Source organism: bacterium (assembly GCA_021372615.1).
Taxonomy (GTDB): Bacteria; Armatimonadota; Zipacnadia; order Zipacnadales; family UBA11051; genus JAJFUB01.
In genome coordinates this window covers 1-57671 of record JAJFUB010000074.1, presented here as the reverse complement: position 1 = coordinate 57671, position 57671 = coordinate 1, and the positions used below count along the sequence as shown (strand labels likewise).

The 57671-nt window shown below is 68.5% G+C and carries 43 protein-coding genes (1 of these 43 running past the window's edge); 11 read left to right on the top strand and 32 right to left on the bottom strand.

Going from position 1 to position 57671, the window contains the following annotated elements; genetic code table 11:
- The 4 genes from cysT to LLH23_10900 all read right to left on the bottom strand — a co-directional run.
- On the bottom strand, window positions 1–113 hold the beginning of the coding sequence (gene cysT, locus LLH23_10915; GenBank protein MCE5238991.1) for a sulfate ABC transporter permease subunit CysT. It extends 736 nt beyond the left edge of the window; 113 of the gene's 849 nt are visible here — the first part of the coding sequence; its start codon is at window positions 111–113; its stop codon lies beyond the left edge, outside the window.
- 27 nt (window positions 114–140) lie between these two features.
- Complete coding sequence (locus LLH23_10910) at window positions 141–1220, bottom strand: sulfate ABC transporter substrate-binding protein (GenBank protein ID MCE5238990.1); 1080 nt, start codon at window positions 1218–1220, stop codon at window positions 141–143.
- A gap of 110 nt (window positions 1221–1330) precedes the next feature.
- The gene (locus LLH23_10905) at window positions 1331–1993 is read right to left on the bottom strand and encodes a tyrosine-protein phosphatase (protein MCE5238989.1); all 663 of its coding nucleotides are present in this window, start codon (window positions 1991–1993) and stop codon (window positions 1331–1333) included.
- 46 nt (window positions 1994–2039) lie between these two features.
- Entirely contained in the window at window positions 2040–2822 is a 783-nt protein-coding gene (locus LLH23_10900; GenBank protein MCE5238988.1) for a M55 family metallopeptidase, read from the bottom strand.
- 96 nt (window positions 2823–2918) lie between these two features.
- Here LLH23_10900 and LLH23_10895 point away from each other — a divergent pair, with 96 nt between their 5' ends.
- A complete protein-coding gene (locus LLH23_10895; GenBank protein MCE5238987.1) occupies window positions 2919–3812 on the top strand; it encodes a dihydrodipicolinate synthase family protein in 894 nt (297 codons plus the stop codon).
- A 21-nt stretch (window positions 3813–3833) separates the two neighbouring features.
- On the opposite strand, the gene LLH23_10890 is transcribed toward LLH23_10895, so the two are convergent.
- From LLH23_10890 to rodA, 10 genes are all read right to left on the bottom strand, one after another.
- The gene (locus tag LLH23_10890) at window positions 3834–4769 is read right to left on the bottom strand and encodes a carbon-nitrogen hydrolase family protein (protein MCE5238986.1); all 936 of its coding nucleotides are present in this window, start codon (window positions 4767–4769) and stop codon (window positions 3834–3836) included.
- A gap of 14 nt (window positions 4770–4783) precedes the next feature.
- On the bottom strand, window positions 4784–5812 hold the full coding sequence (locus tag LLH23_10885; GenBank protein ID MCE5238985.1) for a GNAT family N-acetyltransferase: 1029 nt from the start codon (window positions 5810–5812) through the stop codon (window positions 4784–4786).
- Window positions 5813–5900: 88 nt separating this feature from the next.
- Window positions 5901–6926 (bottom strand): hypothetical protein, encoded by a 1026-nt coding sequence (locus tag LLH23_10880; GenBank protein MCE5238984.1) that lies wholly within the window; start codon window positions 6924–6926, stop codon window positions 5901–5903.
- A gap of 21 nt (window positions 6927–6947) precedes the next feature.
- The gene (locus tag LLH23_10875) at window positions 6948–9062 is read right to left on the bottom strand and encodes a family 10 glycosylhydrolase (GenBank protein MCE5238983.1); all 2115 of its coding nucleotides are present in this window, start codon (window positions 9060–9062) and stop codon (window positions 6948–6950) included.
- Between the two features lie 23 nt (window positions 9063–9085).
- A complete protein-coding gene (locus tag LLH23_10870) occupies window positions 9086–11062 on the bottom strand; it encodes a beta-galactosidase trimerization domain-containing protein (GenBank protein MCE5238982.1) in 1977 nt (658 codons plus the stop codon).
- A gap of 27 nt (window positions 11063–11089) precedes the next feature.
- The gene (locus LLH23_10865; protein ID MCE5238981.1) at window positions 11090–14971 is read right to left on the bottom strand and encodes an NEW3 domain-containing protein; all 3882 of its coding nucleotides are present in this window, start codon (window positions 14969–14971) and stop codon (window positions 11090–11092) included.
- Between the two features lie 102 nt (window positions 14972–15073).
- Window positions 15074–16309 carry an HlyD family efflux transporter periplasmic adaptor subunit gene (locus LLH23_10860; GenBank protein MCE5238980.1) on the bottom strand — a complete coding sequence of 412 codons (1236 nt, stop codon included), beginning with the start codon at window positions 16307–16309 and terminating at the stop codon, window positions 15074–15076.
- Window positions 16302–16775 carry an NUDIX domain-containing protein gene (locus LLH23_10855; protein ID MCE5238979.1) on the bottom strand — a complete coding sequence of 158 codons (474 nt, stop codon included), beginning with the start codon at window positions 16773–16775 and terminating at the stop codon, window positions 16302–16304. Before LLH23_10855 ends, LLH23_10860 begins: the two co-directional genes overlap by 8 nt.
- Window positions 16776–17651 (bottom strand): metallophosphoesterase, encoded by an 876-nt coding sequence (locus LLH23_10850; GenBank protein ID MCE5238978.1) that lies wholly within the window; start codon window positions 17649–17651, stop codon window positions 16776–16778. It lies immediately after the preceding gene.
- 104 nt (window positions 17652–17755) lie between these two features.
- On the bottom strand, window positions 17756–18853 hold the full coding sequence (gene rodA, locus LLH23_10845) for a rod shape-determining protein RodA (protein MCE5238977.1): 1098 nt from the start codon (window positions 18851–18853) through the stop codon (window positions 17756–17758).
- A 174-nt stretch (window positions 18854–19027) separates the two neighbouring features.
- On the opposite strand from rodA, the gene LLH23_10840 reads away from it, so the two are divergent.
- The 3 genes from LLH23_10840 to LLH23_10830 are packed head-to-tail and all read left to right on the top strand — an operon-like array spanning window position 19028 to window position 20435.
- Complete coding sequence (locus LLH23_10840; protein MCE5238976.1) at window positions 19028–19429, top strand: OsmC family protein; 402 nt, start codon at window positions 19028–19030, stop codon at window positions 19427–19429.
- Between the two features lie 26 nt (window positions 19430–19455).
- On the top strand, window positions 19456–19911 hold the full coding sequence (locus LLH23_10835) for a thioredoxin family protein (GenBank protein ID MCE5238975.1): 456 nt from the start codon (window positions 19456–19458) through the stop codon (window positions 19909–19911).
- A complete protein-coding gene (locus LLH23_10830; protein MCE5238974.1) occupies window positions 19908–20435 on the top strand; it encodes a copper amine oxidase N-terminal domain-containing protein in 528 nt (175 codons plus the stop codon). The genes LLH23_10835 and LLH23_10830 overlap by 4 nt, the downstream gene beginning before the upstream one ends.
- Here the strand turns inward: LLH23_10830 and LLH23_10825 are convergent.
- From LLH23_10825 to LLH23_10780, 10 genes are all read right to left on the bottom strand, one after another.
- Window positions 20422–21111 carry a winged helix-turn-helix domain-containing protein gene (locus tag LLH23_10825; GenBank protein MCE5238973.1) on the bottom strand — a complete coding sequence of 230 codons (690 nt, stop codon included), beginning with the start codon at window positions 21109–21111 and terminating at the stop codon, window positions 20422–20424. The two genes, LLH23_10830 and LLH23_10825, sit on opposite strands and share 14 nt — an antisense overlap.
- Before the next feature lie 27 nt (window positions 21112–21138).
- Complete coding sequence (locus LLH23_10820) at window positions 21139–21669, bottom strand: helix-turn-helix domain-containing protein (GenBank protein MCE5238972.1); 531 nt, start codon at window positions 21667–21669, stop codon at window positions 21139–21141.
- Between the two features lie 81 nt (window positions 21670–21750).
- Window positions 21751–21966, bottom strand: a complete 216-nt coding sequence (locus tag LLH23_10815; protein ID MCE5238971.1) for a DUF2905 family protein — start codon at window positions 21964–21966, stop codon at window positions 21751–21753.
- A 60-nt stretch (window positions 21967–22026) separates the two neighbouring features.
- Window positions 22027–23937, bottom strand: a complete 1911-nt coding sequence (locus LLH23_10810; protein ID MCE5238970.1) for a hypothetical protein — start codon at window positions 23935–23937, stop codon at window positions 22027–22029.
- Window positions 23938–23941: 4 nt separating this feature from the next.
- Window positions 23942–25339 (bottom strand): tetratricopeptide repeat protein, encoded by a 1398-nt coding sequence (locus LLH23_10805; GenBank protein ID MCE5238969.1) that lies wholly within the window; start codon window positions 25337–25339, stop codon window positions 23942–23944.
- A gap of 146 nt (window positions 25340–25485) precedes the next feature.
- The gene (locus tag LLH23_10800) at window positions 25486–27141 is read right to left on the bottom strand and encodes a response regulator (protein MCE5238968.1); all 1656 of its coding nucleotides are present in this window, start codon (window positions 27139–27141) and stop codon (window positions 25486–25488) included.
- Window positions 27107–29122, bottom strand: coding sequence for a PAS domain-containing protein (locus LLH23_10795; GenBank protein MCE5238967.1), 2016 nt, complete (start codon window positions 29120–29122; stop codon window positions 27107–27109). The genes LLH23_10800 and LLH23_10795 overlap by 35 nt, the downstream gene beginning before the upstream one ends.
- Window positions 29100–31592 carry a PAS domain-containing protein gene (locus tag LLH23_10790; GenBank protein MCE5238966.1) on the bottom strand — a complete coding sequence of 831 codons (2493 nt, stop codon included), beginning with the start codon at window positions 31590–31592 and terminating at the stop codon, window positions 29100–29102. Before LLH23_10790 ends, LLH23_10795 begins: the two co-directional genes overlap by 23 nt.
- Before the next feature lie 52 nt (window positions 31593–31644).
- A complete protein-coding gene (locus LLH23_10785; GenBank protein ID MCE5238965.1) occupies window positions 31645–32913 on the bottom strand; it encodes a beta-ketoacyl-[acyl-carrier-protein] synthase family protein in 1269 nt (422 codons plus the stop codon).
- A gap of 127 nt (window positions 32914–33040) precedes the next feature.
- Window positions 33041–34039, bottom strand: coding sequence for a hypothetical protein (locus LLH23_10780; protein MCE5238964.1), 999 nt, complete (start codon window positions 34037–34039; stop codon window positions 33041–33043).
- Between the two features lie 326 nt (window positions 34040–34365).
- Between LLH23_10780 and LLH23_10775 the strand changes: the two genes are divergently transcribed.
- The 7 genes from LLH23_10775 (at window position 34366) to LLH23_10745 (ending at window position 47918) form a co-directional block, all read left to right on the top strand.
- Window positions 34366–35373, top strand: coding sequence for a hypothetical protein (locus LLH23_10775; protein ID MCE5238963.1), 1008 nt, complete (start codon window positions 34366–34368; stop codon window positions 35371–35373).
- Between the two features lie 194 nt (window positions 35374–35567).
- The gene (gene glmM, locus LLH23_10770) at window positions 35568–36926 is read left to right on the top strand and encodes a phosphoglucosamine mutase (protein ID MCE5238962.1); all 1359 of its coding nucleotides are present in this window, start codon (window positions 35568–35570) and stop codon (window positions 36924–36926) included.
- 218 nt (window positions 36927–37144) lie between these two features.
- Entirely contained in the window at window positions 37145–38908 is a 1764-nt protein-coding gene (locus LLH23_10765; protein MCE5238961.1) for a DUF4838 domain-containing protein, read from the top strand.
- 25 nt (window positions 38909–38933) lie between these two features.
- A complete protein-coding gene (locus tag LLH23_10760) occupies window positions 38934–40031 on the top strand; it encodes a hypothetical protein (protein ID MCE5238960.1) in 1098 nt (365 codons plus the stop codon).
- Between the two features lie 35 nt (window positions 40032–40066).
- Complete coding sequence (locus tag LLH23_10755; protein MCE5238959.1) at window positions 40067–41203, top strand: 4Fe-4S binding protein; 1137 nt, start codon at window positions 40067–40069, stop codon at window positions 41201–41203.
- 8 nt (window positions 41204–41211) lie between these two features.
- The gene (locus LLH23_10750) at window positions 41212–43974 is read left to right on the top strand and encodes a hypothetical protein (GenBank protein MCE5238958.1); all 2763 of its coding nucleotides are present in this window, start codon (window positions 41212–41214) and stop codon (window positions 43972–43974) included.
- A 116-nt stretch (window positions 43975–44090) separates the two neighbouring features.
- The gene (locus LLH23_10745) at window positions 44091–47918 is read left to right on the top strand and encodes a hypothetical protein (GenBank protein MCE5238957.1); all 3828 of its coding nucleotides are present in this window, start codon (window positions 44091–44093) and stop codon (window positions 47916–47918) included.
- Window positions 47919–47992: 74 nt separating this feature from the next.
- Here LLH23_10745 and LLH23_10740 read toward each other — a convergent pair whose 3' ends face one another.
- The 8 genes from LLH23_10740 to LLH23_10705 form a co-directional block, all read right to left on the bottom strand.
- The gene (locus LLH23_10740) at window positions 47993–50062 is read right to left on the bottom strand and encodes a hypothetical protein (protein MCE5238956.1); all 2070 of its coding nucleotides are present in this window, start codon (window positions 50060–50062) and stop codon (window positions 47993–47995) included.
- 144 nt (window positions 50063–50206) lie between these two features.
- The gene (locus LLH23_10735) at window positions 50207–50911 is read right to left on the bottom strand and encodes a DUF1559 domain-containing protein (GenBank protein ID MCE5238955.1); all 705 of its coding nucleotides are present in this window, start codon (window positions 50909–50911) and stop codon (window positions 50207–50209) included.
- A gap of 84 nt (window positions 50912–50995) precedes the next feature.
- Window positions 50996–52237, bottom strand: a complete 1242-nt coding sequence (locus LLH23_10730) for a glycoside hydrolase (protein ID MCE5238954.1) — start codon at window positions 52235–52237, stop codon at window positions 50996–50998.
- The gene (locus LLH23_10725; protein ID MCE5238953.1) at window positions 52234–53073 is read right to left on the bottom strand and encodes a hypothetical protein; all 840 of its coding nucleotides are present in this window, start codon (window positions 53071–53073) and stop codon (window positions 52234–52236) included. The genes LLH23_10730 and LLH23_10725 overlap by 4 nt, the downstream gene beginning before the upstream one ends.
- Window positions 53070–53876 carry a hypothetical protein gene (locus LLH23_10720; GenBank protein MCE5238952.1) on the bottom strand — a complete coding sequence of 269 codons (807 nt, stop codon included), beginning with the start codon at window positions 53874–53876 and terminating at the stop codon, window positions 53070–53072. Before LLH23_10720 ends, LLH23_10725 begins: the two co-directional genes overlap by 4 nt.
- The gene (locus LLH23_10715; GenBank protein ID MCE5238951.1) at window positions 53877–55163 is read right to left on the bottom strand and encodes a hypothetical protein; all 1287 of its coding nucleotides are present in this window, start codon (window positions 55161–55163) and stop codon (window positions 53877–53879) included.
- Between the two features lie 163 nt (window positions 55164–55326).
- Window positions 55327–56661: an alpha-galactosidase gene (gene melA / locus LLH23_10710; protein ID MCE5238950.1), complete on the bottom strand. Its 1335-nt coding sequence runs from the start codon at window positions 56659–56661 to the stop codon at window positions 55327–55329.
- Between the two features lie 333 nt (window positions 56662–56994).
- A partial coding sequence (locus LLH23_10705; protein MCE5238949.1) for a hypothetical protein occupies window positions 56995–57671 on the bottom strand: 677 nt, incomplete at its 5' end.

Below are 57671 nucleotides of genomic sequence, written 5' to 3'. Positions count from 1 at the left end.
AGCGGCAACACGACCAGGAGGCCCACGTAGCCCACGGCCACGGCGCGGAGGCCGTAGGCGGCCACGTTGCCGCTCCGCCCCCGGTTCGTGATGTCTCGCGCAATGGCTGTCACGACACGTCTGCTCTCTTGGCTCGGACGCTACTGCTCGCGACCAATCCTGGCCCACAGGCCGTCGGGGCCGTAGATGGTCTTGTTGACGGTATCCCAGCCGCCCAGGTACTCCATGGTGAAGAGCTGCGGCGGCACGGGGTACTGGTCCGCGAACTCCCTGGCGACAGCCGGGTCCACGGACCGGAAGCCATGCTGCGCGAAGCCGCGCTGGGCTGCGGCGGTCCACAGGAACCTGACGAACGCCTCGGCGACCTGGCGCACGCCGTGCTTGTCGGCGTTGACGTCCACCAGCGCGGCGGGGTTCTCGATGAGCAACGTGGCGTCCGGCAGGATCACGTCGTACTTGTGGGCCTGCAGGTTGCGCAGCTTCAGCTCGTTCTCGTAGGTGATGACGACATCGCCCACGCCGGTCTCAAAGGTGGTCATCGAGGCGCGACCGCTCTTATCCATGACCTTGATGTTCTGGCGGATGCGCCGGAGCAGGTCGGCCGCGTATGTCTCGTCCCTCTTGCCCTGCTTCTCGCTGCGCTTCAGGGCCCCACCGTAGATCGCGTTGACATCCCACTGGGCCCCGCCCGAGGTCTCCGGGTTGGGGCACAGCACCTCGACGCCGGGCCGGGCGAGGCTCTCCCAGTCGCCGGTGATGTGCTTCGGATTGCCCACCCGCACCCCCAGCGCCACGACGGAGTGGGTGATCATCCCCCCGTGGTCGGCGGCGGTCCAGTCGTGGGTGATGAGGCCCTTGTCCTTGATGCGGTCCACATCGGCCGCCAGCGACAGGCAGGCCACATCGGCCTCCAGGCCCGCACAGATGGCGCGGCTCTGCGCCCCGCTGGCCTCGTAGGACTCGACGAACTTCACTTCCTGCCCCGTCTTCTGCTTCCAGTACGCCTGGAAGGCGGGGATGACGACCTTCTGATAGGCCTCTTTGGGCACGGTGTAGGCGGCCAGCGTCAGCGACACCGTGCCACCGCTCGGTGCGGTAGGTTCGGTGGCGGCCGCCGGTCCGCTGGACGAGGGCGCGTTGGTGCGGGGGCAACCGGCGAAGAGCAGGACACTGAAGCCAAGTAGCAATGACAGCGCAACAGGAAGACGAAACTGACGCATCGAGACAATCTCCGGCTATGCACTCAGATTAGAGCCTGATTGTAGTGCCACAGGGGTCCGCCTGTCAATCGTGTGGGGGCACGACGGCGCTCGGCAGCGCGGCGGCGCTCTCAGGGGATGATGACGACTTGCGGCGGGGGCTGGGTGGCGGCAAGGCTGTTCAGCTTGCCGCGATCAAGCTCCTTGAGGTACTCCTGCAGGGGGACGAAGATCTCGTGGAAGCCGAAGCGCGGCAACTCCAGCGCAGCCTGCTCGGGGGGCCAGTGCTGTTCCATCACCCGGTAGATCGCCACCACCGTTCCCGTGCGGTCCGACCCGGCCTTGCAGTGGACGAACACCGGCTGGCAGTCCGGGTCGCGCACGACCTGCAGAAAGGCCGCGACCTCGTCATCGTCCAGCTCGGAGGGGTTCATGGGAATGTGCACGTAGCGCAGGCCGAGGCCTTGCAGGGCCTGCCGGTCGCTGTGGAACTCCTGCAGGTCCACGATTGTGCGCACCCCCATCAGCTTGAGCATGCGGTAGCCGGCGGCGTCGGCATCAGCACCGCGGTAGAGGTTGCGCGACACGCGGGCGAAGTTGCTCAGGCCGGGGATGTCGTTCCGGGGCGTGGCCAGTGGGTACTGGGCCGGCGCGGTGACATCCACCACCCGCGGCTTCCAGCCCAGGTAGGTGAACCAGCCGGAGCCGACCCAGTAGTAGACGATGGTGGCCACGAGCAGCACCACCAGCATCGCCACTGCGCCCTGCAGTCGGTAGCGCCAGGCCGAACCCATGCTACCCTCACGTCCCCCCGGGTTCCCGCCTCACCGTTCCCGTGGTTCAGAAGCCGTAGATATCCAGCGCCGTCTCGCACACGCCCTCATGCACGCGGTGCGGGGCGGCCTCGATCTGCTCCCAGGTCCATTCGTCCGGCGCGCGCTCCTCGAGCGCCTCCAGCCGCGCCCGCGCGGGGAACTCAATGGTGAAGAGCGGCACCTGCTGGCCGCGCTTCATCGCTTCGCAGGCGCCCGCGCGGATCAGCTCGCGCGTCTTCGCCGGCGCCATGAGCCGCGCGCACTGCCGCCCCAGGCCCTGCTTGACGGCGACCGTGACGCAGTGCTCGCCGAAGAACTCCTTCGCCTCCCGACATGCCGCCACATCGCCGCTGACGAACACGCAGGGGAAGCCGAAGTGGGCCATCTCGATGGCGCCCTGGCCCAACTCGCCCATCTCCCGCCCGTTGTACCAGTAGCGGGCGTCGGTCGCGTGGTTCTGGGTGTGGCACAGCACGCCGTCCTTCGTGCGGTTCATGGAATGGGCGCCGACCTGCATCCCCAGGTCGAAGCTGCGGTCCATGTCCCAGCCTCGGGGGAAGCCACGGCCGCAGAGGTACTCGGCCCCCGGGTGCATCAGCTCCGGGTGCATGTTGCAGGGCCAGCCGTGACCGTCGAGCACCACGACTTCCGTGGCGCCGCCGTCGTAGCAGCCGTCCACGGCCGCGTTGACATCGCCCATCAGCAGCCGCCGTGCCATCTGGTAGGCGTCGCCGCCGTCGGGGCCGCACTGGCTCCACATCGTCAGGCCCGAGACGCCTTCGAGGTCGGTCAGAATGTACACGCGCATGGGGTTCTCCTCCTGTGGAAGAGGGGTTCGCCCGCCCGCGGCGAAACTCCTGTCGCAGAGCACTCAGAAGATGGCAGGACGTGAGGAGAGAGACCCATGGCTGAGAAGTTGAAGGGCATCGTGCCGGCGCTGGCGACACCGCTGCTGGAGGACGGGCGGCCCGACGAGGCCGGTATCCGCAAGCTGGTGCAGTACCAGCTTGAGGGCGGGGTGAGCGGCTTCTTCGTGGGCGGCTCGACCGGCGAGGGGCCGATCCTGCGGGATGAGGACTGGCGCCAACTGCACGAATGGGTCATAGACGAGGTCAACCATCGCGTGCCGATCCTGGCGCACGTGGCCGATGTCGGCACCGCCCGCGCCATAGACCGGGCGAAGATCGCCGCCGACCTGGGCGCCGAAGCCGCCGTGGCCACGCTCCCGTACTACTACGTCCACGCGGGCGCGGAAGCCGTCCGCTTCTTCACCGGCCTGGCGGACGCCTGCCCGATCCCGCTGTACATCTACAACGTGCCCCAGCGCACCCAGGTGCCGCTCTCGGCCGACACGCTGCAGGAGCTGTCCCACCACCCGAACATCCACGGCGTCAAGGACAGCGCCGTGGACCCGATCCTGCACTTCGACCTGATCCACCGCATGAAGGATACGGACTTCACGGTGCTCAACGGCTCGGAGTTCTTCGTCGGGGCCAGTGTGCTGATGGGCGGCGACGGCGGCCTGCTGGGCATCTGCAACCTGTGCCCGAAGCTGTGCGTGGAGCTGTATGAGGCGGCGGCGCGAGGCGATGTCCCGGCCGTGCGCAAGCTGCAGCCCGTGGTGTCCGATGTCACCACGGTCTTCTTCACCAAGCCTGGCAGCGCGCTGTCGGGGCTGAAGAAGGCGATGTCGCTGCTGGGCCTGTGCGAGCCCTACACCTCGCACCCGTTCACGCCCACGACGCCCGAGCAGGACGCGGCAATCGAGGCGATCCTGAAGCGCAACGGGCTGCTGTAGCGGATCGAGCGCCAGGCACCCTCACGGCAGATGCTCCTCCCGCACCCGCCGGCAGCGGTTGAGGTAGTCCACCCACGGTTCCAACTCGAACTCCGCCACGAGGTCCTCCACCGTCACGTCATCCATGAGCGAAGCGATCGTGCAGTGGGCCTCGGGGTAGTGGATCTCGATCTCCACACCGGGGCCGTACTTCTTGAGTATCTCGGGGAACTTGTCCTGGTTGCCAGCCAGGTGGAAGAGCATACGGTCCATGTTGATGACCGCCGAGCAGATGGGCGGGACGAGGCCGGCCCGCACCTGGTCCATCTCCCACCCCGTCTGGCCCAGGAAGCGCCCGGCCATGTCCACGAGGTACGACATCTCCGGGTAGCTCGTCGCGATGTAATACCCGTAGTCACGCACCCAGTGCAGCAGGCGGTCGCCGCCGCGCGTCTGCGCCACGAAGCACACCAGTTCGCACCCGCTGTCGGCCAGCATGCGTCCGACATGGTCGTAGTGGATGTCGAAGCAGATGGCGGCGCCAACGCGGCCGAAGTCCAGCGTGAAGGCCGGCGCCTCGGTGCCCGGGCGCACGCCGAACTCCAGTTCCATCATCGTCGGCATGATCTTGTGGTACTTGCCGACCAGGCCGCCGTCGCGCCCGATGAAGGCCGCCGTGTTGAGCAAATGCGTCCCCGCGTGCTCGATCAGTGGCAGCACGACGAAACACCCCAGTTCCGCCGCCACCTCAGCGACAGCCGCGAACGTCGGGCCCGGGATGGGCTCGGCCACCTCCCACCACAGCTCGCGCGTGTGGCCACGGCAGTTGAGGCCCTCGGGGAACACGACGAGGTCGGGCCTGGCCCGCCCCGCCTCGCGCAGGTGGGCGATGACCGACTCGCGCGTGCGCTCGATCCAGTCTGGCCCACCGGCGCAGGCCGGGTAGGCGACAACAGAGACACGGGCAAAGCGAGCCATCACTCACCCCTTGGTCAGCTCTGCAGCATCAGCAGATCATGCGCCGTGCCGCCGAGGACGAAGGCTCCGGTGAAGGTGTGGCTGACGCTGAAGCCCGCCTCCCGCAGCGCCGCGAGCTTGCTCTCGTCGCAGGCGGCGACGAAGGCGTGGGGGCGGGGGAGGCCCTCCTGCTGCGCCATGGTGAGCGTCTCGGTCAGCAGCGTCCCGGCCTGGTCCAGGTAGTGCGGGTGGACGGCGAAGTCCAGCGTTCGCAGGTTTGCCTCGTAGGGCGACCCGAGGTTGAGCACGGTCGCATAGCCCAGCACGCTGCCATCCTCGGTCTGCAGCACGGTCAGCAGCCCGCGCCCGTCCTCGACCTTGTGCAGCGCGGCCATGTACGTGGGCACGCTGCTGCTGAGGAACGCGGGGTGCCAGTGCCGGCGGGCCTCGATCCAGGCCGGGGAGAAGTCCATCATCCGGTCCACATCGTGCCGGTGGCCGACGTGTCCCTCGCGCACGTGCACCGGCCGGTCCGGCGCGAAGTAGCGCTGCTCCAACTCGGCGAAGGTCTCGCCCTTGACCAGCCCCATCGCGCCGGACTCCGCGGTCGGGGGGATGAACTCGAAGCCGTACTTGCGGTAGATGCGGCCGGACTGGGCGCTGGCGGAGCACAGCAAGCACTTGCCCTGCGGCTCGGCGTTGAAGTGGTCTACCAGCACGCGCACGATCTCGGAGGCGATGCCCTGGCCGCGCCACTCGGGCTCGGTATAGACATGCCCGAAGTTACCGACGCCCCACGTGGGCTCGCCCGCGCCGCCGCGTGGCAGACCGTACCAGACGTGCCCCACGATCCGCCCCTCCACCTCGCCGATGAAGTAGCGGTCCAGGCAGTGCGACGCGTACATGCCCTCCAGCCGTTGCCGGATGCCGCGGTAGCTGTCGTTGTCCTTGTGCTCCAGGAAGTGCAGAAGCCGCTGCGCCACATCCTCCTGCGGCGGCTCGACCATCGTGATGGTCATCACTGACCCGCCGCGGAGTGTAACCCCACCCATAGGTGTAACCATGTGCTCTCCCTCATTCCGCCATGGCCCCCACGGCCTTCCTCCGCCCATCGGCCGGCCCTGCTCCATGTGCCCCTGCCGTGTGGCGCCATCAGCCATCGGCACCGAGCTGTTCCTCCAGCCACGCATACGCCAGCCCACGCGGCGAGGCGTTGAACGAGTGCCCCGACGAGTGGAAGTGGCAGGCGAACTTGCCCTCCGCGCCCAGCATCTTGTAGACGCTCTCCACCTGGCAGTACAGTTCCGCGAACGGCTCAAAGATCGGGAAGCAGCTATCATTGCCGACCGCGCTGACGTTCAGGAACGCGCGCGGGGCGATGAGGGCCATGATCTCGTGGAAGTCCACCGGCGCGGGCAGGCCCTTGCGCCAGAAGTCGCGCAGCTTCGGGAAGTGGACATACTCCCCGGCGTGGAAGCGCGACCAGTTGAACTTCAGCGGGTCGGCGGCCCACAGGGTAATGCCGCAACTGGACACCCCCGCCCGGATGCGTTCATCCATCGCCGCGAGGAAGACCGACCCATAGCCGCCGAGGGAGTGCCCGATGCACCCGAGCCGGCTGCCATCCACCTCGGGAAGTCCCTGCAGCACATCCAGGCAGAGCTGGTGGTCGTAGATGTCCTTGCCCATCTCACTCCACTGCGGGTGGCGCGCGTAGAAGGGGCGGGGATCATAGGGCGCCTCGCCCGGCTTGAGTCGCTCGCCCGCGCAGAAGTGGTCGGGGGAGAGGGTGACAAAACCCCGGCGGGCCAGGTCTATGGCGGTGCCGTTGGAGCCGCCGGGCTTCTCCCCACGCCCCAAGCACGCCTCCTTGGCGTCGGCGGTCGTGCCGTGGATGCACACGACCGCGGGCGCCGGCCCAGTCAGGCCGTCTGGAACGACCAGGTAGGCGTAGATGCGGTCCTCCGGCTCGGACAGGAAGCTGAGCTTGCGGATGGTCAAGCCATCCTCCCGCGTCTCCTCGTGCCACTGCAGACCAGGGTCGGCGGGTGGAACCACATCGCTGTCGCCCAGCAGCCCCACAAACGCCTCCTGGATCTTCTCCCGTCGCTGCACCCACAGGGCCGGGTCAGCCTCGTACCATGGGGCCTCCAGCAGGTCCTTCATGAACTTGCCCACCTTGCGCCTCCAAGCAATTGCTCACGGATAGTCGAACCTCATCACCAGATCGAAGAGGGTCATGGCCCCGGTCCGCAGACGTACGGCCCGCCACAGGGCCTCGCCGAGCTCGCTGCTCGTGGCTGCGCCGATCTGCAGCGCGTTGCGCCCCGCGGGCGAGGGGTCGGTGAACTTGCCTGTCGAGTCCAGCGCCACCTTGCCGTCCACAAGCACCTTCAGGTCCTGGCCCTTCAGCTCCAGGCGATAGGTGTGGAAGTCGTCGGTCGTGTTCATGTCGTAGCGGGCGTGGGTGGAGTACATCGCGATGTGGTCGGGAAAGATCCCCACGCGGTCGCAGGCCACGCCGTTGGAGACGATGATGTTGCTCAGGCCCGAGATGGCCTTCACCTCGACCTCCGCCATCGCCTCGCGCTCCGGGCTGGCATTCCACGAGTAGTAGTAGTACAGGTAGTTGCCGCCCGCGATGCCCCGGTCGGCGATGAGCAGGGCGCCGTCCTTGATCTCGGCGGTGACGTCTGCGCTGGGGCGGTCGCTGCTCCAGGGTTGGGCCGGCTTCTTGTCGCCCGTCCAGCTCACTTCCCACGGCTGGTCGGTCCCGGCAGCCTGCGGGGCCAGGCTGACCGCCACCCGGTTCTCCCCTGGCTTGACCGCCTGCGGTGGGACGGCGTACTCCCACCACTTGCCCGCGGCCTGCCCCGCCGGCAGCGCCGTCCCGTTGAGTGCCGCCTGCGGCGCCTGCGGGCCCGAGGCCAGCAGGCACAGCTTCACCTGCGGCTGGGCCGCCCCCGCCCTGGCCGGCTGCTCGCCCAGGTAGATCGGCACCGTCAGGGGCTTGCCCGGCGCCAGCGCCATGGGGTTGTCGGGCGACAGCAGCGGCAGCGTCCGGCAGGCCGTGCCGCCCTTGAGGTACATGTCCGGCGAGTAGTTGCGCACCGTCACGAAGTACGTCTTGTCCAGACCGGCCAGGGTCGCCGGATCGCCAATCTCCCGCAGCATCGGCGCCTTGGGGCTGAAGAAGTTGAACAGGTAGACGCCGTCCGCGCCGCTCTGCCACACGCGCGCCGCCCGGGCCCGGTAGGCCTCGGACGCGTTGCGCTTGTACGGCGGCCCATCACTGCGCACCCGGCTCTCATCCAGCGACGGGTAGACCGGCACGTTGTACTTGTGTCCCAGCGCCACCAGCGTCTCCCAGGGGTTGAGCTGGAAGTAGCCGCTCCCCACCAGCAGGTCCACCAGCCCCTCCGACAGCCAGCGCTCGAGGTCCAGCCCCACGCCCTTGCTGTACTCGACCGAGTCCGGCACACGCATGGCAATGAGGATCGGCCGCCCGCGCTTGCGGCCCTCTTCGTCAGCCATGGCGCGGAGGCGGCGCACCAGGTCGGTCATCATGTCCAGCTCGGCCTGACTGGCCGTACCGCCCCAGCCGACCGACTTGAAGTAGGCCATGTGGCGGAAGAAGTCCAGCTCCACCCCGTCCACGTCGTAGTTCTGGCAGACCTCCTGGCAGAACCTGAAGGCCAGGTCGCGGATCTCGGGGCGGGTATAGTCCACCGAACTCCACGGGGCATAGGGCGATCGCTTGTCCCGAGAGCCGATGAGCCAGTCGGGGTGTTGCTCCTTGAGCGGCGGGAACAGCGGGTACGGGTTGTCGGGTGAGTGCGCGGCATCGTGCGTGTCGTTCATGCGCATCGAGAAGAAGACCTCGATGCGGTTCGCCCGCGCGAAGTCCACGATCATCTTGAGCGCATCGGTGCCCTGGTTGATGAGATCGCGGGTGATGTTGCGGGTGCTCGGTACATAGTCGCCGCTCTTGTCAGCGATCGGGTGCTCCAGCACCGCCCCCACCTTCGTGTTGTGGGTGAAGTAGCTGAAGCCCGAGCTGATCGGGCAGTAGAACAGGCTGTCCACCTGCGACCCCAGCAGCGGCGAGGTGCGCTGGACCAGCACGTTCTCGGCCGTCAGCGGCAGGCTCTTGGGGTAGTAGATGACCACATTGCCGTCGTCGTTGAGGATGATGCGGCGCTGACGGTGGGCGAGTTCATGGCGCTTGGCCACGAAGGCATCGGGCGCGGCCTGCGCCAGCACTCCGCCGGCCAGGCACAACAGGGCCAGACAGACCAGGATGAACATGCGCATGACACCAACTCCCGGTTGTGTTGTCACTGCACAACGACGATCTGGTGCCCGTTCAGCTCCGGCACCACGAACTCCACACGGCCGCCCCGCTGCTCGAACGGCAGCTCGTCCCCTTGCGGCTCGAGGGTGACGCGCGTGGCGACACGCGCGCCCACGCGCACCGACACCCCTACGTTGTACAGCGGGATGACATCCTCGATGATGTCGAACTCGCGGCCGCGCCGCTCGGGGATATAGTGCAGCAGGTGGATGATCTGCCGGCCCTGCTCGGGCTGCACGTTCAGCGACGCCTGCAGCGTGGACGGCCCCTCTACCCGCAGCACCGGCTCGGGCAGCAGCAGGTCCAGCGCCCCGCGCACCAGTTCCTTGCACCACAGCGGCGCCTTCGCCTCGTACAGGCCGAAGAGCGGGTGCATGAGGTAGATGCAGTTGCCGCAGCGTGTCCCCCCCGGGTAGGTCGCCGGCTTGTCGGCGGGCGTGTGCCGATGCGAGCAGAAGTGCTCCCAGGTCCGGTTGAAGTACGGCTGGATCATCCCGGACAGCACCTCGGTGCCCGCGCGCGGCGCTACCTGCCGCCCCTGGCTATACATGACCTGCCCGGTGTCCGGTCGCGCCCCGCCCAGCTTGCCGGCCAGAATGAAGTCGGGCGAGTACGGCGCCTCGCCCAGGTCGTCCACGCCGAGCGCCGCCAGATTGAAGCCCTGTCCCTCGGGGTTCAGGCCCGACTGGTACGACGCGATCAGCGCTCCGCCCGCCTGCACGAACTGCTGGAGCTTCTCGGCCAGCCTGTCGTCGGTCGGGATCTCGTCGGGCAGGATGAGCAGCTTGTAGCGGCTCAGGTCCGATTGGCTGTCAATGATGTCGAACTGCTGCCGCAGCTCCTGCAGGATACGCGTGGCGCCGATGATCGCCGGGCGCATGGCGCCGTGCCCGCCGCCGAGGAACTCCTCGGGGGTGAACACGCCGATCTCCGCCACCGGCTCGGCCCCCCGGCACCACGGCTCGATCGCCTCGATCTGGCTGTACACGCTGCCGGTGAGCTTGTAGGTCTCGGCGTCTATCTTGCCGGAGGGGTGGAGCTGGTCGCCCACGGAGCACTGCGCGCCCATGGCGACCATGTTGAAGCACTCGAACTCCAGCGCCGGCTGGTTCTTGTAGGAGGAGAAGTCGCCCCACGAGGTGTGGAACTTGCCGGTCATGCCCAGCGTGGGCACACCGAGGGTCCGCGCGAAGCGCTGGGCGACGGGGAAGTGCATGTAGCCCCAGCCGCCGCTGGGCAGCGACTCCAGCTCCAGGTGCGTGTAGCTGTGCAGGATGCCCCGGTGGTACGGACCGACGTGGCCGCCGTTGTAGAAGATGGTCGCCTCCGGCTGGACGCTGTGCACGGCCGCCGTCATCCGCTCCTCGAACTTCAGCAGCACCCGGTCGGCGAACTTCTTGCGGGCCGCCGCGTCGGACGGGTCCAGCCCCGCGGCGATCATGTCACGCTTGCAGTGCTCGCAGCTACACGCGGTAGGGAAGACGATGTCGAAGAAGAGGCCGTCGGTCGGCAGCGTGCGGCACACCTCGAGCGTCTGCTGCTCCAGGAAGTCCACGTAGGGGCTGTTGAGGCACAGTTGCCGGTAGAAGCCCGCGTCATAGGGCTTGGTGCCCACGAACGTCCCGTTCTCATCCACGACGAGCCACTCGGGGTGTTGCCGGGCGGTGAAGTGGTCCCAGCGCACGGTAATGTAGATGGGCACACGAATGCCCCGCGCATGGCAGGCCTCGATCTGTCGGGCCAGGAGATTGCAGGTCAGATGCGGATGCCGCCGCTCGGGGAACTGCGCCGTATCGTGATAGATCCACCCGTGGTGGCAGCGGGAGAAGCACGTGATGGAGTTCACACTCGCGGCGGCCAGCGTATCGGCGAACTCGTTGGCGTCAAAGTCAGCACCAATGCCAGCAATGGCCTCGCTGGTGTGGAAGTCGAGATGGACTTGGCGGAAGTTGAGTTGCACGATGAAGTGCCCTCCAGGTGGGTCCCTCTACGGGGCCCAGATTCTGATACTCCGGAACGACCCCTCCGCCCCCCAACTCCAGAGGCCCGGGAACTTGGCCTCGCCGGGACTGATCTGCTGCTCCAGCGATAGCTGATCGTCCACGATCAACTGCACCTTGCCCGACGGCAGGATCTGGACGATGACGTGGTGCCAGGTGTTCGGCCTCACCAGCGGCCCGGCCGACTGCGCTACCTGCTCGCCACCGAGGACGACCTTGTTCACCGTGTTCCCGTTGGCGCCGAAGCCGCACAGCAGGCCGCTCTGGTAGTCCTTCGGGTCCTTCAGCCAGCAGGCCGACAGGTCGCCCAGCGCGGCCGTGGCGGCGCGGGCGTCATATTCGATGCGCACCGGCGCCGGGACCTTCTCGGCATAGCACAGGAACGCGGTACCGCTGGAGTACAACACCCCCTCGGTGATCTTCCAGTTGCCCGACCCCACCAGCCAGCGCGGGCCGAGGGTCGGGCGGCTGAGGTCGTCGGCATACCGTAGCTTCCAGTTCACGCCGCCGGTGTGTTGGGGCTGATCGGTGGGGGAGCCGGAGCGCTGTGGTGGGGCGAAGCACGGGCGTCCCTTGAGTTCCCCGGCCGGAACGACCGTCACGCCCGTGAGCGGCTCCCCGCCGGGCGCCGGGCCGATCTCGCAGACCTCCGTCCACTGCTCGGTCACGCTCGACAGCTTCAGCACCAGCGCATTGTCACCGGCCTTGAGGTGGATGGGGAATGCGAACTGCCCCGGTCCGGCCCCCTGCGACTTCTCCCACGTCCACACCACCTCCCCGTTCGCCATCGCCACCGCCCCGCCCGAGCAGCCCAGACGAATCTGCGCCGGCATGGCCCTTGGCGCGTTGAGGCACGCGGCGATGTACGCCGTCCCGCCCTGCGGCTGACCGAACAGCCTGGCGAAGTTGATCCAGAACCCGTTCTCATACTGTGTCACCGGCGTCCAGGACACCTTGCCCGCGACGCCGTCGTAGGCGGCGGCGAAGTCCACGCCGTCGTCCGGCGGGCGCAGCGTCCGGTCCAGCGGCTCGCCCGCCTTGTTGGCGAACGGGCCGAGCACCGCCCACTGCGTGATGAAGCCACTGCCCACGCGGATCGTCTGGTTCAGGCGCAGGCTCGTGTCGCCGACCTGCACCAGCAGCGCCACCGGCAGCTCATGCCCAGCCCAGGCCTTCTCGGGCACAACGACCGGCACGCTTAGGTCCGCCTTGCCGCCCGGCGGCAGGGACACCTCCTGGCCCGGCGAGGCCTGCCAGCCCGCAGGCACGGTGACCTCCGCCCGGACACTCATCGGCTCGGCCACGACACCACTGGAGGTGACCGTCAGGTCCAGGCGCGACGGCCCGCCGCCGGGCCGGCCCTGCAGGTGGTTGTGCAGCGGCGCCGACCAGGGCATCACCATGCGCAGGCCCAGGTAGGGCGCGACCTTCTCCATGGGCAGGCCCTGCGGGAACTTGCGCCCCGCCTCCGTCAGGATCAGCCGCAGACCCTCCCACTGCAGGGCGGGGGCTCGTACCCCGCCGGCCTCAGGGGCTTGTACCCCGCCCTCTCGCACCCGTGCCACCAACGCCTCCAGCTTCGCGGCCAGTGGCTCGGGCGTCGCTGAGTTGGCGCCCGCCGGCCACAGGCCCAGGTCGGCCCCCATCGCCAGCAGCGTCGCCCGCAGACCCACTGCCCGCTCCTCCGGCGTCACGTAGGCCCCCGCCAGCCCCGGCCCGTCCAGCGGCCGGCGGACGCGGTCGAACCTGTTCTCGCGGATGACCAGGCCCTCGACCGGCGTGTATGCGTAGATGCCCAGTTCGGACCGGGCGATCTGGTTGTGCTCCACGATGGCATCGCGCACGTGTCGCCCCGGCCGGTCCGCCCCGGGGCCGTTCCACTCGCAGCCCAGCATGATGTGGGCGTTGCTCTGCAGCTTGTTGCGCCGCACCATCGTCCCCAGCGTCAGCGGCGTCTGCCAGTTGGCGGCCGGGGGGAAGATGTAGACGCCGATGTGCGCCTCGCCCGACAGCCGCCAGTTGTCGTGATCGCTCCAGTAGGTGTTGCCCTCGCTGATGGTGTTGTCGAGCCACTGCAGGTACCAACTGGGCTGGATGCCGTTGCTGTAGTTCATGCCGAAGTTGTGGAAGCCGGCCGTGCGCCGCGACACGTTGCCGATCATGAGGTGCTCGATGGCGTTGCCATAGAACTGCAGCGCCACGCCGGCATCGGTGAAGTCATTGCCGACGAAGAGGCAGCGGCCCTGGAAGGCGCAGACGGTGAGGATCGAGGTCGCGTCGGGCGGCACGTCCCAGGGGCGGTCCACGGTGATCTCGCGGCCGTTGATCGCCGCCACGCGGCGGTACTGGCCCATGCCCTTGCCGTCGAGGATGTAGACACCGCCCCCGCCCCAGCGCGCACCGTCCTTCGTGTCCTCGGCCGTGGTCGTCACCGTCGGCGTGGAGGCGGCGACCTTGCCGAAGTACGCGCCCCCACCGGCGTCCGAGGTCATGGCCTCGCGGTCCCACCCGAACATGTCGGTGAGCGTGTTGTGAGCATAGTAGACGTGCTGGGAATACGAGGAGCCGTCCAGACAGTTCAGCCCCCCGCCGGTGGCCATGAGGTCGCCGCCGATGAACCGGTTGCCGTCGAGGATCACGCCATCGCTGCCGGACAGACAGTACCAGCCCCAGCGCCCGTTGCGCAGCGTGTTGCGCGCGACGTATGCGCCGCGCAGCCGCGACAGCCAGAACACCATGCCGCTGGACTGCAGGTCGCAATCGGTGATGACGACATCGCGCCCGCCCAGCGACAGCAGCGGGCACTGGTTGCCCCCGCCGCTGCGCATCCGGCGGTCCACCTCATCGGCGGTCATGTGGCCCCGGTAGCGGTCGGCGCGGATCGTGAGGCGCTCCAGGCGAACGTGACCCGCCTCGGGCTGCCGGTCGTCACCCACCAGGAAGCGGCTGTAGTTGCTGCAGTAGAGCGTGAGGTCTTGGAGGGCGAAGGAGTTCGTGCCCTTGATCTGCGCCGGGAGGGGATCCCTCAGGTCCGGCCAGTAGAGGTTGACCAACTCGCGCCCCTCGCCCTGGAGCGTCACGAAGCGCGGCAGCTCGATCGTCTGCGTCAGTTGATAGCGCCCGCGCGGGAAGAACACGACCCCGCCGCTGCCCGCGGCCGCTTTGGCGATGGCGGCGGCCACGGCGGCACTGCAGTCCGCCTGTCCCTGGGGATCCGCGCCGAAGTCCGTCACGTCAAAGCGCTGCGTCGGCCACGGCTGCTCGCGGCGGACCGTCAGCGGCACGGGGTCGCTCCAGGCCGCAGCGCCGCCGTAGCCGTTGCTCAGGCGCACCTGGTACGAGCCCTCGGGCAGGCTCGAGGGGAGGGTGGTCACGATCTCCACCCCCGCGGGCGCCTGCAGCCGCACGGTCTTCGGCCCGGTCAGCTCGACCGTCACCGGCCGCTGCTCGGTGTTGCCCAGGCAGTTGCCGAACAGGTGCAGCCGCTCCCCCGGCGGCAGCTCCACATGCCCCTCGCCCTGCAGCCACCAGATGACCGGCCGGTTCAGGAGGGTCGTCGCCGCGCCGGTGGCGCTCTTCACCTCGCACCGGTACAGCCCCCGCCGCCACGACGCCGGAACCACGAACTTGACCGAGCCGTTGGTGGGCTGCATCAGGCCCGCGCCCGTGATCTCGACGGCCTGCCTGGGGTCCTTGGGACTGTCGGGCAGGCGGGAGAGAGACACCGTGACCGCGGCCAGCTCGTCACCGACGAGCAGCACGGTCTCTCCCGGCGCCACCGGGCTGGAGGCCCAGAAGAGATGCGGGGCGGCGCACAGGAGTGAGGGGATCAGCAGGAGCAGGCAGCAGACGAGGCGGCGAGCGGGCATCCGGCACCTCCGCGCGGCCGCACGTGTGGCCCATGCGGCCGGGCGGAGTCAGGTTGGACAAGACACGGCGGGGGACCTGCGCGCAGGCCGGGGGCGGGAGGCCTACAGCTTCACGGTCAGGGGCGTCCCCGGGGCAGGCTGTTCCCTGTACTTGAGCGGCACGACGTAGACGCGCACCAGTGTCTTCTCCGGGGCGAGTTGACTGAGCGTCCCGGCGAAGGTGCTGCCGTCAGGCAGGCTGACAGTCGCCTTCATGCCGACTGCCAGACGCTGACCGTCCTTCAGGCTGGCCTGGAAGACGAGACGGGCGCCGCCACTCTCGCTGATGACGGCCACGCACTGCCCCGCCCGCACCTGCTGGCCGGGGCGAGCCCTGACCTCCCGCAGCAGGCCACTGGCTGGCGCGGTGAGCGCCAGCTTCGCCACCTCGGCCTCCAGACGAGACACCTGCGCGGCAGCCTCCTCCGCCTGCTGCTTGCCTTTGGCGATCATGGCCACCTCGGGCCGCCGGCGCAGCTTCTCCAGCGCCGCCTGGGCCTGGGGAACCAGGTTCTTGCCGCTCGCAACACGCTGGCGCAGGACGTTGAGCTTGACCGCATCGCTCTGCAGCCGCCATCGCGCTCCACGCGCCTGCTCCAGACTGCTCTGGGCGGCCCGCTGGCGCGCGTAGGCGGCCTGGTACCGGCTCATCACCTGGTCGTACTGGGCCGAGCGCTTGCCCGTGGTCGCGATCTGTTTCTGAGCCTCGTCGAGCGCGCGCTGGGCGTTCTGGTAGGCGAGGTCGGCGCTCGCTGCCTCGGCCTGCGCCGCCTGGTAGGTGTTGAGCACCGCCGCGACCTCGGGGTGCTGGCTCTCGAACTCGCTTAGCTCCGCCTGCATCTGCTGCTGCTTCGCGACCGCCTCGGACGCGTGTGCCTCCGCCGCCTGCAGCTTGTCCCTCAACTCCGGGTCATCGGCCTTCTCCAGCAGGGCCTGCAGATGCGCCTGGCGCTTCTTGGCGTCCGCAAGCTGCTGGCGCAGGGCCGGCACGTCCACCTGCATGAGCAACTGCCCCTGGGCTACGGGCTGTCTCTCGCTGCACCCCAGGGCCACGACGCGGCCGTCCCGCGGCGACGTGACTTCCCGGGTCTGGGCGGCCTCCACCTGGCCGCGCAGGGACAGGCCCGCCGGTCGCGGCCGGGGCTGCCGTGTCGTCGTGCGCTCTGGGGTCGGCGGCACCGGCTGCGTTACTGCCGCCTGCCGGCCGGGCAGGCGCCCGGTCGCGTACAGGCCCACCAGGATGCCCAGCACAAGAACGACCGCGGCGGCCACGACGATCTGCCACAGGCGCTTACTCACCGTTCGCTTCCCTCTTCGTCATGTTTGACGCCTCGACGACCGCCCGCAGATCGGCTGTTCCCAGGAACAGCGCCCCGCCCTCACCGGACGCGGAGAGGCACGCCAGCTCGGCCAGTTGCTCCGGGAAGTGCGGCAGGCCGGGCAGCTCGTCCAGTGCCACCCACAGGACGTCTCGCTCCTCCGCCGGCTCGTCGGGAGGGGCCTCGCCGGGGTCGAGCCACGCGCTCAGGTACAGCTCCAGCGCCAGGCCCCGGCTCATCTGCAGCTCGCGGTATGCCAGCAGCTTGCCCGCTCGCACCACCAGCCCCGCCTCTTCGCGCACCTCGCGCTCCACCGCCTCCGCCAGCCCCTCGCCCTCCTCCACCCCCCCACCGGGCGGGACGAGATAGCCCGGCTTCCCGCGCTTGGTGGAGACCAGCAGGACACGGCCCTCATGCACGACGATGGCGGCTACTCGGACGCGCATCTACTCACCAGCCTTCGCGTGCGGCGTCGCGGGCTGCAGCTCTATGACCGGCAACTCGGCCGGGCAGTTCCAGCGCACCGGCGGCGCCACCGTGCCGACCCCGCGCGTCGTGTAGACTTGCGTCCCCTGAAGCTGCCTCAGGCCGCTGACATAGCCGCAGCGGGAGATGTTGACGAGGGGCCGACCACCCGGCAGGCAGACCTGCCCACCGTGCGTGTGCCCCGTCAGCCACAGCTTCACCCGCGGGTCGTGGGCCTGCTCGACGTAGTCGGGATTGTGACAGATGACGATGGCAACCTCGCGGGGCCCAACACCCGCCAGCGCCGCCGGCAGGTCCGGGCGCCCCGCCCACGGGTCATCCAGGCCCGCGATGACGAGGGAGTGCTTGCCCCGCTGCAGGCGCACGCTGCGGTTGGTCAGGTTCGTGATGTGGGCATGGGCCATGGCCTTCGCGGTGAGTTCGGCGCCCTCCCAGTGGTCGTGGTTGCCCAGGACGGCATACACGCCCAGCGGGGCGTGAAGCCCGCCCAGGTCCTTCCATACCGAGGGGATATACTTGCGGTTGCGGTGCACATAGTCCCCGCCGAGGGCGACGACATCGGGCTTCTGCTCGTTGGTCCTGTGCACGAGTCGCACCACGCGCCGCTCGGACATGAACGGCCCGCGGTGGATGTCGGCCAGGAGTGCCAGGCGCAGCCCGGCGAACTCCGGTGGCAGTCCCGGTACACGCACAACCGGTGTGGTGATCTGCAAGCGTTGGGCCTCCTGCGCCGGGAGCGCCAGGATGGCGACCGGCAACAGCAGCAACAGCACATGCCCCGGTCGGCGTCGCCGCTGCCGGAGCGAGGGGACGCGCTCGGGTGACTCTGTTGCCATCAATCGCACGCGATCTCGGTGGAGTTGGCTTCGACATGAGGTACGAACGTCTCGCGCCGGGGCCTCGCCTCCCGCCGCCGACGCTCCCTGGTCGCCGGTAGCGATCAGAAGGTGATCTTCTGGCGGTGGATGTACACGCTCTGCAGCAGTCCGGCCGCCGCCATCATCGTCAGCATGTTACTGCCGCCGTAGCTCACAAACGGCAAGGGCATGCCCTTCACGGGCATCATGCCCAGCGCCATGCCGACATTGACGACGATGTGGACCAGCAGCATCGCGGCTACGCCGCTGGCAATCAGCCGGCCGCTGGTGTCCTTGGCCTCCGCCGCGATGCTCACGGCCCGATACAGAACCAGCCCGAACAGCGCCAGCACTGCGACCGACCCCACGAAGCCCAACTCCTCACCGATGACCGTGAAGATGAAGTCCGTCTCCTGGTCGGGCACAAACTGCAGCCGGCTCTGAGTGCCCTTGAAGACGCCCTGGCCGAGCAGGTGCCCGGAGCCAACGGCGATGAGCGACTGCTTGAGTTGCCAGCCCTGCCCGTGCGGGTCCGCGTCCGGGTTGATGAACGCGGTCAGGCGCTGCTTCTGGTGCGGGCGGATGATGTTCAGCCCCCAGGCGGCCGTGAACAGCATGATGAACGCAAAGGCGATGGCCCCCAGTTGCAGCACCCGCGCCCCGGCCACAAACAGCATGGCCAGCCACACCAGGAAGATCAACACCGGTGTGCCCAGGTCTGGCTGGGCCAGCACGAGCAGCGTCGGCGCCCCCACGTAGGCCAGGGAGGTCAACACCAGACCGAAGTCATGGGCCTCCTCCTCGCGGCTGGCCAGGAAGCCCCCCAGGAACAGGATCAGGGCGAGCTTGAGCAACTCGGAGGGCTGGATATTCAGGGGCCCGAGGGGGATCCAGCGCTCGGCCCCCTTGACCAGGTGGCCGGTGAAGAGCACCACGATCAGCAGGAAGCCACAGAAGCCGAGGAAGGGGACAGCGAGGTTCACCAGGCGGTTGTAGTCCACCACCGTGACCGAGGCCAGAATGACCAGCCCCAGCGCCAACCACACCAACTGCAGCATGAGCTTGCGCGCGCCCTGCTCCGCCCGGGTGGAACTGTAGATCATCAGGCACCCGACGGCGACAAGCAGCAGGACGGCCAGCAACAGCGTCCAGTCCAACCGCTGGGTGAGCTTCCGGGGCAACTGAGACCTCCTCTCGCAACAACGCCAATCATTATACCACAGATGGCTGGGTGGCGGGCGAGCCCGGAGGCGCTGGTAGCCGGACGGGCAAAGAACCCCCTTGACAAACAAGATGATCTGGCTATAATTCAAGTGTTATCGAGAATACGACAATAAAGACGGGAGAGAACGACCATGACTGGTAGCCTTGAAGTGACGTGCCGCAATGTGGGCAAGACGCGTTTTTGTGGCGAGGCCCGCGGACATCAGTCCTACTGTGACGTGCCTCCTGCCATGGGCGGCGAAGATGAGGGCATGCTGCCCCCCGAGAGCCTCCTGGCTTCCCTGGGCAACTGCCTCGGCATGGTCATCGCCCTCACCTGCCTGAACAAGGGCATTCCGTACGAGGGTCTCGAAGTCAAGGTCACCGCCGACTTGGTGGACGACGGCAAGCGTGTGGACAACTTCCGCGCCGCGGTCACGATGCCACAGCAGCTCGACGCCCGTCAGCGCAAGATCGTCGAGAGTGCCTTCGAGCTGTGCAAGGTCGGCAAGACCCTCGCTCATGGCGCCAAGGTGGAAGAGGTCGTCTTGTAGGGGCGGAAACAGGAGTCTGAATGCGCATGTGGAAGAGCATACTTGTAGTGGCCGTTGTAGCGATCCTGCTGGCCACCCTCGCTGTCGGACGTTGGCCCAGTAACTCCGGCGCGGGACAGGCCACGGCTGAGCCCGCCGCCGACACCGGCAAGATCGCCTGGCTCACGTCCCTGCCCGAGGCCCTTGAGGCAGCCCGGACCCAGCACAAGCCGATCCTTGTGGACTTCTTCGCCACCTGGTGCGGACCGTGTCGCCTGATGGATGAGGAGACCTGGCCCCAGACGGAAGTCGTGGCGGCAGCGGGGAAGTACATTGCCGTACGGCTGGACGTGGACGCCAACCAGCAGACCGCAGCGCAGTTCGGCGTAACCGGCATACCGACCGTCGTGTTCCTGGATGCGAGCGGCAAGGAGAGGGATCGCTCGGTGGGGTTCGTGGACGCCGCGGCGATGCTGGAGCTACTGAGCAAGCACAAGCCATGAAGTCACGTGAACAACAGTCGTGTCGCGGCGAGGGCCGGGCAGCGAGAGTCGGGGCCATAGGGCCCTGTCCCCCGCTTCGCCAGGCCCTCGCTGTACTGTTGGTCCTCGCCTGGCTCGCACCGGGCGCAGCGCTCGCGCAGGGCCCGAAGGTCGTGATCAACGGACGGCCGCTGGCCCCCACGCATCCTGTCGTTCAGCGGGCGGGAGCCCTGTTGCTGCCCATGCGCGACGTGTGCGCGGCCCTCGGGGCGCAGATACAGTGGTACCCGACGGAGCGCAAGATCGAGCTGCGCCGCGCCGGGTCCCTGGTGGAGATGTGGGTGCGGACGCCTGTCGCGCAGGTGAACCGCAATCCGGTGCAACTCGCCGTGCCGCCGCTGCTGGTGGATGGCGTGACGTATCTGCCCCTGCGGCTGGCCGGCGAGGCCCTGGGTTGCGCCGTCCGCTGGGAAGCCGCGACACGGACGGTGGCAGTCACCGACACCCCTCAGGCCGACCAAAGCCCCGCTCCTAGCCGCCCTTGAGCTTGTACCCCACCCCCGGCACGGTCACGATCATCTGCGGCTCGCGCGGGTTGTGCTCGACCTTCTGGCGTAGGCGGCCGACATGCACATCTAGCGTGCGGGTGGTCATCTCGCTGTTGTAGCCCCACACCTCCTCCAGCAGCTCCTGCCGGCGCACGGCTCGTCCCGCGTGGCGCGCCAGGTGCTCGAGCAGGTCGAACTCGCGCGGCGTCAGGTCCACCGCTCGGCCCCGCACCTGCACCTCGTGCCGGGCGGTGTCCAGCAGCAGCTCTCCCACTGCGACGGCCGGGCGGACATGACCGTTGGCGTACTCCTGGTCGCGCCGCAGGTGGGCGCGCAGGCGCGCCAGCAGTTCACGGGGGGAGGTCGAGGCCGCCATCGCATCATCGGCGCCGGCCGTCAGCACCTCGGCGATGGCGTCCTCCGAGGCATCGTGTAGCACCACCAGCAGCGGCCGATGGGTATGGCCGCGCACGTGGGCGCAGACGTTGGGGAGGTCGCGAGGGGCGCCGCCCTGGTGCAATACAATCGCGTCGGCGGTGTGCAGGAGGCCCAGGAAGGTGGGATGGCGCAGGTCCGGCAGGACAACGAAGTCCAACAGCCGGTTACCGCAGTGCCCCCGCAGTTCGTGTTCGAGGCTCGGTATGCAGCCGATCAACAGAACCTGTTTGTCCATGGCGCTCCGGGCCGGGCAATCAGGTCGTTAGCTCCCCCGCTGGCGCCTCTCCATGAAGCTCATGATCTCCGACAGGCGGAAGCGACGCTGATTGCCCGGCGTGCGATAGCATTTGAGCACGCCCCGATTGGTGTAGCGCCGGACCGTCGTGGGACAGACATCCAGCAGGATCGCGGCCTCTTCCAGCGAGAGTACCGGGTCCATGAGGCGCTGGACCAGTTCCTCGCGGCTTTCGGTCACGCGGCCCGTGCGCTTGGGGGGCGCGGCCGCCGCCTCGATGTCCAGCGGCAGCACCTGCTGACGGAGGTCGAGCGCCTCCAGCTTCTCGCGCACCTCGTCATTGCCCGCCGTCAGCCGCTCCAGTATCTGCTTCGGCCTGGGCGCGCCGGACTTGAGGGTGGCGCCGTTACGCTCCGTCGGCTGCGCGACAGCCGCCGGCGCCAGGTTCTCGCCCGCGGTGGTCTCGTCGGCCGCCCCTTCCGGCTCGGCCTCGCGCGCTTCCTTGAGCACCTTGCTGATCTGTCGGTCTCGGTACTTGCGCCATTCGTGCATCAACATGGTCCGGTGCCCTCAGTCTTCACAGGTAGTGCGATGCATGTGTGCCACGCCCCCCTGCTGCCTGTGCCGCCGCCCCTTGCCCTAGCGCCGCAGCCAGGCGATGAAGTTCAGTACCAGCGTGAGCACGAGGCTCAGCAGCAGCATCGTCCCCAGAGGTACGGCGATCACCAGGCCCGGCCGCCGCACCATGATGTCGCCCGGCAGCGGCCGCCACGACACGCCCAGCCGCGCCAGCACGATCAGTCCTATCCCCACCACCGCCAGGCTCAGGCCCGCAATCAGAAGTACTCGGCCCACGGCCTCCAACCCCGCCAGTCCTTTCTGTATGGCACGTCCGGGACGTCCGCGCCCACGCGGCTAGGCCGGGCGCTGGAGGCCCCGGATGGTGGTGAGCGCCTCACCCACCAGGCGGCGGTAGTCGTCCAGGCGCTGCCGCTTGCTCGCGCCCTGGTCAATGTAGTCCAGCCCGGCCAGCGCGGCCTCGGTAGCCAGGCTGTAGGCCAGCTTGCGCTCCAGATGCGCACTCTTGGCCGTCGCCGGCGGCACTACGCTGCCGATGAAGCTGGACATCTCCTGTACCTGCGTCCGGAAGTCGTTGAAGGCCGCCCAGACTTCCTCGCGGTAGACGTTCTGGCCCGCCAGGTAGGCCTCGAGAGCAGCCTGCGCGCGGGTACTGGTATCGAGCAGGGCGGCGTCAGCAGCCCGCATGATCTGATCATAGCGCTTCTCGGCCATGGTGGACGACCCACCGGCGCGCAGCTTGGAGGCCTCGGCGTAACAGATGAAGCCCTCGCGGTCGCGCCCGGCCTGCAGGTACAGGTCGCCGAGCTGGTCGAGAGCCTCGGCGCGCTGGACGCCCTGGGTCAGGCGCACGGCGCGGTCGTACGCATTCTCCGCCTCCGCCCAGGCCTGGCGCTGCGCGTGCAGAGCGCCGATGCGCAGGTAGAGGCTCGGGTCCGGCGCGACATGCTGCACCGCCTCGGTGAGAATCTCGGCCGCGCGCCGTGGTTGCGACTGTCGGGCATAGAGTGCTGACAGGCCCACGTAGCCGTACACGTTGGCCGGGTCCTGCTTGATGACGGTCTGGTACTCCTCGGCGGCCTTGCGCCACAGGCCGGACAGGCGCAGCAGCTCGGCCAGGCGCAGATGGGCCGCAGTGAGACTGTCGTCCTCAGCCAGGGCGCGCTGCAGCCACGCGCGCTCGGCAATCGGGTTCTGGCGCGCCTTCTCCAATTCGGCCCACAGAGCATACACCTGGGCGCGCGAGTCGCCGGCATCCTGCGCTTTGACGAGCAGATCCTCCGCCCGGCGCAGGTCGCCTTCACGGATGAGCTTCTGCGCGGCAGTCAGGAATGTCGAGGGCTCTCCGGGTTTGGCGGGCGCGGCTGCCGGCGGCGCGGTGGTTGGCGTGGCAGGCGGGGACGTCGGCCCTGTTGGGACGGCGGGCGTCTCGGGTGTGGCCGGTGTCGTCGGAGCCTGAGGTCCCACGGGTTCGGTCGCCGGCTGAGCGGCGGGCACGTCGGGCTTGGCGGCTTGGCCCCCCGGTCGGGCCTCTGTCGCCCCGGGCTTGGTCAGCTCCGTCGCAGGTGTAGCGGGCGTCGCAGGGGGAGCGGCGGCCACCACGGTCGTCGGCGGCTCGTGCCCGCCGACCCCCACGGCCGCTCCCGTGGCCGGCGCGGACGACGAGGCTGGCGCAGTCGGAGCAGTGGCGGGTGGAGCCGCCGGAGTGGCGGGCGTGGACGGTGGCACGAGCGCGAAGCGCTCGGCCAGCGGCGCACTCTGCGTGCCCTGGTCCAGTTGCGCCAAGAGCTTCCGCGACAGCGCCGCATAGGCCTGATCGCCGGCCCCCGGCTCGGACAGGTGTAGGCGGCGGACTTCCTTCTCGCCCTGCCGCAGCCAGAAGACCTCCAGGTCGTTGGTGGCCGCCGGGATGGGGCGCAGCACCACCAGATCATCCAGTTCGGTCGTGAGCAGCAGCGTCTGCAGCGCGTCGGCGACGGTCATCCAGTTGTCTCGGGTCGGCTGGGGCCAGGTGGCGCCCGATACCCGCACGACCGGGCTGTCGGCGTGCAGCACCGTCGGCTCCCACTGGCGCGAGGCCGCGAGAGCCTCCACCAGCGCATCGGCGAAGCGCATGAAGGCAACCGGGTGGGTCGTCGGTGAGGCGTCCACGATGAGACCGATGGACCGCGGTGCGGTGGCCGCTCCCGCGTCATGCGCCAGGGACGCCATCACGACGAGCAGCAAAGCAAACGACGCGCGGGGCATGGCCTCACCTGTTGGGCTGGCGCAGGATTTCTATCCGGGCGCGGCACGTATCCGCGGCCTGGCTATGCGCGGCCGCGTTGTTCGGGTCGCGGCGCGCGAGATCATCATAGGCGCTGGCGGCGCGTTGCAGGTCGCCGATGGCCTCATCGGTCCGTCCGGCTCGCCCCGCCTGCTCCCCCCGGGCGCGCAGCGTCGCGGCATCGGATGCCGCGCTCGTGTCGGTGGCCTGCGGCGTCGCCGGCCGGCTTGACTGCTTCGGGCTCATCCAGATCGTGATCTCGCCGCCCCGCTTGCCACTGGTGTCGGTAGCGGCCGGCGCCGCCGGCTTCTCGACCGGCTTGGGCGGTGTCACCGGGGTGATGATCTTGTTGCCACCCACGGTCGTCGTGCGCCGAGAGCTGGGCGGCGTGGGCACCGTCGGCGTCGTCGCCGAGGGCGTCGGCTGCTGCCAGCCGGTGTACGGCCGCGCGCCACCGTTGACCGTCGGCGGAGGCGTCCCCGGAATGGGCGCTGTCAGTGCCGCGCTCGGCTGCGTCGCGGCCGGTGGGGGCACGGCCGGGGTGGAGCCAGCGATGGGCACCGGCTCGAAGGGGTTACGGCCCGTGGTGTTGGGTATGTACTTGGGCGCCCCTGCAATCTCCATCTCGCGCGCGTACTGCGCCGCCGCGATCTGCGACAGGCGATACGCCTGGTCCCATTCATCGCGGACGCTACGATCGCCAGGAAGAAGCTGCCAGGCCGCCTGGTAGTGCGCCGTCGCCTGGGCGTACTGCTGGGCGGCGAGGGCCTGGCGGGCGAGTTGGATCTCGCTATCGTACTGGGCCTGGAGTTGCTCGCGGGCCTGTACCCGCCCGGCATGGACCAGCAGGATCGAGCCGATGATGAGCACCACTGCGGCCGCGCCGAGCCCCGCCGCCAGCGCCGGGTTGGCGCGAATCTGCTCCTGGCACCAGGCTACCGCGCGCGAGAACGCCGACTCGCCATGGGCGCGTCGTGGAGCCGGCGGCGGCGTATGGCCGAGGCGCAGGCGCAGCAGCGCCGCCTTCTGGCGCTCCACCGCGCGATCCGGCGCCAGCCGCAGCACGGTGTCGTAGGCGTCCAGCGCGTCCGGCAGATCGCCCGTCTGCTCGAAGGCCATGCCCAGCACGGCGTAGGCCTCTACATGCCGGGGGTTGAGCGCGACTGCCCGACGGCAGTTCTCGATGGCAGCAGCCGCGTCCCCATCGGCCAGTTGCGTGGCCGCCTGATCCACGAGCGTATCGGGGATCCTCTCCGGTGTCACAAGGAACGCATCGGTCCCGTCCGCCGGATCTCGGCCCAGGTCCACAAACGAGGCCCCGCAGCGGACGCAGAACGTGGCGTCGGCGGTGTTACGCGCCCCACAGCTATTGCAGGTTCTCATCAGTGCTCGTCCTTCGGCGCAATAGGGATGTACCGATATGGATGCCAGTGTATCAGTTTGCGCAGGGAAACTTATACAGCACCCGGTATTGTACACAGCGTTACTGGCGCTGTCAACGAGCAAATGCCATCGGGGAACAGGGAGGATCAGGCGGGCCGGTCCTGCCTCAGATGCTGTACGAGATCAGGGAAGCGGAAGGGCTTCTTGATGATGGCATCCACATAGGGGCAGGTGATCTGTGTTGACTCCTCGGTGATGTAGCCACTGATGAGCACGATCCGGGTGGCGGGGGCCATCCTCTTGACGCGCCGCGCCAGCTCTGTCCCCAACAGGCCGGGCAGGTGCAGATCGGTGATCAGGGCCGACGGGCCCTGCCCCTGCTCGCGCAGGTACTGCTCGAACTTGGTCAGCGCCTCATCCGCCGCCCGCGCGCCCTCGGTCCGAAAGCCCATCGCGGTGAGCGAGGAGTTCATGTACGTCAGCGTCTCGACATCGTCCTCCACCACGAGGACATCGGGCACATCCACGGCGCCGGCCTGCGGCGTGGCTGCGGGGGCCGTGGCGACCGGGGCGCCCTCCGTCTCGCTCCCCATGGGTAGCCACAGGGTCACGGTGGTGCCCGCGTCCGGCACGCTCTCGAACTCGATGCGGCCATCGTGACACGAGACGACCTTGCGGGCCACGCTCAGCCCCAGGCCCGACCCGTGCTCGCCCTTGGTGGTGAAGAAGGGCTCCGTGATGTAGGGCATGACGTCGGCGGCGATGCCGCGGCCGGTGTCATGGACGCGGATGAAGACCTGGTCGTCCTCCACGCCGGTGGACATGGTCACCCGGCCGCCCGTGTCCGGCAGCGCTTGCCGGGCGTTGATGACGATGTTCATCACCGCGGTGCGCAGCGCCGTGGGACTGCCGTAGATCATCGGCACGTCCTGGGTGTGCACCTCGATGCCAACGTTCTGGTGAGCCTGGAACTGGCCGAAGGCCATGTTGACGACATCGTTGACTACCTCATTGACGTTCAGCAGCGTAAAAGGTTCGTACGGATCGGATTTGGCGATGGAGGAAATGCGCTGCACGGCCTGGGCTCCGTCCGAAGCCGCGCGCAGGATATCCTGCAGCGCCTCCTTCACGGACTCGGAGTTGACTTCGCCGGGGTCCTTCAGATCCATCAGCAGAATCTCGATGCGCAGCAGGATGGCGGTCAGGAAGTTGCGCACGTCGTGCGCCACCTCGGCCGCCACCTCACCGATGGCGTTGAGCTTGGCGAGCTTACTCAGTTGCGTCTCGATGGAGTTGTGGGCCTGGGCGAGGTTCTGGTAGATCGCCGTCTGATCCGGCAGCCCTGGTTGGGTGCTGAGCGCCCCGAGTTGCCCGGACAGCACCTGGGCCGCGGGCTGCAACTGCTGCAGCAGCGCTTCGCGCCGCGCAGCTTCGCGCCGCCGCTCCATCCCGCGCTCGGCCACCTGCAGGATCTCCTGCACCGAGAAGGGCTTGGTGATGTAGTCAATGGCGCCGTGGCGGACGGCCTGCTGCGCGGTGTCCACCGCCGCATAGGCCGTGATGAGTGCGACCTGTACCTCCGGGTCAATCACCTTGAGGCGGCGCAGGACCTCGGGGCCCTCGATCTCGGGCATGCGGATATCGCAGAAGACGACATCCGGCTTGCGATCACGCGCCAGAGCCAGCCCGGCCTCGGCGCCATCAGCCAGGAGCACGTCGTAGCGGTTCTTGAGGATCATCCGCATCGATTCGCGCGGGCCGGCCTCATCATCTATGATCAGCACCAGGGGCTTGGACATCATCGCCGCCTCTCGCGGGGTCTTGCTGCTGCGCCACCGTCACCGGGAAGCTCACCCGGAACTCGAAGTAGTCTTCGCCATGCGCCGCCTCGACGCTGCCGCCCTGGCGGTCCACCAGTTGCTTGCCGATGGCCGGACCCAGGTCGCCCTGCTCCAGTTGCAGCACGGCCAGCGGGTCGAGGATGTCGGCCGGGTCCTCGCGCACCCCGTTGGCGCGCACGCGCATCCGCACCCGCACCCGGGGCACCGGGCCCTTGCGCTGCTGCTCGACAACCACCCCGACACCACTGGTGCCGTGGTCGTAGAGATAGCGCATCAGGTAGCTGAAGGCGTCCAGCGTCGGTCCGGGGTCAGCCACGACCTGTGGCAGCGGCGGCACGACCTTGAGCGCCGGTGGCGCAGCCTCGTGCTGCTGTGCAGCCCGGGCCACCGCCTCCTCGACGATCTTCTCTAGCTGCACGAGCTGGAACTCCGGCGACGGCTGCTCGACCAGGCGCACCTGCTCGGTGATCAGGCGGTCCAGCCGCTCCAGCTCGGGGTTGACCGTATCGCGCCAGAAGCGCGCCAACTCCTGGAAGTCATCCGGCTCGGACATGAGTTCGGCATAGGTCTTGATGGCCGTCAGTGGCGTGCGCACTTCGTGGGCAAGGCGGCCGATGATGCGCGTCAGCGCGTGCACAGTCTCCTGCCGGGCCGCGGCCGCGGCGTCCTCCACCGCGCCGCTCATGTCCTCGAGCAGCACCACGGCTCCCATCTGCCGCCCATCATCACCGAAGAGCGTGGAGGTGGTCAGGCGCAGGTGCTGCTGGCGACGGGCCAACGCGACGTGTTCGCCGACCACCGCGGCTTCGGGTGACTGGCAGGCCGCATACAGCAGATCGCCGATGGGTGAGGGCAAGGCCCGCAGGTCGGCCCCCTCCAGCTCCGCCTGCGTGCAGCCCAGCAGCCGGGCGGCGTAGGGGTTGCAGACCGCAATGCGCCCGTCGTGCCCCAGGGTGATCAGCCCACAGCGCATGCTCGTCAGGCTGCGTTCCATGTAGGCCTGAGTGTGCCGCATCCGCTCCTGCAGTTGCAGGTTCTCCAGGCGCAGGATCACGTAGCCGGTCAGCGCAAACAACGCCTCGAGCTCGGCGGGCGTGTAGGACTCACCGATCACCTTCTCGCCCAGCATGAGCAGCCCTTGTAGCCGGCCGCCGGGCAGGAGCGGAATCGCGACCTCGCCCCGGAAGATGCCCAGTTCCTGGCCGAGTGCGGCGGCCTCCTGGGCGTCCGTCCAGCGGCTCAGCTCCTGGCGCGTGAGGGCGCGGCAGTTGCGACCGTACCAGCGGACGATGGCGTCATCGGGCGCCAGACGGCCGTGCTCGGCCAGTTCCGGCGGCAAGCCCTGCGAGCCACGCACCGTCAGCACACCGCGCGCCGGGTCCTCCCACAGCAGGCAGTAGCTGGCGCAGTACGCCATCTGCTGCGCCGATTCCACATAGGCCGTCAACAGCCGATCCACATCGGGGTTGCCCGCCATGGCGGCCAGGAGGTTCCGTAGCCCCCGGTCAGCCGACGCGAGGCCGGCCGGCGCAGTCTCGGGCAACTGGGGCGTGAGAGCCAGCGGTGCCGCGGCCTGGGCTTCACGCAGTCGTGCCTTCTCCAGGGCCAGGTCCAGGCTCTCCTGCGCCTCCGTCAGCGTCGCCTCCGGCGCCAGCCAGTAATCCGGCACAAAGAGGCCGTCGTTGCGGACCTGTTCGCGCACGTCGGCGGGGCCGATACAGACCGTCACCGGCGCTCGCATCTCACACAGTGCGCGGTAGTCCACGAGCTTGGCCGTGGTCAGCGGCTCGGCATTCATGATGACCAGCGAGGCAGGCAGACGGTGCACCGCCTGCTGGGCTCCGCCTGCCGGCACAGGCACAAGCATGGCGCGATCCGCCAGTCGGTCGCGGACCCGCTCGAACCAATCCCGACTCAGATCAATGGCGAACGCTACGATCATGCGCGGTCTCCCCGGTGACCGAATCCAACGGTAGCTCGACGATGAAACTCGTACCTGCTCCGAGCGGTGAAACTACCCGGATCGTGCCGTGGTGCTCCTCAATAATCGTCTGACACACCGGCAGACCCAGCCCCGTGCCGCCAGTGCGGCGCGTATAGAACGGCCGGAAGATCAGGTCGATCTGATCCTCCGGAATGTGGCTATGGTCGTTGTGGACGGTGATCGCCAGCACCGGCACGCCCCCGAACGCCCGGGTCTCGCGCGTCATAACCCGCACGGTGCCGCCCTCGGCCTCGGCCTCCACAGCGTTCTTGACCAGATTGATGAGCGCCTGGTGCAGGCGGCTGCGATCGCCGAAGAAGGGACGTTGCGCCCCCACCTGCAGATCCGCGATCAGCCGCACGTGCTTGGCCTCGGCGCTGGGTGTCATCGCCCGCACCACGCCCTCGCAGACCACGTCCACGTCGGTCGCCTCGACGACGGCGTCCGCGGGCTTCGACAGCATCAGCATGTTGCCCAGCAGGCGGTCAATGCGGTCAATCTCGTCCTGGGCCATCGCCAGGAAGTCCATGCGGAACTCGGCGTCCTCCCAGCGGGTCGGCAGCAGCTCGGCGAAAGTGCGGATGGCCACCAGCGGGTTGCGCAACTCGTGGGCCATGCCCGCCGAGAGCAGCCGGATCGTGCTGAGATGCTCCGCATCGCGTCGCTCGCGCTCGAGCTCCTCGACCAGCGTCAGGTCGCTGAGGACCGCGATGGCCCCCTCCTCCACCAGCGGCGAACCGCGCCAACGCGAGGTGTTACAGGCTACTGGTATCTTCCCGCCCCCGGCGGCCTCCACCTCCAGCCGCTCCTCAGAGCGGACCGGCACGCCTGACAGGGCCCGCGCCAGGCGCGTGGCAATCGGATCGGGCAGCACGTCCAACGGCTGGCCGATCACCGCGTCAGCCGACAGCCCCAGCATCTGCTCGGCGGCCGGGTTGAACATCGAGATCGTCCGGTCCGCGTTGGCCGCGATCACGCCGCTCTGCATCTGTTTGACAACGTTCTCATAGTATCGCTTCATCTGCACGACATCGTCGAACAGCTGGGCGTTGCGCACGGCCAGCGAGACCTGGGGCAGCAGATCCCGGAGCGCCTGCAGCTCCTCCGGGCCGTACATGTCGCCCGCCAGGCGCTCGCCGATCACCACCAGGCCCATCAGCTGATCTTCCCACAGGATCGGCGCCACGACTTCCGCGTCGAACTCGCGGAGCTCCGGGAGGATCAGGTCCGCCTGCCCCACCGATGAGAACCGTCGCACCTGGGCGCGCACCAGCAGGCTGCGGCTGAGCCGCACCAGCGCCACCACGGGCGACCGCATGGAGAGCACCTGCGGCGTCTCCAACGGCTCCCGGGCGCCGGGCGCGACCTCGCGCGCCATCAGGCGGCACAGGCCCGCCGGGTCGCGGATGAAGACACTGACGTGCGTCGCCTGCAGCAGCTCCAAGATGAGCCGGGCCAACGACCCCGGGAGCTTCTGGCTCTCGAGCGTCCGCAGGATGGCCTCCGAAGCCTGACCCGCGCTCTGGGCCATCTGGGCGCCGGGCAGCGCTCGCTCCAGTCGCCGCCGCAGCATCAGGTACAGCGGGACGCCGACCAGGCCCATGGCAATGCCGCCAGCCATCTGGCACGCATAGCGATGACCATTGGCGGCGATGTGGGGTTCCACCAGCCACACCCACAGACCCACCAGGAGGGCCATCGCCAGCGCGGTCAAGAGGTACGCGCTCACCCTCGTCAGGGCCACGATGGGCCGGACGATGCCATGCTTGGCGATGGCGTAGGCCACGAAGCCGATCAGGAAGATATACGCCGCCGAGCCCCAGCGGCTGTAGAAGGTGTTGTGCCAGATCAGCGGCAACATGATCATCGTTACCAGCGGCACGAACTGGCTCATGATCATGCCGGTGAGTACGTACTTGACCTGCGCGCGTTGCAGGCCGGTCAGCCGCGGCATCTTGCGGATCAGCACGTAGTCCGCGTACCCCAGCGTACCGGCGGTGAACATGCCGAAGGTCCAGAACGGCCAGCCGTATTCGACCAACACCGTGTCGGCGCTGATGCTCAGGCTGCGGTACAGGTTGGGCGCCAGGCCCACCAGGCCCATCAGGACGCCGACGCTGTACAGGCCGACCCGCTGGCGGATCGGCGCGGGGTGCGTCTGTTCGGGGAAGACCCAGAACAGGTCCAGACAGGTGCAGATGACCAGCGCCACGGCCGGGTGGGTGAGGCGCAGCCACAGGTCGGCCTCCGCGACCGTGTCGGCCTGCTGCAGCAGGTAGTTGAACAGGATCCAGAAGGTGACCGCTCCGGCGTGCACGGCGAACAGCCGGTTCCACACGCGATCGGGTGCGCGGCTGTAGACCGCCACCGCGAGGACGGCGCTGGCCAACGAGCTTGCGATCAGCACAAGAGCATCCAGGTCCGGCATGATAAGGTCGCCTCTCCGCAGTCCCCCGCACGTGACCGTGCTGCGGCCCGGGTTAGGCGAAGCGGCGGATCAGCAGACAGGCATGGGTGCCGCCGACGCTATGCGAGTTGAGCATGATCGTCTCGATGCGCGCGCGGCGCGCTTCGTGAGGCACGTAGTCCAGGTCACACTCCGGGTCGGGCTCGTGCAGGTTAATCGTCGGCGGAATCAGGCCCGCCTCCATGGCCAGACACGCCGCGGCCACCTGCCAGCCGCCCCCGGCGGCAAACGGTTGCCCCGTCATGGACTTGATCGAGCTCATGGGCACATGATAGGCGCGCTCGCCCATCACGGCCTTCACTGCGTTCGTCTCGGCCACATCGTACTGGCGGTTCGAGATGCCGTGCGCGCAGATGTAGTCGATCTCGTCATGGGAGATCTTGGCCTGCAGCAGCGCCTGCCGAAAGGCCCGGGCCAGTTCCTCGCCATCAGGCTTGGCCAGCAGCAGATTGTGGGCCTCGGTCGTGGCGGCATAGCCGATCACCTCGGCGTAGATGCGCGCGCCGCGATCCATCGCGTGCTCAGCCGTCTCGAGCACGATGGCCGCACTGCCTTCACTGAGCACCAGGCCATCGCGCCGCTTGTCATACGGGCATGCGGCGGCCTGGGGCGGGTCGTTGCGCCGCGTGAGTACCTTCTGCGCCGCCAGCAGGCTCAGCCCCACCTGGCTCAAGCATGCCTCGCTGGCCCCGGCGATCATCATCTTGGCCCGCCCGGCGCGCAGCAGCGCCATCGCGCTGTTGATCGCATCCAGCGTCGAAACGCACCCCACGCCCGAGGTGGTGTTCGGGCCCTTCAGGCCCAGGTCAATGAAGACATTGGCCGTGGCCGCATGGGCCGCCATCTCGCTGGGCGCCAGGATGTCAATGCCCTCGGCGCTCATCCCGTTCTGGTGCAGCGAGGCGTAGACATCATCCCCGATGCTCCCCTGTCCGGCCATGGTGGTTCCGAAGATGGCCCCCATCAGGTAGGGATCCATCCGGCCCAGATCCAGGGCTGCGTCGCGCACGGCCAGTTTGGCGGCCGCGACCGCGAGGTTGGAGAAGCGACCGCTGCGCGCTGCCTTCTTGGCCGGCCGGTAGTCGGAGGCCACGAAGTCCCGCACCTCGCCGCCGATCTTGCAGTAGATCTGCGAGGTGTCGAAGCCGCGTATCCAGTCTATGCCGGACCGCCCCTCGGTCAGACCCTCCCAGAAGGGCCCGATCCCGATGCCGCACGGCGTCACGACTCCCAGGCCGGTGATGACGACGCGCTCCCGCGGCGCAAGCAAGCTGGCGTTCATGGACCTGCAAGACCCTTCCCCGGGACGATTGCCGACCAGCGGGCGACCTGACGCGGCCCCCGCCGCCGCGCCTGCCATGTTGGCTCTATGGGCAGGCTCTACCCGGCCCCTCAGCCTCAGGGCCGGCCTACCAGGAGTGTGTCACCTCGAAGCTGTGCGTCTCCGACCCGCCATATACGTCGTGCAACAGGTTGTCGTTCCAGTCCTGAATGTAGGCGTAGTTGACGCTCCAGTCCGCGTTGGCCCAGCCCACACCGATGGAGAAAGAGCCCATGTTGTCGCCGATGCGGAAGGACATGCCGTCATCCAGCAGGCCCTCGCAGCCAAGCCGCAGGCCGGCCACGTCGTCATCCATGCTCCCGCTCTTGTGGCTCAGTTGCTGCCATTCCACGCCGGCCAGGAAGCGGTCGGTCAGGCGATAGGCGATCCCGGTGACGATCTCCTCGGAGTGGAAGGTGGTGGACGATGCGCCGCCCAGGCTGAGGCCCGAGGCACGCACCTTCTCATCATAGCGGTCGTACACCGCGCCAATCCAGCCGCGGTCGCCCAGTTCATACACGACGCCCACTCGGCCGCCCCACTCGGCCTTCGCCCGCAGGGCCACCAGCGGCGCGGGAGCCCCGTCTGCCGTCACGTCCAGGCTGTTGTGGAAGACCGGCGACATGGCCACGCCCGCCAGCCAATGGGAGTCCAGGCGCCGGCCGTAGTGCACCGACACATCATACTCGTCCAGCGACAGCGTCGCCGGCACACCAAAGCCGCCGAAGGCGGCGTCATTGCTGTGCAGCCGGAAGGCCGTGACCTGCATCCCCTGGCGGTTGGCCTCCAGCGGGATGGCGAACGAGCCCTGCTGGCCGACGAGGCCCAAGTCGCCCTCGAAGCTCGTCACCTGGTTGCGCAGGACGACGGCGTCGCGTGTCAGCGCCCCGGCAAAGGCCGGGTTGGCGAAGCCGACATCAGGGATACAGCTGGAGAAGCCGCCCATGCCGAAGAGACGGGTCGTTGTGGCGGTGGGCAAGGCAAAGGGGTGGGTGACGGCGTAGAGGTCAACCTGTGCTGCCGCCGGCACGACGACGGCAAGCAGCAACAGAACAGCCCACATCCTCAGGACATGTGAGGGATTCACTGACCCGGCCTCCTGTGTCGTAGTGCTGCGATGTGCGCGTCGTCCGGCCCAGAACCGCACCACGCGCTGTCTGTTGCTGTTGTCTCAAACCAGGCCCGGTGTCAGACACCCGCTCGGCTGCAGATCGCCTCCTGCCGGCCTCTACGGGTCATTCTAACGGTTCGCTGTCCTGGACGCAAGGGTCTCTGTGGCAAAGGCACGTAACGTTTGGGCGAGACGCTGTGACAGGTCAAGCCCCCCCCAGCGGGGAAGAGGACCGCCACCGTTCGCCGGCGACAGGCGAGGCCTGTGCCATTGGCGGGTCGCGCACGAGGAGCGGGAACGCCATGCAGATCAAGATACCGCAGCTTGTCCTGCCCGACTTCTGGCTGGCGAACCTCGACCGGGTCGAGGCGTATCTGGACCACAACGTCGCGCGCGGCGTCGTCCACACCGCCGGCGCGTCCGTGCAGGGGCGGCGGCTGCGCGTCGTCGAGTACTCGGCGGCCATCGGCCGGCGCAAGTTGCTGGTCATCGGCGGCACACACGGCCACGAGCCCGGCACGGTAGCCGCGTGCATGAACCTGATCCACCTGCTCGAGACCGGACAGGACCTCGCCGGTGAGAAGCACCCGGACCTGGAGTCCGTACTCGACCAGGTGCACCTGTACATCATGCCGATGCTCAATCCCGACGGCCGCGCGGTGTGCCTGGACAGCTTCTACGCCCAGGGCGTCAACACGTGCGAAGTCTACGCCTCGGGCCTGCAGCACAGCGGCGACCTCGTGCCGTACGATGCCGACAGTGACGAGCCCTGCTACTACTTCGATCCGGCGGACGCGCTCTTCGTGGGCGGGCAGTTCAACGCCGCCGGCTGGGCGATCAACCGCCGCCTGTCCGACGAGTTCAGCGAGGCGGTCGAGGTGCAGCAGTTGCTCGATTTCGTCCGGCCTCTGGACCTGGACGCCATCTTGGACCTGCACGCCTGCGGGTACAACTTCGCCATGCAGGCCCGCAGCCACCCGGCGCCCTACTGGCCCATCCTGCGCGAATGGCACGCCCGCGCCGAGCGACTCTTCGCCCACAAAGGCCGGCAACTGAGCCCCCTCTATGGTGATGGCGACCCGCCGGAGCCTCCCGGCTACTTCTTCAACTCCATCCTCTTCCACCGGCAGGCGAAGCTGGGGTGGATGAGCTTCGAGGGCCGGCAGGGCTACCTGGGCAGCGCCAGCTTCATGCCCCTGCCGACCGAGTGGGAGATCATTGACGACTACCTGAGCGCCGTGATGATCTTCCTCGAACTAGGCGCCGACGGCCTGTGGGCGGAGGCGAATGCCGAGACGTTCGGGGGGTAGGAGTTGGGAGTTGGGAGACGGGAGACGGTGGAGTCGTGGGGTGTTGGCCGGAGCGCGCAGCGCGAAGGCGGACGGGGCCCCACGATCCCCCGCGCCTCCCTCACCTCCAGTAGCGCGGGCGGTCTCGCCCGCGCGCAGTCCGGCGAGCCGCCGGCCCTACTGCAACAGACAGGTAACCGGGGAGGGTGATGGACATGCAGCGCCTTTTTGGCACGGACGGTGTGCGCGGCAGGGCGAACGAGCCCCCGATGACCCCCGAGGTCGCGTACGAGTTGGGCCGCGCGGCGGGCTATGTCTTCCAGCGCTACGGCGCCGACACGGTGCTGATTGGTCGCGACGGCCGGCTGTCGGGCGACATGCTCGAATGTGCACTCGTCGCCGGCCTGTGTGCCGTGGGCACCTCCGTCTGCCGGGCGGGCATCGTGCCGACGCCGGCGATCTCGCACCTCACCGGCGTGCTGTCGGCGCAACTGGGGGTCATGATCTCCGCCTCACACAACCCCGTGGCCGACAATGGCATCAAGTTCTTCAACCGTGACGGCACGAAGATTGATGATGAGCTGGAGCGCGAGATCGAGCATGCCTACGCCGAACGCAGCCACCAGGACCTGCACCCCACCGGCGCCGCGATCGGCCGCGTCGTCGAGCGCACCAATGTGGTGGAGCGCTACCTGGCCCATGTGCGCCAGGCCGCCCCGCCCGGCTTCGACCTCTCCGGCCTGACCATCGTCGTGGACGGCGCGAACGGCGCGCAGTCCGAGATCACCCCGCAGCTGCTGGAGGAATACGGGGCTCAGGTCTTCGCCATCAATTGCACGCCCGACGGGCTGAACATCAACGAGGGGTGCGGCTCAACGCACCTGGCGCCGCTGCAACTGGCGGTCAAGACCCACCTGGCCGACGTGGGCCTCGCCCACGATGGCGACGGCGACCGCACGCTCTTTGTGGACGAGCGCGGCACCGTGCTCGACGGCGACTACATCCTGGCCATCTGCGGCCTGTATCTGCAGCAGCTCGGGCGGCTCACCGACGATGTGATCGTCACGACCGTGCTGGGGAACAAGGGCCTGGACCTGTCGCTGCAGCCTCACGGCATTCGCGTGGTGCGTAGCCCCGTCGGCGACCGCTTCGTGTGGGAGAAGATGCGCGAGGTGGGCGCGGCCCTGGGGGGTGAGCAGGCCGGCCACGTGATCTTCAGCGAGTTCGCCCATACCGGCGACGGCGTCATCACGGCCCTGCACATGCTGGCGGCCATGCTCGATGACGGCCGCCCCCTGTCGCAGATGGCGCAGGTGCTGACGGTGCTGCCGCAAGCCGTGCGCAACCTGCGCGTGGTCTCCAAGCCACCGCTGGAGGACTGCCCGGCCATCATCCAGGCCCTCGGCGAGGTCGAGGAGACGTTGGGCGACCGCGGACGCATCATCCTGCGCTACTCGGGCACTGAGCCCCTGGCCCGCATCATGATCGAGGGCGAGGACGAGACGCAGATCGGGCAGTTGGCGGACCGGATGGCGGAGGTGCTGGCGCAGGAGTTGCACGGTACGCTGGCCTAACGGCACCCACCCCCGGCCCTGCGGGCCGACCCCTCCCCACGGGGGAGGGGTTCCTGGTGCGACGGTTGGTGGGATTGCCCGAGGGCTGGTGGGTGCGTGCGGCTGCTGAAGGCGGCGAGTGCCTACGTGACCGACATGGTAGCCACAACGTTGTCTGACCGAGTAACCCCTCCCCCCTGGGGAGGGGTCGGCCCGCAGGGCCGGGGGTGGGTTTCCGTATGAGTCTCTGCGTCTCCAACAACAGCACCACTGACCTCACCGTCGCCGCCGCCGATGCGCGGTTGGCCTTTGCCGCCGATGAGCTAGCGCGGTATCTCGCCATCGTCACCGGCGCGCACTTTCCGCTCGGGGAGGGGCCCGAGCGCGCCGTCAGCCTGCAGATCAACGACGCGCCCACCGAGGAGCATGGCTGGGACATCCGTCCGGATGGCCTCACGCTCTTCGGCCATGACACGCTGAGCGTGCTGCACGCCGTCTACCACTTCCTGGAGGAGCACTGCGGCTGCCGCTGGCTGGCGGAGTTCGAGGACGGGGAGATCATCCCCCGCCGTGAGACGCTCAGCGTGCCCTGCGAGCAGCGGCGCTTCCGGCCCGACTTCGCCCAGCGCGCCTTCACCAACTACCCCGACATCGATCGCCTCACCGTCGCCATGTGCGACTGGATGGCCAAGCAGCGCTTCAACCGCTTCATGATCTTCGCCAATGCCGAGGGCGCCTTTGAGGCGTACGAGCAGGTGCTGCAGCGCGAGGTCGTCGCGCGCGGGCTGAAGATCGAGCTGGGGCACCATAGCTGCAAGTACTTCATGCCCCCCTCCGAGTTGTTCGACACCCACCCGGAGTACTTCGCCCTGATCCAGGGCGAGCGCAGCCCGCGCGGCCAGCTCTGCACCTCCAGCCCGGAGGTCGTGGCGCTGGTGGCCGAGCGCATCAGCCGCCTGATGAGCGCCCACCCGGAGATTGACACCGTGGGCCTGTGGCCCAACGACGGCTACGGGTGGTGCGAGTGCGAGCGCTGCCTGGCCCTCGAGCCGCAGGAGCCGTCGCGGCTGTGGCCCGGCTACCCGCGCCGCACGGACACCTACCTGCAGTTCGTCAACCAGGTGGCTGAACTCGTAGCGCAGGACCACCCCGACGGGTTCCTCAGCGCCCTGTTCTACGTCAACTACGTCGAGCCGCCGCGCCAGGTGGAGGTGCTGCCGCAGGTGAAGGTGTACTTCGCGCCCTTCCAGCGCTGCTTCCGGCACCCCCTGGGGGGAGCCCCCGATTGTCGCCGCCCCAACGTCCAGTACGCCGAGATGCTGCGGCAGTGGCGCCCGCTGGTGCCGGGGCAACTACTCTTGTTCGAGTACCTGATGCTCATAGACATGGTCTCGGTGCCCTACCCGCTGTACCGGCTGCTGCCCGAAGACTTCCGCTTCTACCGGGACCTCGGCGTCGAGGGCTACGTGCTGGAGTACCGCCCCGCCGAGTGGGGGCCATACGGGCAACATGCCCACCTGATCGGCGAGCTGTCGTGGGACGCGGACGCCGATGTCCAGGCGGCCCTGGACGGGCACTTCTCCGACCTCTACGGCCCGGCGGCCGGGGAGATGATGGCCTTCTGGACCAGCCTGGAGGAACGCTTCGGCCAGGGCGGCGGGTGTGTGCACCACTATGACCTCGGCTACACCCGCCGCGCCACGCACCAGCTCCTGCGCCCGGCGCTGGACTGCCTGGGGCGGGCCGTGGCCCTCGCGGCATCCGCCGAGCCCCGCCACCGCGAGGCTGTCGCCCAGGCCCAGGTGTCGGCGCAACTGCTCCTGCTGCTGGGGCGCTGGCAGGACTCGCTGCATCAGGCAATGAAGATAGCCAAGCTAGCTGACGACGCGATCGTGGCGGCGCAGGAGTTAGTGGACTTCGCGCAGCGCCATGCCGACAGCGGCGCCCTCTTTGCGCCGGGGATCATGCGTCGCGTCGAGGGGGAGATGGCGCGCCTGCAGTGAGAGCAAGGCCGTCCCGGAGGCTGCCATGACATCTCGCATCTGCCTGGTGATGACGTTGCTGCTGGGGGGGATGCCGGGGGCACGGGCAGCCGACCTGCCCGCCTGGGACTTCGAGCAGGGCGTCCAGGGCTGGCTGTCGCTGGACAAGCAGGCCGAGCTGGTGCAGGAAAAGGAGGGCGGGCACGTCCACGAGGGCGCCGCCAGCCTGCGCTTCAGCTTCGGGGCACGCGCGGCCCAGCCCGGTGAACTACCCGGGATCATGGGCGTTCCGGTGCAGGGCCTCACCAGCGCACGGTGTCTGCACCTGGCCGTGCAGACCTCCGTGGCCGGCCCTGTGGTCCTTGCCCTGCGCGAGACCGACGAGTCCAACTACCTCCTCTTTGCCTACCTCACCGCCGACGAGTGGCACGTCCTCGACTTCCCCCTCACCGAGTTCCGCCTCGACGAGCACAGCCAGGATGAGAACGGCCGGCTGGACCCCGAGCAAGTCAACTTCATCGGCCTCGCCGACCCCGGCGTCTTCCTGGCCCAGGGCAACCTGCCGTTCTTCTATGCCCGCCCCAACCAGCGTACCCTCTGGGTGGACGAAGTCGAGCTACTCGAGGGTGAGCCAGACCGTCTGGCGGCGCCGGCGGCAGCGGGCACGGTCATGCTGGAGGACTGCGACGGCGACCCCGGCTACTTCATGGTCTTTGGTGGGCGCGATCTGCGGGCTGCGGCCTGCGACGACCCGGCGGTGCGGGGCAAGTCGCTCCGGCTCGACTACACGCTGCCCCGGGGCACCCTCCTGGCGGCACTGCGCCAGGTCGCGGCCGGGGCGCTGGCCGGCGCCCGTGGGATCACCTTCTCGGTGCGCAGCGGCGCAGCCCTGCCCCTGCTGCTCCTGGTGGAGGAAGACGACCGCTCGCGGTACCAGAAGGTCATCGAATTGGCGCCGGGCCGGTGGCAGACGCCGGTCATCACCTGGGCGGACATGACGCTGTCCGAGGACACGAAGGACCCGGACGAGGGGATCCAGCCCGAGACGATCCGCTCGCTCGGGTTCGTGGACGCCTCCGCCGCCTTCGGGCAGAAGGAGACCGCCAACACGCTCTGGCTCGATGAGATCACCACCGCACCGTAGCTTGCCGCCGGGGGTGCCCCAAGAGGGAATGTGCCATGAGGTTCCGATTCGGGACGTGGCTGCCAGCGCTTCTGCTCGTACTCGTGGCCGCCAGCGCCATAGCCCAGGAGATTGGGGGCGGGTCGCCCGCACAGCCTGGCGCCGGGCTGAACATGTCGCTGCGCGACTTCGCGCAGGCACGGCACGTCGCCCCCGAGGCCCTGGCGCGGGAGTTGGGCCTGGGGCCGGAGGCCGACCTGAACCAGCCGATGAGCCAGATCCTGCGCCAGCACGGCCTGCAGCCGGCCGACGTGCAGGCCGCGCTCGGCCGCCTCGACCCCGTCGCCGGGGAGGCCGCAAGCAAGGACTGGCGCAAGATCCGCCTGAAGTTCCTGCTTTGGGGGGTGCTGTTCGTCACCGTGATGGTGCTGCTCGCGCGCACGAAGGTCAGCCGCCGGGCACGCCAGGCGGTGTTAGCCGGGTCCGTCCTCGTGTTCGGCGTGTGGCTTGGGGTTGAGCCGAATGCCCCAGGGACCGTCAAGGACGCCCTGGTGCTGTACGGTCAGACGGGGCGCCTCTTCCTCCCGCGTCTGATCGCCTTCGTGGGCTTCATGCTGATGAGCATCATCGGCAACAAGGTGTTCTGTGGCTGGGCCTGCCAGTTCGGGGCGGCGCAAGACCTCGTCTGGCGCGACCGGCCCCGCAAGCTCAAGCTCCCCTTCGTGTTGACCAACAGCATCCGCGTCGCGGCTTTCCTCACCATGGCTATGGCGGCGGTAAGTTCCGCCACCGATCTGCTCGAACCCGTGGACCCCTTCCGCATCTTCCGCTTCGGCGCGGTCGCTGCAGTCGTCGTGGCTGTCGTCGTGCTCGTAGCGGGCATCTGGTTCTACCGCCCCTGGTGCAACTTGTTCTGCCCCTTCGGGCTGGTGTCATGGTTCGGCGAGCGCATCTCCCTGTGGCGCCCCCGGGTCAATCTGAACACATGCGTGGACTGCAAGACCTGCGAGCGCACCTGCCCGACCCACGCCATTGCCGGCCTCCGCGCCCGCCGCCCCTTCCCCCAGGACTGCTTTGCCTGCGGCGCGTGTGTGCGCGTGTGCCCGGTGAACGCCATTGCGTGGGGCCTGCGCCCCCCGCCCGACCACAAGCCCGGGCCCGACGCCGCTGTGACCCCGCCGCCTGAGGAGTGAACTAGACCATGGCGCGACCTCTGACCGCCGCACTGCTGCTGCTGGGCGCCCTGGCGCCGCTCGCGGCGGCCCCGGCCATCTACTGGGCCAGCGACCCTGTGCAGCCCGGTGAGATCGTGCTGGTCGCCGGGGAGGGATTCGGCGACCAGGCCACTGTGACGATCACACGGGCGGGGGACGCCAGGGGTGTCGCCGTGCCGGCGCTCCAGGCCACCGACACCGGTCTCAAGTGCGTCATCCCCGCCACGCTCAAGCCTGGCCTGTTCACCCTCGCCATCAAGACCCCGGGCGGGACGGCGACCCGCGACCTCAACCGCCCGGCGATCTGGTGGTGGCGGGGGGCCTTCGGCGCAGTGGTGGGTGGCGGCGGCGAGATGCGCCTGCTCGGCCGCAACCTCGCCATGCCGGGGCAGAAGACGAGCGTCACTTTCACGGGCAAGCGCACGCAGACCGTCGCGGCGAAGTCGGATGGCTACTCGGTCAGTCTCGTGTGCCCGCCGATGTCCGGTGACTGCCGGGTCACGGTGAGCAACGGCTATGCCGAGAGCGCCCCGGTGACCCTCACCGTCAAGCAACTGCCCGTGCCGGCTATGGTGCCCGCTCCGTCCTTCAACGTGCGCGACTTCGGCGCCGACGGCACCGGCCAGCGCGATGACACCGCGGCCATCCAGGCGGCGCTGGACAAGGCGGGGGAGAAGGGGGGCGTCGTCCACCTCCCGCGTGGCCGCTACCAGTGCAGCGACACGCTGCGCATCCCGCCCAAGGTCTGGCTCGCGGGCGAGAAGCGGGAGTGGGTGGCGCTCTTCTGGCCCGACTTCGCCAACCCGCCCGAGCACCTCATCCTCGGCACGAACTCCTTCACCCTCACCGACTTCACCGTCTACGCCAGCAACCACCGCAACATCATCACCGGGGATCTGGGCAGCAAGCCGGGCGCCGGGAACGTGTGGCTGCAGCGCCTGCGCGTGCGCGGTGACGCCTACCGCGGGCACCTGAAGCCCGAGGAGGTAGACGAGCGCTTCCGCATGTCGCTGAAGTGGTCCACCGGCGGCGGCGACACAGTGCGGGTCGGCGGGGAGAACGTGACCATCACCGACTGCGACCTGTACGGCAGCGGTCGGTCGCTGTACCTGTCCCGCGCGCGGCATGCGCTGGTCGCTAACAACCAGCTCTACAACGGCCGCTGGGGGTGGTATTGCCTGGAGGGCAGCGACGGGCTGATCTTCGAGCACAACACGCTGCAGGGCGCGGACCTGATGAGCACCGGCGGCGGCATCGCCAACTACTCCACCGCCTGCAGCCGCAACATCTACTACGCCTACAATGACATGCGCTTCTGTCACGGGTGGGACCGCGAGGTGATGACGACCGACGCCGGCGGTGAGGCATACTTCGGCAAGGTCGCCTCGGCATCCGGCGCGCAGATGGTCCTCGCCGCAGACGCGAAGTGGGGGGCGCGCGACTGGACCAACGGCGGGGTTTTCATCCTCGACGGCAAGGGGGCCGGCCAGTGGCGCTGGGTCAAGGCCTGGGAAGGCCGGAATGTGACGCTGGACCAGCCCTGGCAGGTCGCGCCCGATGAGTCATCCACCCTCGGCATCACCATGTTCCACGGGCGCTATGCCTTTGTGGGCAACAGCTTCACCGATTGCGGCGCCTTCCAGTTCTATGGCACCTCCATCGAGTGTGATGTCGTCGGCAACACCGCTGCCCGTAATCAGGGCTACCAGGCTCTCGGCCTGTGGTACCATGGCTTCCAGCCTAGTTGGTACTGCCAGTTCCTGGGCAACACCATCGCCGAGGGGAACTACTACCACTGGACCTCCGCCGGCGACAGCGTCATCAGCATCTACGGTGCGCGCCGCGCGGAGTACGAAGGGCCGCTGACGCGCGGTGCAGTCGTGCGGGGCAACAAGCTGCAGGCCAACAGCCAGATCAAGATCACCGGCAGTTGCGCCAATGTACTCGTCGCGCAGAACCAGGTGGCCAACAGCGACACCGGTATCTTCGTGAGCCAGAGCTGCCAGAACGTGCTGGCACAAGGCAACACGTTCACGAACGTGGCGCACGAACTGATGGATGAGCCGGCGGCGCGCCAGGCGGCCATGGCGCGGCTGGCCAAGTACCTCAACCGGCCCGACCCGGTGCTCGTGCTGAACTTCGAGGAGGCGCCGGGCAACACCACCCCCGATGCCTCGGGCAACAACTTCGCGGCCCGGCTCGAGGACGGGGCGAAGCTCGTAGACGGTGGCGTGACCGGCAAGGCCGTCCAGCTCGACGGCAAGGGCTACCTGCGGATCAACGAGCCGGCGGTCTTCAACGCGCCCGACCTGACCGTGGATTTCTGGATCAAGCCCGCCACGCTCAAGGGCCGGCGGGGGCTGATCGCCAAGCGCTTCGGCAATGCCGGCTGCCCCTTCGTCATCAACCAGACCGGCGCGAGCGTAGGCTTTGAGGCCACGGACGAGCAGGGCAAGTGGAGCCTCAACTTCGGCGGTCCGGCGACCCTCAAGGAGAACCAGTGGTCGCGCGTCACGGTCGTGATGAAGACCGGCCAGGGCGTCCGCGTCTTTGTGGACGGCAAGCTCGTGTCCGAGAAGCAGAACCCTTTGGGCCGGCAGGAGAACATGGAGCCGCTGATCATCGGGCGCGAAGCATGGGGTGGCGACCCGCCGACCACCGCCGGCCCGGGCTGCTTCATCGGCCTGATGGACCAGGTGCGCATCTGGACCCGGGCGCTGACAGACGCGGAAGTAGCGGCCGGTAAGTGAGGGTGGGGGATCGGGAATCGGCAATCGGGAACGCGCGGCCGTGGGGAGGAGCCGTTGCCGTGCACCCCGAAGGGGCGGAACACGCTGTTGCCATGGCCCAACACGGAGCTGACCCAATGAGAGTGCCACTGATGCTGCTCGCCCTCGTCATCACCGCCCTGGCCCACGCCGCCCCGGTGGTGTGGCAGGTCCAGGACCCCGTGCAGCCGGGCGACACGGTCATGCTGTTCGGCGACGGCTTCGGCGAGAAGCCCCAGGTCGAGTTGTGCCGCCTGGGCGACGGCCCCGCCAGCACGCCCGGCCAGCCGGTCGCCGGCTCGTATCCGCACGGCGCCGGCGTGACCGTGCTCCAGGCCTCCGACCAGTGCCTCAAGGTGCTCATCGCCCCCAACCAGAAGCCGGGTCTCTACAGCCTGCTGGTCGGCAACACTCCCGTTCTCGTCAACCGGCCGACGCTATGGTGGGCGCAGACCGAGGGCGTGTCGCCGGGGCAGGTCCTCCGCCTCTTCGGCAAGAACCTCGCCGGGCCGAAGGCACAGGTGTTCCTGAGGGGGCCCAAGAGCGTCTCGCTCTTCCTCGGCAAGTGGGGCGACACCTGGGCGGCGCGGGTCGCCGTGCCGGCGAAGCTGCCGCCCGGCCATTACGAGGCCTTCTACCACTGCGGCTATGGCGGGCCGAGGGGCTGGAGCGCGCCCCTCCCGCTCATCATCCCCGAGCGCAAGCCCTGGCCCATAGCCAGCTTCAGCGTCCGCGACTTCGGCGCCGACGGCACCGGCGCGCGCGATGACACCGCCGCCATCCAGGCCGCCCTCGACAAGGCCGGAGCCAACGGCGGCGGGTTCGTGATGCTGCCGCGTGGGCGCTATCAGGTGACGGCGGGGCTGAGGATCCCCCGCTTCGTGCGTCTGCTTGGCGAGCCGCTGGAGTCGGTCGCACTGTTCTGGCCCGACATGACCAACCCGCCTGAGGCCCTGATCCAGGGCACCAACTCGTTCGCCATCGCGAATCTGACCCTCTACGCCTCCAAGGCCCGGCACATCATCGTGGGCGACCTGGGCGACAAGCCCGACGCCGGCAACGTCGAGCTGGCCTGCGTGCGGACGCGGGTGGATGCCTATCGCGGCCACCTCACGGCCGAGGAGACCGACCTGCGGCACCGCGACCTGGCGCGCATCTCCGGCGGCGACAGCGTGCGCCTGGGCGGAGACAACCTCCGCATCCTGAACTGCGACCTGTACGGCAGCGGCCGGGCGCTGTTCCTCAGCCGCGCCCGCAACAGCGTCGTCCAGGGCAACGCCCTGTACAACGGCCGGCATGGCTGGTACTGCCTCTCCGGATCGGACGGGCTGATCTTCGAGAACAACACCATCACCGGCGCGGACCTGATGGCCACCGGCGGGGGCCTGAACTGCCTCGACGGCTCCAGCGCCTCGCAGAACGTGTACTACGCGCACAACACGCTGCGGCTCATGCACGGGTGGGATCGCGAGGCCATGACGTCGGACGCGGGCGGCGGGCTGTACTATGGCCCCATCGCCAGAGCCAAGGGTACGGCCCTGACGCTGCCCGAGGCACTCAAGCCGGGGGCCAGGAACTGGGCCGACGCCGCGGTCTTCGTCTTCTCCGGCAAGGGCTGGACGCAGATGCGGCGCGTCGTGAAGGTGGAGGGGGACACGGTCACGGTGGATCGCCCCTGGGACGTGCCACCCGACGCCACGTCGCTCGTCGGCATCACCATGCTGCAGCGGCACTACATCCTCTCGGGCAACAGCTTCAGCGACGCGGGCATCGCCATCCAGTTCTACGGCAGCTCGTCCGAGCACATCGTGTCCGGCAACACCTGCGCCCGCGCGGGCGGCTACCAGGGGATTGGGAAGCCTTACGGCGGCTACACGCTGCCGCCCGACAAGAACCCCTGCCATCAACCCTCGTGGTTCTGTCAGTACGTGGACAACGCCATCACCGAGGGCAGCATCTATCGTTCGGGGGCGAACAACGCGATCCTGTCGGGTGACTCGGTCATCGGCCTGTATGGCTGGCCGCTGACGCGCGACTGGCCCTGGCCGTACAACGTCGGCTCCGTCGTGCGGGGCAACCGCCTGGACAACAATGCCCGCATCCACGTCGGCGGCAGTGGGAACGACAGACCCAGCGTCAGCGATGCGGTCATCGAGGACAACACGATCCGCGACGCCGAGGAGGCAGTGCGGCTCGATCGCGCCATCCGCGGGATCGTCGTGCGTGGCAACACGGTCGAGAACGTGCGCGATCCACTGACGGGCGACGGGCTGGAGCGCGGGCTGTGCGACGGGGCGCAGTGGGCCGCCGCCGAGCGCTCCCGCCTGCGCGTTGCGGCCCGCGAGGCCGGGCGTACGGACGACCCGGCGACCTGGCCCGAGGTGGCGCAGACCCTCACGGCGCTGGAGCAGGCTCCGGCCGCCGCGACGCGCGAGGCGTCGCTGGGGGTGCTGACGGCCTTCTTCCGGGAGGCGGACAACCGGGGTGTGGTGCTGCCGCATGCGACCGCCGCGCGGCTGGTGGGCTTCAGCCTGCAGGTGAACAAGGTCAGCACGTTGCCGGCGTTGCTGCAGAAGGGCGGGGGCGGCGAGGCGACGCTGGTGCTCGACCTGTCGCTGGCGCGTTGGCAGCCGGGCTGGCAGATCGCCGCCCATGTGGCGGAGCCGCTGACCTGCGCGAGAGATGGCTCGGCCACGGCGCTGCAGGACGGCCGCGCCTCACTGACGCTGCCGGTCACGGTGCCGCCCGGCACATGGGGCCGCCGACAGGTGTGCCTGCATGTCGGCGTCATCCTCCCGCACACGCAGGTGTGGCTGTCGCCGACCCTCACGGTGGGCAGCGGCCAGATCAGGGACTGGCTGGTGGTCGGGCCCTTCCCCAACGAGTCCGGCCAGCCGCTGGACCTGACGCTCTACCCGCCCGAAGACGCGCTGAACATCCACGCGGATGTGGACGGGCGGAAGTGGCAGCCGGTCAAGCTCGGCAACGAATGGCTGGACCTGGGGGCGCTGCTGAAGACGAAGGAGCCCGGCGTGGCCTACGCCGTGGCCTGCCTCAATGCCGCCACCGAGACCCCGGCGGTGCTGCAAGTGGGCAGTTCGGGCGGGCTGACTGTCGTGCTCAACGGCGGCTACGTCTGGTCGGCGAACCAGAGCCGCAACGCCGCCCCGGCCCAGGATAGGGTGCCGCTGACGCTACGGGCAGGCGACAACGTGCTGCTGATCAAGACGTGCACCAACACCAACCAGTGGCGCCTGACGGCGGAGTTGACGCCCATGGGCGCGAGCTTCCCCGCTGCGGTCGCCGTCGTACCGGCCGACCAGTTCGCCAACCGGGAAGCCTTCGCCACCCCCAAGCCCCGCTCGGCGCCCCAGGCCGGGGAGATCAGGTATCCCGCCGGCGCAAACTGGCAACTGGCCTACGGGGACGACTTCACCGGGCAGGCGCTGTCGGGGCGCTGGCGCGAGGCAGTGGGGAAGTGGACCGCGCACGACGGCTTCGTCCAGTCGAGCGGCGACAAGGCGTTCCTGGCGTATGCCGAGAAGCTGCCCGCGCCCGTGCGGGTCGAGTACGACACCCGCGTCATCGGCGGCGCCGGCGGCGACTTGTCACCCTTCTGGCTGACCGACCCGACCAACTACGGCAGCGGCTATCTCTTTGGCTTCGGCTCCAATGGCAACACCTGCAACAAGCTGCTGGTGGACGGGGCCGAGGTCCTCACGTCCCCGCGGCCGCTGGTGACGCCGGGCAAGTGGCACCATGTCATCGCGCAGGTGTTGGCCGACGGCCATGCCCAGCTCATCGTGGATGACCAGTTGTCGCTGGACTTCCAGGGCCCGGCCCCGGGCGCGCCCAGGCACCCCGGGCTGTGGACCTGGGGGCCGGAGGGCGTGTTCGCCAAGGTGCGGATCTACCGGGGACCGTAGTACGCCCGACACTCCTGTCGGGCGAGAGCCTGCGCGCCCGACAGGAGTGTCGGGCGTACCACCGGCGCCCCCCGCTACGGCAGCAGCCGCACCCCCGTGCCGGTGACGAAGCCGATGGCGATCCAGAGGCAGGCGATGGCCGCCTCGCCCATGGCCAGGCCCAGGAAGAACCCGCGCGCCCGCTGGTAGCCCCGCGCGCCGCTGTAGCGCATGATGGCGGTCTTGCACAGCCACGCCACGAAGAGCGAGAACCACATCTCCTGCATCGTCCCGCCCATGAGCAGCCCGGCGGGGTGCAGCGGCCACCACATCAGGTTGGCTCGCAGCGCCATCAGCCCCACGAACGACAGGGCGCCGATGGTGACGAACAGGTAGCTCATCGGGTCGGGGCCCTGCGGGTTGGCGATGGTCGTCGCCGCCACCTCAAAGGGCGTGCGCGGCCAACTGATGTACGACATCTGCTGCAGCGCGTACGCCCCCTTCTGGTTCACGAGCGCCAACTGCGCCACCCACGCGACCACCAGCCCCAGCAGGACGGCCACGACGATCGAGCGGCCCATCGTGCGCAGCGGCACCCCGGTCTCTCCCGACAGCTTGAAGAGATTGAGGTAGTGGGGCATCTGCAGTTCGTTGTAGTAGAACGTGAAGGCGCGCGAGGGGAGGGCGAGGTTCGCCAGCTCGCGTGGGAGCAACGACCGCGTGCCGGCCATCGAGTACAGGTAGTCTTCCGCCCGGAACGACACCGGCAGTTGCAGCACGCCGGTCGTGGACGTGAGCCAGCTCACCCCCAGGCACACGACGAAGAACGCCCCGAGGAAGCCCAGGGCCACCGGCACGCGGAAGCCGATCAGATTGGCGAGCAGCACCAGCGCCGCCAGCGCCCCCATCCCCCCGAAGACCGCGACGCGGTAGGGCATGGCCTCGGTGCGGTCGTCCGCGCCGCTCACGGCGTACTCCCACACCCGCCGCAGGTGCCCTCGCGCCATGTAGGCCGTCAGGACCGCCAGCGCGAGATACGCCCCCATGTCCTGGTAGGCCATGAAGGCCTTCGCGCCGTAGCTGGAGGCCATCGTCTTCAGTTGCAGCCCTGCCGCGGCGAGCATCACGGCCTGCAGCCGGAAGAGAATGAAGAAGGCCCAGGCCGAGAGCGACACCTCGGTGGTCAGCAGAAACCCGAAGCCCAGGACCGAGGGCATGAAGGCGAAGTAGATCGGCCCGGCGGCGTTCCACGGCCGCGCGTCGAAGTGCACCGCCTTGGAATAGAAGTTGGGGTAGATGATCGAGAACTTGGGCATGGCCGGGAAGTAGCTGCCCAGCCCCATGACCCCGTAGAGCACGACCGGGACGAGGAAGCCGATCCACATCAGGCGGTCGCGGAGGAACTGGTTGACCAGCCGCCCCGGCTCGGGCGCCTCGATCAGCGCCATCGGGAGCTGCACATGGATGAAGGTCATGCGCTCGTGCTCGACCCACTGTGCGCGCAGGATCGTCGCCAGACACAGCATGACGCTCCACAGCAGCATCGCCACGAGCGACCAGCACACGATGGGGAGCAGCCAGTCGTCCCAGGGGATGGCGCCGAACGAGGTACCCCCGTCATAGAACCAGCGCAATCCGCGCGGGGTGCTCGGCGCCAGGCACGAGGGCACCAGCGGGAACAGCACATCTTCCCACTTGTTCTCCGGCGTCGCGAGACCGTGCAGGGCCGCCAGCGTGGGGAAGAGGAAGCGCAGGAACCCCGCCGAGGCCAGGCCCGAGGAGACCGCCATCATGCCCCAGATGACAGCCAGCTCACGGGTCGAGAACGCCGCACGGGTGGCGTGGGCGGGCGTGTCCTCACACCCGCATTGGGCGCGTGAGGGCACGCGGCCCCACGCGGCTCTCCGGCCCCACGCGATCAGCACCGGGTTGACGATCAGGCACAGCAGCAGGAGCACGAAGCTGGCGGCCACGGGCACATGGTGGTTGGCCATGTAACTGCCGCGGATGAAGTAGTCGTTGTAGGGGGTGAGGCCGAGCAGGGCGATCAGCAACACCGCGCCGAGCACGCCGGCCCGGACGAAGCCGCGGCGCAACGGCGCCGGGGCGGTCGCGGCGGCTGCGGAGGCGTCGTGGGTTGGTCGGCTGGCCGGCGCCGGGTGCATGGAGCCTGAGGGCGAGCCATGAGGTATGCGGCAACGCTCGCTGCTGGCCTGTTCGCCCGCCCGCCCGCGGCGACCTGCCCGCAGAACCACACAGGCAGCGCCGGGTGGCGCTGCCTGGGAGGTCAAGTCGGGTACGGTCTGGCCCTACTGCGCGTCGGCCTGCCACTTCCACAGGTTGGTGACAAAGCCGGGCCAGGGCGCTGTCTTTGCGGCGCACTGCTGCCACTTGCCGTGGCCATCGCAGTAGCCCACGTTCACCCCGCCGTTGTGGCGGGTCGCGCCGGCCGTAGCCACGTCGTCGCCGTAGCCGTTGGGGTCGCCCGTCCAGAGGTTGACAGCGATGCCGCTGGAGAACAGCGAGTCGCTGTCGCAGAGCAGGACCTTCTCCGCGGGGCGCTGGATGATGCTCAGTGAGCGGCCGGCCAGGCCCAGGACAGGCACGCTGGGACTGGGCTCGGTCGCCAGGTAGTTGATGTTGTAGCCATACGAGAAATAGAGGTAGGGCTGTATGGCGCCGACGCCGGACCCCCAGGGCGAGGCGTCCGACGGACACAGCAGTATCTGGCGGTTCTTCAGGTAGGGCTCCATCAGTTCCGACCAGTACCGGTAGTTGCCATAGACATAGCCCGGCGTTGCGCAGTCCGTCCGTGCCGGGGGCATCAGTTCGTCATAGTCCTGGGCGTACTGCATGAAAGCCAATCCGAGCTGCTTGCAGTTGGACAAACAGCTCGCCTGCCGAGCCTTCTCTCTCGCCTTGGCAAACACGGGGAAGAGAATGGCCGCGAGAATCGCGATGATGGCGATGACCACGAGAAGCTCAATCAGTGTGAAACCGTTGCGGCGCCACATGGTAGTGCTCCTTTCGGGTGGACCCCGTGGAAGACTATAGTATCGTTCGCGGTCCGGCCCGACCGTTCCTGCCCGGTGGCGCTACTACTTCACACCAATACGCCACAGGTGCGGGTGGGTTTCCTTGTAGCCCTGCGAGTAGCGCGCCCCGGCGATGACGATGTCGCCGGTCTCGCGGTCCTCTATCCCCCAGAAGTGCGACAGGTTCAGCCCCGCCTCCTCCGGCTGCTTGTCATCCACGACGAGCACGCTCTGGCGGATCAGACCCAGTGTCTTCGGGTCCACCTGCCCGATCACCAGCGGGTGGCGCGGGTCGTTAGCCCGTGGGTTCGTGGCGCACAAGTTCCCGATCCAGAACACGCGCCCGCTGGAGTGCTGCAGCAGTTGCGACATGCTTGAGGGCGAGAAGAACGGCTGTCCATCCTCATAGGTCCACGGCTCCGGCTTCGTCCAGTGGTATCCGCCGTCTGCCGACATGCACCACCAGCGGGTGCCGGGGAGCTTGCAGTCCGGGTCCTTGCTGCCCCCGTTGCTCCCGCGCATGACGCACAGGATCCGTCCGTCGTCGAACTGCGCGAGGGTGGGCTCAATGACCCCGCGCGTGGTCCGCGCCGGGTCGCCCTCAACGCGGCTGATCTCCCACGTGAGGTGGCCGTCCTCCTGCCAGGTGCCGATGACCATCACCACATCGGTGTAGGTGAAGCCGCCGCCGGGGTTGGACAGCTTGCCGTCCTCGCCCAGCAGGCACGCTTGCGCCGGGATGATGATCTTGCCGGCCTGCGTGCGGATGATCTGCGAGCCGACATCGCCCATGAAGATGCCGTTGCGGCCGCGAACCACGCCCTCGAAGGGCTTCACCGGCGTGTGACCGTTCTGCACGACCACGTCATCGAAGAGCCACGTCTTGCCCTGGTCGAGGCTCACGCGGTAGCGGAGGTAGTACGTCTGCAGGGCAATGGGCGGCTCGACGATGGTGGGGTCGAGGCCCTCGGTGTCCATCGAGGGCACCAGCCGGACGATCCGCCCGTTGGTGTGGTCCACGAAGAGCGGAAAGCTCTCGCGACGGTAGCCTTGCGGGAGGTCCTGGTCGAAGTTGGGCGTGACCGGCACGTCGTGCCAGGTGCGGCCGTTGTCGGGCGAGACACCGCCCAGGCGCACCATCTCCGGGCCTTCGGCCTTGAGGTAGCTGGCGTGCATCAGCTTGGACGAGGCACTCAGGGGTTCGCTGCTCTTGAGAGTCAGTTGGGCCACAGGCACCGCCTCCGCAAGTGAGATGAGACCACCGTGCAGCAATAGCGCCGACAGAGCCATCCGTGCTAAGGTCATTCGACGCCTCCGTTGTCTTCCCTCGCGGCTCCTCCGAGTGCCGGTCCGCGCAGCCACTCCCTGATCTTCGGGTACGCGGCCGGCGGGAAGCCGTGCTGGCCGATGTCCTCGAAGATGAGCGTCGTCTGCGCTCCAGCCGCCTTCGCCGCGTCAGTGATCTCCTGAGCGCGTGGCAGGGACTTGGCGTTGCTGGAGATCATGAGGAAAGGCTTGCCCTTGAGCAGCTCATAGTGCTGCAGCCCACCCCCGCCCTCGCCGAACATGACCGCGGAGAACAGGCGAGTGACTTCCCCGCCCGACCCGTCAATGAGCGCGGCGGTCGCGTGCGCGCCGTTGGAGAAACCACCGAGAATGCGATGGGCCGGGTCCATGTTGGGCACGATCTGTTCGAGCTTGGTCAGCATGGTCCGAACGAACGGCCAGCCGTACTGACCATCCGCGCCCCGAACGATGATGACCGGCGACTTATTGACCGGCGAGTTCGGGTCGAGACTGATCTTGAACAGCGGCAGGGCCACGCAGATGAAGTCCTGCTCCTCCGTCAGCGCCCGCGCCACGCCGGGGTTGCCGGCGTTGCCGCCGTCACCGCCATTGAGGAAGATGAGCAGCGGGTGCTGGCGCTGAGGGTCGTAGTTGCGCGGCAGGAAGACGGTCATCTGCGCCGGGTCGGTCCGCTCGTTGCGCAGGTCGAAGAGCGTGGGCGGCAGGTCCGGGAAGGTGACGGTGAACCAGCGACCCGGCGCCAGCACCGGTGGGCCAGGCTGGGCGACGCAGCCGGAGGCCAACAGTACGAGTGCGGCCAGAAGACCGGGTCGAGGGGCTGCGCCAGACATCATTCCATTCCTCCATTCGCCTCAGGCACGACTGTCTGCAACGCCGGCCCGCGCAGCCACTCCCGCACTGCGGGGTACTCCGTGTCGGGAAAGGCGTGCCTGGCCTCGGCCATCCGGTATATGGTTAGCTTGACCCCTGCCGCGAGCGCGGGTTCGGGCTTCGGTCGCCACACGCCGCACACCATCAGCAGCGGCCTGCCCTTCAGCAGGTCGAAGCGGCGCAAGCCGCCTCCGCCATCGCCGAGCAGGAACGCGGAGAAGCGGCCGGCGGCCTCGCCGTCACTCTCGTTGACCAGCCCGGCAACCATGTGGGCCCCATTCGAGAAGCCACCCAGTATCTGGTGCGCGGGGTCGAGGTTCGGTACCAGTTCATCGAGCTTCTGCAGCATCGCCTTGTAGTACGGCCAAGCGTAGCGACCGTCACCGTCCTGGACCAGGATCCTGCGGGTCTCGGGCGCAATCGAGAGGTCGAGACGCTCCTTGAACAGGGGCATGGCTACGCACACGAAGTCCCGTTCCTCCGATAGGGCCCGCGCGATGCCAGGGTTGCCGGCGTTGCCGCCGTCCCAGCCGTTCAGGAAGATGAACAGTGGATGGCTGTGTTGCGGATCGTAGTTGCGCGGGAGGAAGACGGTCATCTGCGCCGGGTCGGTGCGCTGGGTGTTCAGCGCGAACAGCGTCGGCGGCAGGTCCGGGAAGGTGACGGTGAACCAGCGCCCCGGCGCCAGCACCGGTGGGCCGGGCTGGGCGAGGCAGACCGACGTGAAGGCCACCATGGCCAGTGCTGCCAACACGATCGGACGCATCTACCTTGCCTCCGCCTGCGCACCGACCCGGTGCACCGCCCCCGCGATGCGGTCCTCCACGTCCCCCGCCCAGCGCCAGGCCGGGCGGCCGTACTCGTCCAGGTGCGGGCCGCCCTCATAGCCGCCCTCCTCCCACACTCGCCGCGAGGGGATGTACGCTGCCATGTCGTTGGCATAGCCGCACACCCACGCGCGCGGCCCGAACTCCCGCTTGAAGCGCAGCGCGTAGTCCACCACTGCTTCGCCGCCGATGGCGATGAGCAGCAGTTCGTCGCCGATCCGCCACGCCTGCACGGGGTACGAGTAGGAGGTCGGGAACTGCACGCCCTGGTCAATCAGCTTGAGCATCCGCTTGGCCCAGCGGGCGTGCAGGGCGCTCTGGCCGTTGGCGACCGGCTCCAGCGTCTCGCGTGTCACGAGCTTCTCGTAGGGCAAGTCCACCCACTCCAACGCCGTACTCAGGCCCGTGGCTACCGGCTGCATCTCCCCGGCCAGCACCTGCTCGACCGACTCGGCCAGCATCTTGCCGTACTTCTCGGCCAGTTCGAGCTGCCGCCGGGGGATGGGGTTGGCGTCCGCGCCGCAGGCGTTGAAGAAGGCGGCGGTCAGGCCCGGATGGTCGGCTTCCAGGGCCAGTTGCGCCCAGCCGGGGTAGTCGCCGCACCACTGGTTGAACGAGAGGGTCGTCGGATGGCAGGCGTAGCCGAAGAGGACGCCGCGCAGGGCGCCCTCGGGGCTCTTGATCGCCAGCACCGGCACGGCATGGTCCACTACACCCTTCAGGGGCTTGCCGGCCGCCACGTCAGCCTCGGTGTTCTCGCGGCGGTTGACGGCGAAGGTGCACTTCCCCTCGCTCTTGAGGAGGCGCGCCGGACGCAGGTTCGCCAGCGCCTCGGCACAGGCGTCCACCACCTGGTCTTCCATCCACGCGGTGTACTCATCAATGAGCCGGCGCTGCTCGTCATCGAGGGGGTAGTAGTCCACCAGGTCGTCCTTGAGGACCGGACCGCAGTGGTTGTGCGAGAAGGTCACCATGAAGTCGGCGGCGGCGAGGCCACAGCGGGCCTTGACCTTGGCGGTCAGGCTGTCGTAGATGGTGCGTGACATGCCCATGTGGTCGGTCGTGGCCATGACCACACGCTTGCCCGACGGGTCCTGCAGGGCCAGCACCTTGACCCACAGGTCATGCAGCTTGCCCTCGGGGGCGCGTTTGGTGCCGTAGCCGGCCAGCCACACCGGCGTCTGCGGCGTGAGCACACGACGGGCGAGACCGACTTGCCAGTCCATGTGGGCACTCCTTGAGGGACTCGTGATGGCGGCGCCGGTGAGCAGGGCAAGGGCAACGATGTGAGCGCCTCTCACGGCGGCGCACCTCCGTAGGCCAGGAAGACGAAGCGCCACGACCGGACCTGCCGGCCGTGGCGCCCCAGACTGTCGCGTGCCCGGCCGCTCAGAACTTGATCGTGCTGAACTGTGGCAGGTAGGCCTCGTTCTTCTTGAGCATCGCCTTGACCATGTCGCGGATCTCGGCCAGCGACAACACCGCGGCGGTCAGCGGATCGTGGGCGATGGCGTAGTAGACCTGGCGCGGGTCGCCGGTGAGGGCGGCCTCGACGGCCATCTCCTCGACATTGACCTGCAGGCCGGTCAGCGCCGCGCACTGCGGCGGCAGCGCCCCGACGAAGATCGGGTTGAGCATGCCGCGCGTGGCGAAGACCGGGATCTCCACGCAGCAGTTGTCCGGCAGGTTCGTGACCAGGCCGGTGTTGGGCACATTGCCGTTGAACTGGAAGGGGTCGCCGCCCAGCCAGGCGTTGATGATCGAGGCGGCGTACTCATGGCCGCGGGCCAGGTTCAGCGGCGCCGGGTTGTCGAGCCAGGCGATGATGTCCTTCTTCCAGCTCTTCTCGCGGGCCAGGTAGTGCTTGAGGATGTAGGCGTACTCGCCGGGGTTCCAGCCGGTGTTGTCATTGGTGTCCAGGCAGTATTTGTCGATCAGGTCCTGGCGCTTGCGGAACCAGGCGTTGTACTCGGAGTTGTGGCCGCTGGACTCGGTCACATAGTAGTCGAAGGCCAGGAACATCTCGTTGCGCACCCGCTCGTGCTCGTAGACGGCCTTCTTCTTCATCGCCTGGCGCAGCAGCGGGTAGGCGTCCTCGCCCTTCCACAGGAACTTGACAAACCACGATAGGTGGTTGATACCGGCGCAGACGTAGTCAATCTCGTTGGCCGGCGCGCCGATCCAGTTGGCCATCATGTACGCGGTGCCCTGGACGCTGTGACACAGGCCGCTCACGGCCACGCTCGTCGAGCGCTGCATGGCCCGACAGTTCATCGCCATCGGGTTGGTGTAGTTGAGCATGATGGCCTTGGGGCACAACTCTTCCATGTCCTTGCAGATGCTGACCATCACGGGGATGGTGCGCAGGGCGCGGAAGATGCCGGACGGGCCGCGCGTGTCGCCCACGTTGGTGTCTACCCCGAACTTCTTGGGGATCTCGATGTCATGCCGCCATACTTGCGTGCTGCCGGCGAGGATCGTCACCAGCACGGCGTCGGCGCCCGCCAGGGCCTCGCGCCGGTCCATCGTCGCCGTCACCTTGGCGGGGTAGTTCCCCTCTTTGACAATGCGCTCGCAGGCGCGCTTGCTGTACTCCAGACGCTCCGGGTCAATGTCCATCAGGGCCAACTCGGCATCCGCCAGCGCCGGAAAGGTGAGAATGTCCTTGACCAGGGTGCGGGTGAAACCAAAACTGCCTGCGCCGATGAAAGCGATCTTCGCCATGCGGTCTTACGTCCTCTCTGTAGATGGTGGGGGTGGCGCACGGCCGTACCGATGACGCCCGGCCCGCACCCCGATGTCGCGGCGGGCCTCGGCCCGCCGCGCTGGTGTCCCACGTCACATGGGGTGTCGCGGACGCCAGAGTGTCCGGCGTCCGCACGGTTCCCCTATTCGCCGCCGAGGCCCTGACCCCTTCCCGGGGCTGCAGGCACGTCACCTGCCCCCTGCGAGAAGACGAATCCCAGTAGGGCAGGCGGCCTCGCCTGCCCGCGCGGGCGAGGCCGCCCGCGCTACTGTCGGATGGGGTCGGGCAGGACCGCCGTCCCGGACACGACCCTAGCCTCGGCCGAACTCCTCGTACGCCTCGAACAGCGCCAGGGCATTGTCCAGGGGCGTGTCGGGCTGGAGGTTGTGGGCGGTGCACAGGATGTAGCCGCCCTCGCGCCCGGCGGCCTCGATCTGGCTCCGCACGTGCTCGCGCACCTGCGCCGGCGTGCCGTGCGGCAGCACTCCCTGGATGTCGATGCCGCCCTGGAAGCACAGGTCGCGCCCGAACTCCCGCCGCAGTCGCCCCAGGTCCATCCCCGCGGCCTGCGGTTGCAGCGACTGGAGGATATCCAGCCCGCAGGCGATGAAGTCCGGGATCAGCTCCACGACGCTGCCGCACGTGTGGTGCATGACCCGCAGGCCATGCCGGTGCGCCAGCTCGATGAACGCCGCGAAGCCGGGGCGGAAGAAGCGCCGCCACGTCACCAGGCTCATCATCGGGCCCTGCTGGGTGCCGAAGTCGTCGCCCATCATGAAGATGTCAATGGCCCCGCCAGCCGCGGCGAAGACGCGCTCATTGTACTGCAGGAAGTAGGCCACGATGTGGGCAATGATGGCCTCGGCCACGTAGGGGTTGAGCGCCAGGTCCAGGTACGTCTGCTCCATGCCGCGCAGGTACATCATCGGCTTGAGCTGCGCCGTGCGGTCCAGACGGTCGCCGGCATTGACCACGGCATACCCCGCTT

Bases quoted from the DNA above. Each gene is read 5' to 3' on its own strand.
- LLH23_10910 (MCE5238990.1), bottom strand. From the start codon at position 1,220: ATGCGTCAGTTTCGTCTTCCTGTTGCGCTGTCATTGCTACTTGGCTTC.
- LLH23_10905 (MCE5238989.1), bottom strand. From the start codon at position 1,993: ATGGGTTCGGCCTGGCGCTACCGACTGCAGGGCGCAGTGGCGATGCTG.
- LLH23_10900 (MCE5238988.1), bottom strand. From the start codon at position 2,822: ATGCGCGTGTACATTCTGACCGACCTCGAAGGCGTCTCGGGCCTGACG.
- LLH23_10895 (MCE5238987.1), top strand. From the start codon at position 2,919: ATGGCTGAGAAGTTGAAGGGCATCGTGCCGGCGCTGGCGACACCGCTG.
- LLH23_10890 (MCE5238986.1), bottom strand. From the start codon at position 4,769: ATGGCTCGCTTTGCCCGTGTCTCTGTTGTCGCCTACCCGGCCTGCGCC.
- LLH23_10885 (MCE5238985.1), bottom strand. From the start codon at position 5,812: ATGGTTACACCTATGGGTGGGGTTACACTCCGCGGCGGGTCAGTGATG.
- LLH23_10875 (MCE5238983.1), bottom strand. From the start codon at position 9,062: ATGCGCATGTTCATCCTGGTCTGTCTGGCCCTGTTGTGCCTGGCCGGC.
- LLH23_10865 (MCE5238981.1), bottom strand. From the start codon at position 14,971: ATGCCCGCTCGCCGCCTCGTCTGCTGCCTGCTCCTGCTGATCCCCTCA.
- LLH23_10855 (MCE5238979.1), bottom strand. From the start codon at position 16,775: ATGCGCGTCCGAGTAGCCGCCATCGTCGTGCATGAGGGCCGTGTCCTG.
- LLH23_10850 (MCE5238978.1), bottom strand. From the start codon at position 17,651: ATGGCAACAGAGTCACCCGAGCGCGTCCCCTCGCTCCGGCAGCGGCGA.
- LLH23_10840 (MCE5238976.1), top strand. From the start codon at position 19,028: ATGACTGGTAGCCTTGAAGTGACGTGCCGCAATGTGGGCAAGACGCGT.
- LLH23_10835 (MCE5238975.1), top strand. From the start codon at position 19,456: ATGTGGAAGAGCATACTTGTAGTGGCCGTTGTAGCGATCCTGCTGGCC.
- LLH23_10830 (MCE5238974.1), top strand. From the start codon at position 19,908: ATGAAGTCACGTGAACAACAGTCGTGTCGCGGCGAGGGCCGGGCAGCG.
- LLH23_10825 (MCE5238973.1), bottom strand. From the start codon at position 21,111: ATGGACAAACAGGTTCTGTTGATCGGCTGCATACCGAGCCTCGAACAC.
- LLH23_10820 (MCE5238972.1), bottom strand. From the start codon at position 21,669: ATGTTGATGCACGAATGGCGCAAGTACCGAGACCGACAGATCAGCAAG.
- LLH23_10810 (MCE5238970.1), bottom strand. From the start codon at position 23,937: ATGCCCCGCGCGTCGTTTGCTTTGCTGCTCGTCGTGATGGCGTCCCTG.
- LLH23_10805 (MCE5238969.1), bottom strand. From the start codon at position 25,339: ATGAGAACCTGCAATAGCTGTGGGGCGCGTAACACCGCCGACGCCACG.
- LLH23_10800 (MCE5238968.1), bottom strand. From the start codon at position 27,141: ATGATGTCCAAGCCCCTGGTGCTGATCATAGATGATGAGGCCGGCCCG.
- LLH23_10795 (MCE5238967.1), bottom strand. From the start codon at position 29,122: ATGATCGTAGCGTTCGCCATTGATCTGAGTCGGGATTGGTTCGAGCGG.
- LLH23_10790 (MCE5238966.1), bottom strand. From the start codon at position 31,592: ATGCCGGACCTGGATGCTCTTGTGCTGATCGCAAGCTCGTTGGCCAGC.
- LLH23_10785 (MCE5238965.1), bottom strand. From the start codon at position 32,913: ATGAACGCCAGCTTGCTTGCGCCGCGGGAGCGCGTCGTCATCACCGGC.
- LLH23_10775 (MCE5238963.1), top strand. From the start codon at position 34,366: ATGCAGATCAAGATACCGCAGCTTGTCCTGCCCGACTTCTGGCTGGCG.
- glmM (MCE5238962.1), top strand. From the start codon at position 35,568: ATGCAGCGCCTTTTTGGCACGGACGGTGTGCGCGGCAGGGCGAACGAG.
- LLH23_10765 (MCE5238961.1), top strand. From the start codon at position 37,145: ATGAGTCTCTGCGTCTCCAACAACAGCACCACTGACCTCACCGTCGCC.
- LLH23_10760 (MCE5238960.1), top strand. From the start codon at position 38,934: ATGACATCTCGCATCTGCCTGGTGATGACGTTGCTGCTGGGGGGGATG.
- LLH23_10755 (MCE5238959.1), top strand. From the start codon at position 40,067: ATGAGGTTCCGATTCGGGACGTGGCTGCCAGCGCTTCTGCTCGTACTC.
- LLH23_10750 (MCE5238958.1), top strand. From the start codon at position 41,212: ATGGCGCGACCTCTGACCGCCGCACTGCTGCTGCTGGGCGCCCTGGCG.
- LLH23_10745 (MCE5238957.1), top strand. From the start codon at position 44,091: ATGAGAGTGCCACTGATGCTGCTCGCCCTCGTCATCACCGCCCTGGCC.
- LLH23_10740 (MCE5238956.1), bottom strand. From the start codon at position 50,062: ATGCACCCGGCGCCGGCCAGCCGACCAACCCACGACGCCTCCGCAGCC.
- LLH23_10735 (MCE5238955.1), bottom strand. From the start codon at position 50,911: ATGTGGCGCCGCAACGGTTTCACACTGATTGAGCTTCTCGTGGTCATC.
- LLH23_10730 (MCE5238954.1), bottom strand. From the start codon at position 52,237: ATGACCTTAGCACGGATGGCTCTGTCGGCGCTATTGCTGCACGGTGGT.
- LLH23_10725 (MCE5238953.1), bottom strand. From the start codon at position 53,073: ATGATGTCTGGCGCAGCCCCTCGACCCGGTCTTCTGGCCGCACTCGTA.
- LLH23_10720 (MCE5238952.1), bottom strand. From the start codon at position 53,876: ATGCGTCCGATCGTGTTGGCAGCACTGGCCATGGTGGCCTTCACGTCG.
- LLH23_10715 (MCE5238951.1), bottom strand. From the start codon at position 55,163: ATGGACTGGCAAGTCGGTCTCGCCCGTCGTGTGCTCACGCCGCAGACG.
- melA (MCE5238950.1), bottom strand. From the start codon at position 56,661: ATGGCGAAGATCGCTTTCATCGGCGCAGGCAGTTTTGGTTTCACCCGC.